This is a genomic window from Staphylococcus sp. HMSC14C01 (assembly GCF_001808085.1).
Lineage (GTDB): Bacteria > Bacillota > Bacilli > Staphylococcales > Staphylococcaceae > Staphylococcus > Staphylococcus hominis.
In genome coordinates this window covers 1-57,671 of record NZ_KV792021.1, presented here as the reverse complement: position 1 = coordinate 57,671, position 57,671 = coordinate 1, and the positions used below count along the sequence as shown (strand labels likewise).

Annotated in this window: 56 protein-coding genes and 1 riboswitch (1 of these 57 running past the window's edge); of the genes, 30 read left to right on the top strand and 26 right to left on the bottom strand. The window is 30.7% G+C overall.

Annotation, left to right across the window (positions count from 1 at the left end; genetic code table 11):
* From msrA (HMPREF3131_RS02710) to brnQ, 18 genes are all read left to right on the top strand, one after another.
* Window positions 1-359 carry the 3' portion of a peptide-methionine (S)-S-oxide reductase MsrA gene (msrA, locus tag HMPREF3131_RS02710; protein ID WP_017176321.1) on the top strand. Its footprint begins 169 nt before the window's first position, so the window shows 359 of its 528 coding nt (coding positions 170-528); its start codon lies off the left edge, out of view; its stop codon occupies window positions 357-359.
* A complete protein-coding gene (gene msrB, locus HMPREF3131_RS02705; protein ID WP_002449905.1) occupies window positions 352-780 on the top strand; it encodes a peptide-methionine (R)-S-oxide reductase MsrB in 429 nt (142 codons plus the stop codon). The genes msrA (HMPREF3131_RS02710) and msrB overlap by 8 nt, the downstream gene beginning before the upstream one ends.
* A gap of 12 nt (window positions 781-792) precedes the next feature.
* Window positions 793-1,293, top strand: a complete 501-nt coding sequence (locus HMPREF3131_RS02700; protein ID WP_002449797.1) for a PTS sugar transporter subunit IIA — start codon at window positions 793-795, stop codon at window positions 1,291-1,293.
* Window positions 1,293-1,514, top strand: a complete 222-nt coding sequence (locus tag HMPREF3131_RS02695; RefSeq protein ID WP_070436443.1) for a YozE family protein — start codon at window positions 1,293-1,295, stop codon at window positions 1,512-1,514. Before HMPREF3131_RS02700 ends, HMPREF3131_RS02695 begins: the two co-directional genes overlap by 1 nt.
* A 201-nt stretch (window positions 1,515-1,715) precedes the next feature.
* Complete coding sequence (locus tag HMPREF3131_RS02690) at window positions 1,716-3,185, top strand: S41 family peptidase (protein ID WP_017176323.1); 1,470 nt, start codon at window positions 1,716-1,718, stop codon at window positions 3,183-3,185.
* A gap of 17 nt (window positions 3,186-3,202) precedes the next feature.
* A complete protein-coding gene (locus tag HMPREF3131_RS02685) occupies window positions 3,203-3,706 on the top strand; it encodes a GNAT family N-acetyltransferase (RefSeq protein ID WP_017176324.1) in 504 nt (167 codons plus the stop codon).
* Window positions 3,707-3,724: 18 nt separating this feature from the next.
* On the top strand, window positions 3,725-4,792 hold the full coding sequence (locus HMPREF3131_RS02680; RefSeq protein WP_017176325.1) for an undecaprenyldiphospho-muramoylpentapeptide beta-N-acetylglucosaminyltransferase: 1,068 nt from the start codon (window positions 3,725-3,727) through the stop codon (window positions 4,790-4,792).
* A gap of 17 nt (window positions 4,793-4,809) precedes the next feature.
* Complete coding sequence (locus HMPREF3131_RS02675) at window positions 4,810-5,433, top strand: phosphatase PAP2 family protein (RefSeq protein WP_017176326.1); 624 nt, start codon at window positions 4,810-4,812, stop codon at window positions 5,431-5,433.
* A 324-nt stretch (window positions 5,434-5,757) separates the two neighbouring features.
* Window positions 5,758-6,417: a response regulator transcription factor gene (locus HMPREF3131_RS02670; protein ID WP_017176327.1), complete on the top strand. Its 660-nt coding sequence runs from the start codon at window positions 5,758-5,760 to the stop codon at window positions 6,415-6,417.
* The gene (locus HMPREF3131_RS02665; RefSeq protein WP_017176328.1) at window positions 6,417-7,775 is read left to right on the top strand and encodes a HAMP domain-containing sensor histidine kinase; all 1,359 of its coding nucleotides are present in this window, start codon (window positions 6,417-6,419) and stop codon (window positions 7,773-7,775) included. The genes HMPREF3131_RS02670 and HMPREF3131_RS02665 overlap by 1 nt, the downstream gene beginning before the upstream one ends.
* 170 nt (window positions 7,776-7,945) lie before the next feature.
* Entirely contained in the window at window positions 7,946-10,753 is a 2,808-nt protein-coding gene (locus HMPREF3131_RS02660; RefSeq protein WP_017176329.1) for a 2-oxoglutarate dehydrogenase E1 component, read from the top strand.
* Between the two features lie 11 nt (window positions 10,754-10,764).
* Entirely contained in the window at window positions 10,765-12,072 is a 1,308-nt protein-coding gene (gene odhB, locus HMPREF3131_RS02655; RefSeq protein ID WP_017176330.1) for a 2-oxoglutarate dehydrogenase complex dihydrolipoyllysine-residue succinyltransferase, read from the top strand.
* Window positions 12,073-12,269: 197 nt separating this feature from the next.
* Window positions 12,270-12,446, top strand: a complete 177-nt coding sequence (locus tag HMPREF3131_RS11285; RefSeq protein WP_170076340.1) for a hypothetical protein — start codon at window positions 12,270-12,272, stop codon at window positions 12,444-12,446.
* Between the two features lie 306 nt (window positions 12,447-12,752).
* Window positions 12,753-13,568, top strand: a complete 816-nt coding sequence (locus HMPREF3131_RS02650; protein ID WP_070436442.1) for a VOC family protein — start codon at window positions 12,753-12,755, stop codon at window positions 13,566-13,568.
* 29 nt (window positions 13,569-13,597) lie between these two features.
* Entirely contained in the window at window positions 13,598-13,801 is a 204-nt protein-coding gene (locus HMPREF3131_RS02645) for a DUF6501 family protein (protein WP_025987180.1), read from the top strand.
* Between the two features lie 117 nt (window positions 13,802-13,918).
* Window positions 13,919-14,710 carry an ATP-binding protein gene (locus HMPREF3131_RS02640; RefSeq protein ID WP_017176334.1) on the top strand — a complete coding sequence of 264 codons (792 nt, stop codon included), beginning with the start codon at window positions 13,919-13,921 and terminating at the stop codon, window positions 14,708-14,710.
* A 12-nt stretch (window positions 14,711-14,722) separates the two neighbouring features.
* Complete coding sequence (locus HMPREF3131_RS02635; RefSeq protein ID WP_070436441.1) at window positions 14,723-16,612, top strand: vWA domain-containing protein; 1,890 nt, start codon at window positions 14,723-14,725, stop codon at window positions 16,610-16,612.
* 119 nt (window positions 16,613-16,731) lie between these two features.
* Window positions 16,732-18,075 carry a branched-chain amino acid-like transporter carrier protein BrnQ3 gene (gene brnQ / locus HMPREF3131_RS02630; RefSeq protein WP_049419825.1) on the top strand — a complete coding sequence of 448 codons (1,344 nt, stop codon included), beginning with the start codon at window positions 16,732-16,734 and terminating at the stop codon, window positions 18,073-18,075.
* Between the two features lie 56 nt (window positions 18,076-18,131).
* On the opposite strand, the gene HMPREF3131_RS02625 is transcribed toward brnQ, so the two are convergent.
* From HMPREF3131_RS02625 to HMPREF3131_RS02615, 3 genes are read right to left on the bottom strand one after another with little or no spacing between them, the layout of a single operon-like run.
* Entirely contained in the window at window positions 18,132-19,271 is a 1,140-nt protein-coding gene (locus tag HMPREF3131_RS02625; RefSeq protein ID WP_017176337.1) for a toxic anion resistance protein, read from the bottom strand.
* A gap of 35 nt (window positions 19,272-19,306) precedes the next feature.
* Window positions 19,307-19,933: a 5-bromo-4-chloroindolyl phosphate hydrolysis family protein gene (locus HMPREF3131_RS02620; protein WP_017176338.1), complete on the bottom strand. Its 627-nt coding sequence runs from the start codon at window positions 19,931-19,933 to the stop codon at window positions 19,307-19,309.
* A gap of 17 nt (window positions 19,934-19,950) precedes the next feature.
* Window positions 19,951-20,223 (bottom strand): acylphosphatase, encoded by a 273-nt coding sequence (locus HMPREF3131_RS02615; RefSeq protein ID WP_048680155.1) that lies wholly within the window; start codon window positions 20,221-20,223, stop codon window positions 19,951-19,953.
* A gap of 167 nt (window positions 20,224-20,390) precedes the next feature.
* Here HMPREF3131_RS02615 and msaA point away from each other — a divergent pair, with 167 nt between their 5' ends.
* Both msaA and cspA read left to right on the top strand, forming a co-directional pair.
* Complete coding sequence (gene msaA, locus HMPREF3131_RS02610; protein ID WP_017176340.1) at window positions 20,391-20,699, top strand: regulatory protein MsaA; 309 nt, start codon at window positions 20,391-20,393, stop codon at window positions 20,697-20,699.
* 205 nt (window positions 20,700-20,904) lie between these two features.
* Window positions 20,905-21,105 (top strand): cold shock protein CspA, encoded by a 201-nt coding sequence (cspA, locus tag HMPREF3131_RS02605; protein WP_001831260.1) that lies wholly within the window; start codon window positions 20,905-20,907, stop codon window positions 21,103-21,105.
* 185 nt (window positions 21,106-21,290) lie between these two features.
* On the opposite strand, the gene lysA is transcribed toward cspA, so the two are convergent.
* The 9 genes from lysA to HMPREF3131_RS02560 form a co-directional block, all read right to left on the bottom strand.
* Entirely contained in the window at window positions 21,291-22,556 is a 1,266-nt protein-coding gene (gene lysA, locus HMPREF3131_RS02600) for a diaminopimelate decarboxylase (protein WP_070436440.1), read from the bottom strand.
* Window position 22,557: 1 nt separating this feature from the next.
* A complete protein-coding gene (locus HMPREF3131_RS02595; protein WP_070436439.1) occupies window positions 22,558-23,631 on the bottom strand; it encodes an alanine racemase in 1,074 nt (357 codons plus the stop codon).
* Window positions 23,632-23,637: 6 nt separating this feature from the next.
* Window positions 23,638-24,789, bottom strand: a complete 1,152-nt coding sequence (locus tag HMPREF3131_RS02590; RefSeq protein ID WP_070436438.1) for an amidohydrolase — start codon at window positions 24,787-24,789, stop codon at window positions 23,638-23,640.
* Between the two features lie 108 nt (window positions 24,790-24,897).
* Window positions 24,898-25,617 carry a 2,3,4,5-tetrahydropyridine-2,6-dicarboxylate N-acetyltransferase gene (dapD, locus tag HMPREF3131_RS02585; RefSeq protein WP_070436437.1) on the bottom strand — a complete coding sequence of 240 codons (720 nt, stop codon included), beginning with the start codon at window positions 25,615-25,617 and terminating at the stop codon, window positions 24,898-24,900.
* A 24-nt stretch (window positions 25,618-25,641) separates the two neighbouring features.
* Window positions 25,642-26,367, bottom strand: coding sequence for a 4-hydroxy-tetrahydrodipicolinate reductase (gene dapB, locus HMPREF3131_RS02580; protein WP_017174707.1), 726 nt, complete (start codon window positions 26,365-26,367; stop codon window positions 25,642-25,644).
* A 2-nt stretch (window positions 26,368-26,369) separates the two neighbouring features.
* Window positions 26,370-27,251, bottom strand: coding sequence for a 4-hydroxy-tetrahydrodipicolinate synthase (dapA, locus tag HMPREF3131_RS02575; protein ID WP_017174706.1), 882 nt, complete (start codon window positions 27,249-27,251; stop codon window positions 26,370-26,372).
* Between the two features lies 1 nt (window position 27,252).
* Entirely contained in the window at window positions 27,253-28,242 is a 990-nt protein-coding gene (locus tag HMPREF3131_RS02570) for an aspartate-semialdehyde dehydrogenase (RefSeq protein WP_017174705.1), read from the bottom strand.
* 59 nt (window positions 28,243-28,301) lie between these two features.
* Window positions 28,302-29,507, bottom strand: coding sequence for an aspartate kinase (locus HMPREF3131_RS02565; protein WP_170999967.1), 1,206 nt, complete (start codon window positions 29,505-29,507; stop codon window positions 28,302-28,304).
* Window positions 29,508-29,584: 77 nt separating this feature from the next.
* Window positions 29,585-29,760: riboswitch (Lysine riboswitch) on the bottom strand.
* A 272-nt stretch (window positions 29,761-30,032) separates the two neighbouring features.
* The gene (locus HMPREF3131_RS02560) at window positions 30,033-31,637 is read right to left on the bottom strand and encodes an ABC-F family ATP-binding cassette domain-containing protein (protein WP_017174704.1); all 1,605 of its coding nucleotides are present in this window, start codon (window positions 31,635-31,637) and stop codon (window positions 30,033-30,035) included.
* Window positions 31,638-31,785: 148 nt separating this feature from the next.
* On the opposite strand from HMPREF3131_RS02560, the gene cvfB reads away from it, so the two are divergent.
* From cvfB to phoU, 6 genes are all read left to right on the top strand, one after another.
* A complete protein-coding gene (cvfB, locus tag HMPREF3131_RS02555) occupies window positions 31,786-32,682 on the top strand; it encodes an RNA-binding virulence regulatory protein CvfB (protein WP_017174703.1) in 897 nt (298 codons plus the stop codon).
* Between the two features lie 233 nt (window positions 32,683-32,915).
* Complete coding sequence (locus tag HMPREF3131_RS02550) at window positions 32,916-33,866, top strand: PstS family phosphate ABC transporter substrate-binding protein (protein WP_017174702.1); 951 nt, start codon at window positions 32,916-32,918, stop codon at window positions 33,864-33,866.
* A 187-nt stretch (window positions 33,867-34,053) separates the two neighbouring features.
* On the top strand, window positions 34,054-34,980 hold the full coding sequence (pstC, locus tag HMPREF3131_RS02545; RefSeq protein WP_017174701.1) for a phosphate ABC transporter permease subunit PstC: 927 nt from the start codon (window positions 34,054-34,056) through the stop codon (window positions 34,978-34,980).
* 1 nt (window position 34,981) lies between these two features.
* Window positions 34,982-35,902: a phosphate ABC transporter permease PstA gene (pstA, locus tag HMPREF3131_RS02540; protein ID WP_037541016.1), complete on the top strand. Its 921-nt coding sequence runs from the start codon at window positions 34,982-34,984 to the stop codon at window positions 35,900-35,902.
* 77 nt (window positions 35,903-35,979) lie between these two features.
* Window positions 35,980-36,906 carry a phosphate ABC transporter ATP-binding protein PstB gene (pstB, locus tag HMPREF3131_RS02535; protein WP_017174699.1) on the top strand — a complete coding sequence of 309 codons (927 nt, stop codon included), beginning with the start codon at window positions 35,980-35,982 and terminating at the stop codon, window positions 36,904-36,906.
* Between the two features lie 6 nt (window positions 36,907-36,912).
* Window positions 36,913-37,563 (top strand): phosphate signaling complex protein PhoU, encoded by a 651-nt coding sequence (phoU, locus tag HMPREF3131_RS02530; protein ID WP_017174698.1) that lies wholly within the window; start codon window positions 36,913-36,915, stop codon window positions 37,561-37,563.
* A gap of 99 nt (window positions 37,564-37,662) precedes the next feature.
* On the opposite strand, the gene pepF is transcribed toward phoU, so the two are convergent.
* A complete protein-coding gene (gene pepF / locus HMPREF3131_RS02525) occupies window positions 37,663-39,471 on the bottom strand; it encodes an oligoendopeptidase F (RefSeq protein ID WP_070436436.1) in 1,809 nt (602 codons plus the stop codon).
* Window positions 39,472-39,638: 167 nt separating this feature from the next.
* On the opposite strand from pepF, the gene HMPREF3131_RS02520 reads away from it, so the two are divergent.
* On the top strand, window positions 39,639-39,983 hold the full coding sequence (locus HMPREF3131_RS02520; protein ID WP_070436435.1) for a hypothetical protein: 345 nt from the start codon (window positions 39,639-39,641) through the stop codon (window positions 39,981-39,983).
* Between the two features lie 78 nt (window positions 39,984-40,061).
* On the opposite strand, the gene HMPREF3131_RS02515 is transcribed toward HMPREF3131_RS02520, so the two are convergent.
* From HMPREF3131_RS02515 to HMPREF3131_RS02465, 11 genes are all read right to left on the bottom strand, one after another.
* Entirely contained in the window at window positions 40,062-41,075 is a 1,014-nt protein-coding gene (locus HMPREF3131_RS02515; protein ID WP_017174695.1) for a siderophore ABC transporter substrate-binding protein, read from the bottom strand.
* Window positions 41,076-42,306: 1,231 nt separating this feature from the next.
* Entirely contained in the window at window positions 42,307-43,566 is a 1,260-nt protein-coding gene (locus tag HMPREF3131_RS02510; RefSeq protein ID WP_048681888.1) for an aminoacyltransferase, read from the bottom strand.
* An 18-nt stretch (window positions 43,567-43,584) separates the two neighbouring features.
* Window positions 43,585-44,847: an aminoacyltransferase gene (locus HMPREF3131_RS02505; RefSeq protein ID WP_070436434.1), complete on the bottom strand. Its 1,263-nt coding sequence runs from the start codon at window positions 44,845-44,847 to the stop codon at window positions 43,585-43,587.
* A 346-nt stretch (window positions 44,848-45,193) separates the two neighbouring features.
* Window positions 45,194-45,928, bottom strand: coding sequence for a tryptophan synthase subunit alpha (gene trpA / locus HMPREF3131_RS02500; protein WP_017174692.1), 735 nt, complete (start codon window positions 45,926-45,928; stop codon window positions 45,194-45,196).
* Window positions 45,921-47,135, bottom strand: coding sequence for a tryptophan synthase subunit beta (gene trpB / locus HMPREF3131_RS02495; protein WP_070436433.1), 1,215 nt, complete (start codon window positions 47,133-47,135; stop codon window positions 45,921-45,923). The genes trpA and trpB overlap by 8 nt, the downstream gene beginning before the upstream one ends.
* Complete coding sequence (locus tag HMPREF3131_RS02490; protein ID WP_048681664.1) at window positions 47,107-47,766, bottom strand: phosphoribosylanthranilate isomerase; 660 nt, start codon at window positions 47,764-47,766, stop codon at window positions 47,107-47,109. The genes trpB and HMPREF3131_RS02490 overlap by 29 nt, the downstream gene beginning before the upstream one ends.
* The gene (gene trpC, locus HMPREF3131_RS02485; RefSeq protein WP_017174689.1) at window positions 47,763-48,542 is read right to left on the bottom strand and encodes an indole-3-glycerol phosphate synthase TrpC; all 780 of its coding nucleotides are present in this window, start codon (window positions 48,540-48,542) and stop codon (window positions 47,763-47,765) included. The genes HMPREF3131_RS02490 and trpC overlap by 4 nt, the downstream gene beginning before the upstream one ends.
* Window positions 48,543-48,544: 2 nt before the next feature.
* Window positions 48,545-49,549, bottom strand: coding sequence for an anthranilate phosphoribosyltransferase (gene trpD, locus HMPREF3131_RS02480; protein WP_176743903.1), 1,005 nt, complete (start codon window positions 49,547-49,549; stop codon window positions 48,545-48,547).
* Complete coding sequence (locus HMPREF3131_RS02475) at window positions 49,494-50,123, bottom strand: anthranilate synthase component II (protein ID WP_017174687.1); 630 nt, start codon at window positions 50,121-50,123, stop codon at window positions 49,494-49,496. The genes trpD and HMPREF3131_RS02475 overlap by 56 nt, the downstream gene beginning before the upstream one ends.
* Window positions 50,120-51,529 (bottom strand): anthranilate synthase component I, encoded by a 1,410-nt coding sequence (locus tag HMPREF3131_RS02470; RefSeq protein ID WP_017174686.1) that lies wholly within the window; start codon window positions 51,527-51,529, stop codon window positions 50,120-50,122. Before HMPREF3131_RS02470 ends, HMPREF3131_RS02475 begins: the two co-directional genes overlap by 4 nt.
* 487 nt (window positions 51,530-52,016) lie before the next feature.
* Window positions 52,017-53,051 (bottom strand): M42 family metallopeptidase, encoded by a 1,035-nt coding sequence (locus HMPREF3131_RS02465; protein WP_037541014.1) that lies wholly within the window; start codon window positions 53,049-53,051, stop codon window positions 52,017-52,019.
* 135 nt (window positions 53,052-53,186) lie between these two features.
* Here HMPREF3131_RS02465 and HMPREF3131_RS02460 point away from each other — a divergent pair, with 135 nt between their 5' ends.
* On the top strand, window positions 53,187-54,278 hold the full coding sequence (locus HMPREF3131_RS02460) for a prephenate dehydrogenase (protein ID WP_070436431.1): 1,092 nt from the start codon (window positions 53,187-53,189) through the stop codon (window positions 54,276-54,278).
* Between the two features lie 51 nt (window positions 54,279-54,329).
* On the opposite strand, the gene HMPREF3131_RS02455 is transcribed toward HMPREF3131_RS02460, so the two are convergent.
* On the bottom strand, window positions 54,330-55,592 hold the full coding sequence (locus HMPREF3131_RS02455; RefSeq protein WP_017174683.1) for a Y-family DNA polymerase: 1,263 nt from the start codon (window positions 55,590-55,592) through the stop codon (window positions 54,330-54,332).
* Window positions 55,593-55,740: 148 nt separating this feature from the next.
* Here HMPREF3131_RS02455 and HMPREF3131_RS02450 point away from each other — a divergent pair, with 148 nt between their 5' ends.
* Window positions 55,741-55,923 carry a 2-hydroxymuconate tautomerase gene (locus HMPREF3131_RS02450; RefSeq protein WP_070436430.1) on the top strand — a complete coding sequence of 61 codons (183 nt, stop codon included), beginning with the start codon at window positions 55,741-55,743 and terminating at the stop codon, window positions 55,921-55,923.
* Window positions 55,924-56,011: 88 nt separating this feature from the next.
* Here HMPREF3131_RS02450 and HMPREF3131_RS02445 read toward each other — a convergent pair whose 3' ends face one another.
* Window positions 56,012-56,989 (bottom strand): LCP family protein, encoded by a 978-nt coding sequence (locus tag HMPREF3131_RS02445; RefSeq protein WP_049419820.1) that lies wholly within the window; start codon window positions 56,987-56,989, stop codon window positions 56,012-56,014.
* A gap of 140 nt (window positions 56,990-57,129) precedes the next feature.
* Here HMPREF3131_RS02445 and msrA (HMPREF3131_RS02440) point away from each other — a divergent pair, with 140 nt between their 5' ends.
* The gene (msrA, locus tag HMPREF3131_RS02440) at window positions 57,130-57,645 is read left to right on the top strand and encodes a peptide-methionine (S)-S-oxide reductase MsrA (RefSeq protein WP_002449832.1); all 516 of its coding nucleotides are present in this window, start codon (window positions 57,130-57,132) and stop codon (window positions 57,643-57,645) included.
* The last annotated feature ends 26 nt before the right edge of the window (window positions 57,646-57,671 follow it).

Here is a 57,671-nt window from a genome sequence, read left to right as displayed (position 1 = left end):
TTACTTATAATCCAGATATTACGTCATTTGAAAATATTTTGGATGTTTACTTTAAACTATTTGACCCGACAGATAATAAAGGGCAATTTTTTGATAGAGGCGAAAGCTATGAACCAGCAATATTTTATCATGATGAACAACAAAAAAAAGCTGCTGAATTAAAAATCCAACAACTAAATGAAGAAGGTATTTTTAAAAAACCAATCATCACACCAGTTCTTCCTTACAAAAACTTTTATCCAGCGGAAGATTACCATCAAGACTATTATAAAAAAAATCCTATGCATTATGAGCAATATCAACGCGGTTCTGGTAGAAAAGCATTTATAGAATCACATTGGGGGTCTCAAAATGATTAAAAAAGATAAAAGCGAATTAAATGATATGGAGTATCTCGTTACTCAAGAAAATGGTACAGAACCTCCTTTTCAAAATGAATATTGGAATCATTTTGACAAAGGAATATACGTAGATAAAATTTCTGGTAAGCCTTTATTTACTTCTGAAGAGAAATTTGAATCTGATTGTGGTTGGCCAAGTTTCTCAAAAGCATTAGACGATGATGAAATTGTTGAACTCGTAGATAAATCATTTGGTATGATTCGAACTGAAGTTAGATCAGAAGATGCTAACAGTCATTTAGGTCACGTATTCAATGATGGCCCAAAAGAAAGTGGCGGATTGCGTTATTGTATTAATTCTGCAGCTATTCAATTTATTCCATACGAAAAATTAGAAGAATTAGGATATGGCGATTTGATACAACATTTTAATAAATAGGAGCGATGAATAATGTTTAAAAAATTATTTGGTAAAGATAAAGAAGTCAATAAGGAAACTCAACTATATGCACCATTAACAGGTGAATATGTCAAAATTGAAGATATACCAGATCCTGTATTTGCCCAAAAAATGATGGGTGAAGGTTTCGGTATTAATCCTACTGAAGGTGAGGTAGTTTCCCCAGTTGCTGGAAAAGTTGATAATGTTTTTCCAACAAAACATGCAATTGGTTTAAAAACTAAAAATGGTCTTGAAATTTTAGTACACATTGGATTAGATACTGTTCAGTTAGACGGAGAAGGATTTAATGTACTGGTTAGCAGTGGTGACACAGTACAAGTAGGCGACCCTTTACTCAAATTCGATTTAGAATTTATTAGAAATAATGCCAAATCAGTTATTTCACCTATTATTATTACAAATTCTGATCAAACAGAATCTATTTCACTCGATGATGTTAAAGCTGTTATTAAAGGCGAAACTAAAGTTGTCGATGTGACAATGAGCTAATGAAAGATTATTCATTTTATCAATTTGCCTTAACGGCTAGAGGACGTAAAGATGATAAAGGTGAATTAGCCGAAGACATTTTCAATGACTTATCGTTTCCAAAACATGAAAGTGACTTCAACGTATTATCAGACTATATCGAAATGCAAAGTGACATTACGTTACCTATGTCCGTATTTGATGATTTATATGAAGAATATACAGAATGGTTAAAATTCTAATTTAAATTCATTTTATGTCTAAATATGATATGGAGTGGTGTTATAAAATCTTAATTTTAGATTTATATGCCACTCTTTTTATTTTTATCTAATTAAGAATACAATTTCTTATAATTTGCGTTTGCTTAAAAATAAAGACATACTAGGTATGTCTTTATATAAAATGATAAGAGACAAGATGTAATTAGAGGAAGTGATTTTATGAATAATCATTCTGAGGAGCACCATGACGGACAATCAGATGAAAAAAGACATGCATCTCCTAAAAAAAAGATGCATTTGAAAATATGGCAGTTTATCTTAATTTTATTAAGTGTTATTATCATTACAACAATTATAGCTGTATTTGCAACGATAGGAATCAGTCATAAGTTAAGTGGTTTAACTAAAGAAGAGCGTCAAGAAATGAAAAAAATAGAATTTGCATATAAAACGTTAGATACAGACTATTACAAAAAACAAAACTCAAGTAAACTTTCTGAAGCTGCAATTAATGGTATGGTAAAAGAATTAAAAGACCCATATTCTGAATACATGACAAAGTCTGAAACAAAGAGCTTTAATGAAGATGTATCTGGAGATTTTGTAGGTATTGGTGCAGAAATGCAAAAGAAAAATAAAGATATTATGATTACAAGTCCTATGAAAGATTCTCCTGCTGAAAAAGCTGGCCTTCAACCTAAAGATGTTGTCACAAAAGTTAATGGTAAGTCTGTAGTAGGTAAACCTTTAGATCAAGTTGTTAAAGTGGTAAGAGGTAAAGAAGGCACAAATGTTAGGTTAACTATTAAACGCGGTTCTGAAGAAAAAGATATTAATATTAAACGTGGTAAAATTCATGTCAAAAGTGTGGAGTATAAGAAAAAAGGTAACATAGCTGTATTTACGATTACTAAATTCCAACAAAATACTGCGGGTGAATTAAAATCTGCAATTATAAAAGCTCATGATGCTGGTGTTCGAAATATCATCTTAGACTTGCGTAATAATCCAGGGGGATTATTAGATGAAGCAGTTAAAATGGCTAATATTTTTATTGATAAAGGTCAAACTGTTGTTCAACTTGAAAAAGGCAATGATAAAGAAGCAATTAAAACTTCAAATGATGCTTTAAAAGATGTTAAAGATATGAAAGTGAGTATTTTAGTAAATGAAGGTTCCGCAAGTGCGTCAGAGGTCTTTACAGGGGCAATGAAAGATCACCATAAAGCTAAAGTGTATGGTTCAAAAACATTTGGTAAAGGAATCGTTCAAACCACACGAGAACTTAAAGATGGGTCATTATTAAAATATACACAAATGAAATGGTTAACACCTGATGATCATTATATTCATGGAAAAGGTATTAGACCAGATGTTACAATTGATTCTCCTAAGTATCAATCATTAAGTGTTATTCCGTCTGATAAAACATATTCTGTTGGCGATAATAATAAAAACGTTAAATCGATAAAAATTGGTTTAGATGCTTTAGGTTATTATAACGGAGATGAATCAAACCAATTTGATAATCAATTAGCTAATGCTATTAAACTATTCCAATCAGATAATCAACTATCTGAAACGGGAAAATTTGACACCAAAACAAATGAAAAATTCACTCAATTATTAGTTGAAAAATCAAATAAAGAAGACACAGTCTTAGACAAATTATTAAAATTAATAAAATAGAAAGGAATAACTATTATATGATTAGACTAGGTAAACATGAAGATATTAATCAAATCGAAACATTAGTGTCAGAAGCAAAAGATTTAATGAAATCATTTGGGAATAATCAGTGGGACGATAAATACCCAGCTACTGAACATTTTAAGGAAGATATTGATACAGAGACGTTATATGTTTTAGAAGAAAATAACACTATTTATGGATTTATTGTTGTCGACCAACAACAATCAGAGTGGTATGATGATTTAGAATGGCCAGTTGATAGAAATAACGCTTATGTTATTCATAGATTAGCTGGTTCTAAAGATTATAAAGGTGCAGCAACTCAATTATTTGATTTTGCAGTTAAATTAGCAGAAGAACATCATATCCATGTGATTCTGACAGATACTTTTGCATTAAATAAACCCGCTCAAGGTTTATTCGAGAAATTTGGTTTCCAAAAAGTAGGAGAAACAAAAATTGACTATCATCCATTCGATAGAGGCGCACCATTCTATGCATATTATAAAAACATATAAGAATAGAGGTTAATAATCATGTCTAAAATTGCGTTTACCGGAGGCGGCACAGTAGGCCATGTGTCTGTGAACTTAAGTTTAATTCCAACTGCATTAGAAAAAGGACATCAAGTTTTTTATATTGGTTCTAAAAACGGAATTGAACGAGAAATGATTGAATCACAACTTTCGAATATTAAATATTACCCAATTTCAAGTGGTAAATTACGTCGTTATTTATCATTTGAAAATGCAAAAGATGTTTTTAAAGTATTAAAAGGTATCTTAGATGCCCGTCGCGTTCTAAAAAAAGAAAAGCCTGATTTATTATTTTCTAAGGGGGGATTTGTTTCTGTTCCTGTTGTTATAGCAGCACGTTCATTGAATATTCCTACTATTATTCATGAATCAGATTTAACTCCTGGTTTAGCAAACAAAATATCTTTAAAATTTTCAAAAAAAATATATACAACATTTGAAGATACACTTAAATATCTACCTAAAGATAAAGCTGATTTTGTAGGGGCAACCATTAGAGAAGATTTAAAAGAAGGTAATCAACAAAAAGGTTATGAAATAACAGGGTTTGATTCAGATAAAAAAGTATTACTTGTTATGGGTGGTAGCCTAGGTAGTAAAAAATTAAATGATATTATTAGAGAAAATCTTGAAGCTTTACTACATGATTATCAAATCATTCATTTAACAGGGCATGGATTAGTAGATGAGTCTTATAAACAAAAAGGATATATTCAATATGAATTTGTTAAAGAAGAATTAACGCATTTATTATCTATTACAGACACAGTCGTAAGTCGTGCAGGTTCTAATGCTATCTATGAATTCTTGACTTTAAGAATCCCAATGTTGCTCATACCACTAGGACTTGATCAATCTAGAGGGGATCAAATTGACAATGCTAAATATTTTGAATCCAAAGGATATGGAAAAATGATTCCAGAAGATCAACTTACACAATTCAAATTACTCGAACAATTAAAACAAATTGAATCTCACCGTACTGATATTACTCATCAAATGGAATCTTATAAAGAAAGTTATACTAAAGAAGACTTATTTAATAAAATCTTGAACGACGCGCTTTAATATAGGAGGACCAATTGATGAATAGAACGAAACGCATTACATTGCTCATTGTTTTTACATTAATCTTTGGCATCATTGCATTTTTCCATGAATCACGTTTAGGCAAATGGATTGATAATGAAGTATATGAATTTATTTATGCATCGGAGAGTTTTATTACTACATCTATTTTATTAGGTGCAACAAAAATTGGAGAAGTATGGGCAATGGTTTGTTTGTCATTAATGCTTGTTGCTTATTTAATGCTTAAACGTTACAAAATTGAAGCTTTATTTTTTGTTATCACAATGTCACTATCAAGTATATTAAATCCCTTACTAAAAAATATTTTTGATCGTGAACGTCCAACATTACTACGTTTAATTGATATTTCTGGATTTAGTTTTCCTAGTGGACATGCAATGGGTTCGACTTCATTTTTTGGAAGTGCAATGTATATTGCTCAGCGTAGAGCATCAGGAAGTACAAAAGGCGTCATTATTGGACTATGTGCGGCACTTATTTTACTCATTTCTATTTCAAGAGTTTATTTAGGCGTGCATTATCCAACTGATATTATTGCAGGAATCATTGGAGGTGCTTTCTGTATCGTTCTTTCAACTTTAGTATTAAAAGGATTACATGAGCCTACAACCTTATAAATAATAAATAAGTGCGCCTTATTTGGCGCACTTATTTATTATTTACGTCTCGTTTTAAAACGAACGTTTATTAGTATTTACGGACATATAAATTAAGGGGGGAATGGCTTGAAAATGATTATAATTCTAAGTATTTTAAATTATGGGGGAAACTTAGATTTAATTGATAATCATTTTCAATTAATATTATAACTTATTGATAACGATTGTCAATTAAAATCTTACTTTTATTTTATTCATTCTATTAACAAATAATTTTTGTGATAGAATATTGGTTATGTTATGAGAAGTCATACGTTTATTAAAAAAGAGGTGTCTGAAAAAATGACTAATATTTTAATCGTCGAAGATGAACAAAATTTAGCCAGATTTCTTGAATTAGAATTAACACATGAGGGTTATAAGGTGGACATCGAATATGATGGGGAACCTGGTTTAGAAAAAGCATTAAATAACGATTTTGATTTGATTATTTTAGATTTAATGTTACCAAATATAAATGGCCTAGAAATTTGTAGACGTGTACGCCAAGTGCAATCAACACCAATTATTATCATCACTGCTAAAAGTGATACTTACGATAAAGTGACTGGATTAGATTATGGTGCAGATGACTATATAGTAAAGCCCTTTGAAATTGAGGAGCTTTTTGCAAGAATTCGTGCTATATTACGTCGTCAGCCTCATAAGGATATTATCGATATTAATGGTATCAGAATAGATATTGATGCATTTAAAGTAACTGTTGATGGTAAGCAATTAGATTTTACTAAAACTGAATATGATTTATTGTATCTATTAGCAACGAATCGCAATCACGTACTACAACGTGAACAAATTTTAAATCATGTATGGGGATATAATAGTGAAGTAGAAACGAATGTGGTTGATGTATACATCAGATATTTAAGAAATAAATTGAAACCTTTCAATAAAGAAAAAGTCATTGAAACTGTTCGTGGTGTAGGATACGTGATTCGATAATGAAAAATCATACATTACAATATAAATGGATGACTATCACTACATTGATTATGTTTACGACAATTATTTTATTTTGTCTTATTATTATATTCTTCTTAAAAGATACTTTAAGAGAAGGAGAAGTGGATGAAGCAGAACATAGTTTAAGTGATATTGTCAATTTAATTCAAACGCGTCCGATTAATAATATATCGATATTAGATTTAAGTGCTTCATTAGAAAATTATGAAGAAGTCATTATTTACAATCATACAGGTCAAAGAATAATGAAATCATCTAATGAAAGTACGATTCAGTTTATACCTAATAATAATTTACAAAAGACCGATCGAATTCAAGTAATGCGAAATAATGGAAAAGAGTATTTAGTTATTACTGAACCACTTCATAGTCCAAACTTTAAAGGTTATAGCGTACTCATTCATTCTCTTGAGCATTATAACAACTTAGTAAAATCACTTTATATTATTGCTGTTGTTTTTGGTCTACTTGCTACAGTGATTACTGCATGTATTAGCTATTTCATTTCTAAAAATATTACAAAACCGCTAGTAACAATGTCTAATAAAATGAATCAAATACGACGCGATGGTTTTCAAAATAAATTAGAACTTGATACAAGTTATGAAGAAACAGACAATTTAATAGAAACTTTCAACGAAATGATGTATCAAATTGAAGCCTCTTTTAATCAACAAAGACAATTTGTTGAAGATGCTTCTCATGAGTTAAGAACACCACTTCAAATCATTCAAGGCCATTTAAATTTAATTAAACGCTGGGGTAAGAAAGATCCTGCTATTTTAGAAGAGTCTTTAAATATTTCACTAGAAGAAATGAATCGAATTACAAAGCTAGTAGAAGAATTATTATTATTAACCAAAGATAAAGTAAATATGCAATCCTTAGAAAAAGAGGACGTTGATATCAATGAAGAAATTCAATCACGAATTAAGGCACTTCAACAATTGCATCCAGATTATCTATTTGAGATTGAATTAGAACAAAAACCTTTAGTTTTACAAATTAATCGTCATCAATTTGAACAATTAATCTTAATTTTTATAGACAATGCTATGAAATATGATAAAGAGAGAAAGCATATATGTATTAAAACACAATTGCGTAATAAACAAATAAGTATTGAAATTACCGATCATGGCTTAGGCATACCAAAAGAAGATCAAGAATTTATTTTCGATCGTTTCTATAGAGTAGATAAATCTAGAGCAAGAAGCCAAGGTGGTAATGGCTTAGGGCTTTCAATTGCCGAAAAGATTGTGAGTCAATATGGAGGTTACATTTCTGTAGATAGTGAACTTAATAAATTCACAACATTCAAAATCAATTTTAAATAAAAACACAGATGATTATCATCTGTGTTTTTTTATTAATATAAAATTAAAAAAGTTTATCTTTATTGAATTTTTTCTTTTTACATAATATTCAGTCAATAGTCTTTATCAATAGTTAAAATAGTGCTATGATGGTTTTGTAAGCGGTTTAACTATTTTGTGGAGGGTATAATATGGCAAAGGATAAAAGGGATGTTACAGAAGCTCCAGTAAATTTTGGGGCAAATTTGGGTCTTATGCTCGATTTATATGATGATTATCTTCAAGACCCAACTTCTGTCTCAGATGATTTACAAGTGCTTTTTAGTACAATAAAAAATGGCGAAGCACAAGTTAAAGCTAAGTTTACCACAGATGGGAGTGGTACTTCAGCAGATGATAGCACAATCAAACGTGTCATGCGATTAATTGATAATATTAGACAATATGGTCATCTAAAGGCTGATATTTATCCTGTAAATGCGCCTAAAAGAACGCATATCCCAAAATTAGAAATTGAAGATTTTAATTTAAATAAAGAGACATTAAAAAATATTTCATCTGGTATCGTATCAGATCACTTTAGTGATATATACGATAATGCTTATGAAGCGTTAAAGCGTATGGAAAAGCGTTATAAAGGCTCTATTGCGTTTGAGTACAATCATATTAACAATAATAAAGAACGTACTTGGTTAAAACGTCGTATTGAAACACCTTATAAAGCTACCATTAATAGTGATGAAAAAATTAACTTATTTAAAACACTTGCTCATGTTGAAGGTTTTGAAAAATATCTACATAAGAATTTTGTTGGAGCAAAACGTTTCTCAATTGAAGGTGTAGATACATTAGTGCCAATGTTACAACATACATTGAAGCGTGCTGCTCAAGAGGACATTCAGAATATTCAAATTGGAATGGCACATAGGGGACGTCTCAATGTTTTAACACATGTATTAGAAAAACCTTATGAAATGATGATCTCAGAATTTATGCACACGGATCCAATGAAATTCTTACCTGAAGATGGCAGTTTAAAACTTACTGCTGGTTGGACAGGAGACGTTAAATATCACTTAGGTGGCGTTAAAACTACTTCTTCATATGGTATTGAACAATGTATTTCTTTAGCAAACAATCCAAGTCACCTAGAAATTGTAGCACCTGTAGTTATAGGAAAAACACGTGCTGCTCAAGATGATACACATCATGCGGGTGGACCAACTACAGATTTCCATCACGGTATGCCAATTATTATTCATGGAGATGCTGCATATCCTGGTCAAGGTATCAATTTTGAAACAATGAATTTAAGTAATTTAAATGGTTATTCAACTGGCGGAGCACTACATATAATTACAAATAACCGAATTGGTTTTACAACTGAACCTATTGATGGTCGTTCTACAACGTATTCATCAGATATCGCTAAGGGGTACGATGTACCTATTCTTCATGTGAATGCAGATGATGTAGAAGCGACAATTGAAGCAATTGATATTGCTATGGAATTTAGAAAAGAATTCCATAAAGACTTTGTCATTGATTTAGTAGGTTATCGTCGATATGGACATAACGAGATGGATGAACCATCTATTACAAATCCAACGTTATATCACAATATTAGACAGCATGATTCAGTTGAAGTGATTTATGGAAATAAACTTGTAGATGAAGGTATTTTAACGAAAGAACAAATGTCTGAAATCATTGATTCTGTACAAAAAGAAATGCGTACTGCTCAAGATAAAATTGATAAATCAGATAAAATGAATAGTACTGTAATGAATAAACCTGAATCGCTTCAGTTACCTTTACAAAGTGATAAAAAAGAGTTTAGCTTTGAACATTTGAAAGAAATTAATGATGCAATGTTGAACTATCCTGAAGATTTCCAGGTATTTAGAAAATTAAATAAAGTATTAGAAAAACGTAGAGAACCTTTTGAAAATGAAAATGGCCTAGTTGATTGGGCTCAAGCAGAACAATTAGCTTTTGCAACAATTGTTCAAGATGGCATATCAATTCGTTTGACAGGTCAAGATAGTGAACGTGGCACATTCAGTCACAGACATGCTGTACTACATGATGAAGACAATGGCAATACGTATACACCGCTTCACCATGTACCAAATCAAAAAGCAACATTTGAAGTGCATAACAGTCCATTATCAGAAGCTGCAGTCGTAGGCTTTGAATATGGATATAATGTTGAAAATAAAAATAGTATGAATATTTGGGAAGCCCAATATGGAGATTTTTCAAATATGGCACAAATGATTTTTGATAATTTTATGTCATCTGCCAGAGCCAAATGGGGCGAGCGTAGTGGTCTAACTTTATTCTTACCACACGCTTTTGAAGGTCAAGGTCCTGAACATTCATCAGCACGTTTAGAAAGATTCTTACAACTGGCGGCTGAAAATAATAGTACAGTGGTCAATCTATCAAGTTCTAGTAACTACTTCCATTTATTACGTGCACAAGCTAAAAGTTTAAATACTGAAGCGATGAGACCATTAATTGTGATGTCACCTAAGAGTTTGTTAAGAAATAAAACAGTGGCTAAGCCAATTAGTGAATTTACAACTGGCAGTTTCAAACCAATTATTGTTGAAGATGCTCAAAAAGCTAAAGTAACAAAAGTCATTTTAGCTTCTGGAAAAATGTTTATTGATTTAAAAGAAACATTAGCAAAAGAACCTAATGAAAATATACAACTTATTGCTGTGGAAAGATTATATCCTTTCCCAGAGGAAGACATTAAAAAAGCTTTAGAAGAATTACCAAATTTAGAATCTGTTGCTTGGGTTCAAGAAGAACCTAAAAACCAAGGCGCATGGTTATTTGTTTACCCATATCTTAAATCTATTGTTGGACATCAATATAATTTAAGTTATCAGGGTAGAATACAACGTGCAGCACCTGCCGAAGGTGATGGAGAAATTCACAAACTTGTTCAACATAAAATTATTGAAAATAGTGTCAAAAATAACTAGGGGGAAATATAATGGCAGAGGTAAAAGTTCCAGAATTAGCAGAATCAATTACAGAAGGTACAGTTGCAGAGTGGCTAAAAAACATAGGGGATAATGTTGAAAAAGGAGACGCTATTCTTGAATTAGAAACTGACAAAGTGAATGTTGAAGTTGTATCTGAAGAAGATGGTATACTTCAAGAACAACTTGCATCTGAAGGCGACACTGTAGAAGTGGGCCAAGCTATTGCAATTGTCGGTGAAGGTAAAGGTAGTACAAGTAGTTCAAGCAAATCACAAAATAACGATTCAACTTCTGAAAATGAAAACATAAAAACAGATTCTGCAGAAACTAATCATTCAACACCACGCACTTCTACTGAAGCACAAGGTAGCGATACAAGTTCAAATGACGACTCAGAATCAATCAATAATAAAAGAGTGAATGCAACGCCATCAGCACGTCGTCATGCTCGTAAAAATGGTATTGATTTAAATGAAGTAGCTGGAAAAGGTAGCGATGTGATAAGAAAAGAAGATGTTGATAATCGTCAAAAAACAAGTCAATCTAATCAAAATACTCAACCTAATTCACAACAAGAAACATCTAAAAAATCAACTGCTAATACGCCTAATAAACCAGTGATTCGTGAAAAAATGTCTAGAAGAAAGAAAACAGCTGCAAAAAAATTATTAGAAGTATCTAATAATACCGCAATGCTCACAACATTTAATGAAGTTGATATGACAAATGTAATGGAATTAAGAAAACGTAAAAAAGAACAATTTATTAAAGATCATGACGGCACTAAATTAGGATTTATGTCATTCTTTACTAAGGCAGCAGTAGCAGCACTCAAAAAATATCCAGAAGTTAATGCTGAAATTGATGGAGACGATATGATTACTAAACAATACTATGATATTGGTATTGCTGTTTCAACAGATGATGGATTATTAGTACCATTCGTTAGAGATTGTGATAAGAAAAACTTTGCTGAACTAGAAAAATCAATTGCAGATTTAGCAGTAAAAGCACGTGATAAAAAACTTGGATTAGATGATATGGTAAATGGTTCATTTACAATCACTAATGGTGGTGTATTTGGTTCTATGATGAGTACACCAATTATTAATGGTAATCAAGCTGCTATCTTAGGTATGCATTCAATTATCACTCGTCCAATTGCTATTGATAAAGATACAATCGAGAACAGACCAATGATGTACATTGCATTAAGCTATGACCATAGAATTATTGATGGCAAAGAAGCAGTTGGATTCTTAAAAACAATTAAAGAGCTGATCGAGAGCCCAGAAGACTTATTATTAGAATCTTAATTTCATTTATTAAAGCGCTAAATATATTGAAATCTTAATCATAAATTGATAAAGAGTAGAATAAGTTCATAATGAATTTATTCTACTCTTTTTAAGTTTTAGTTATATTAGCATTAAAAAAATTACGCTAGAATATTTCGATATTATCATTAGTTAAAAATAAATATGTAATATAGAAATAAAAGAAGATAACGTAAATGTATCCTAATAATGAGAATATAAAAAATAGCAGAGAAGCGCATCCCTCATTATCCATTTATGACTTTTCCAAAGCAGATGCTAACATGTATAAAAATGATAAATTAAGTATTATATTTGGACAAAAAACAACAAATATTCTTAAGAGTATTACAAAAGAATCTATTAAAAAATAATAATTATTAAAACTACAATAAGTTAAAAACGAACTTTATATAATTTATCAAGTTTGTTTTTAGACAATTAAATAACCTATGATATACCCCCCTACCTTTATAAAACAAGGTAGGGGAGGGGTATATCATATATATTATCTTATATATATGTTATTTATTATACAAACTTTAATCATTTATAATATTTTTATTTACGTATATTTTATAATAAAAAACAATACTCTTATTTAAGCGTTCAACATATTATTCATATATAAAATACGTTATAATGTTTAAGAAAAGATATATAAATGGGAGTGTCGATGAATGAGTGGACTAAGAAGTGTTACGATTGGAACAAGTGATCTCTCAAAAACACAGAATTTATTTCATAATATTTTAGGTCTTAATGTTGCAACAAAAAGACAGGCATTACGTTTTGGTGATGCTGAATTAAATCCTGGTACAAGACTTCACTTTGTAGAAGTTCCTAATCCTAATTATAGAAATGTACATATATCAAGCGTGGGATTAAGAACACCATCGAATGCTGGTTTAGAAGAATATCAACAAATATTAGAAAAAAATAATATTCAATTTAGTTCAATCACTGAATTAAACGGTAATCAGCACTTTAATTTTAAAGATGATAATCATCAAATTTTTGATATCTATTCTAATGAACTGAATGTTGGTATTGGATTAGGCACACCTACTTTTGAAAGTGCTGTTAATCCTCTTCACCAAATTCAAGGGTTGGGACCAGTAATTATTAAAGTAAACGAATTATTGGTTACAACTTCTATCTTTAAAAATGTATTTAATTTAACGCATTATGCTGAATATGAATCTACTGAATTTCCTGATCAAACTGTCCAGGTATTTAAAATCGGAGATGGTGGACTTGGTGGAGAAATTCATTTATATCAATCTAATGAACAAGTTGAATTAAAAGAAGAAGGAATTGTGGAACAAATTGAATTCAGTACAAATTCAACTGAAGACTTTGAAGATGCACGAAAAGAACTGGATGAAATTGGTATTCCTTATCAAATATTAAATCAAGGTGATGCTCAATCGTTACGCATTACTGAAGGTAGCGGCATCTCTTTCATATATACTTTAGAAAAAAAAATAATATAATTCATTTTATTGGAGGATTTAAAATGGCAATGTTACATGAAGATTGGAAATCACGCACACCAATTAAACAAGTGATGGTAGTTAATACTGATGCAAAAAAATTCACAGTATCAGATATGCTTACTATTGGAAAACAATATGATGTCATCAATGAAACTGAAGAATATTATCAAATCATTGATAACTCTGGTCTAGTAGGTGGTTATTACAAAGATTATTTTAAAGAAGTTTAAATACATTCAATTTCTAAAAGATAACGATTAAATTAAGACTCAGAGTGATGTACCAATATCTATACATTTATACACGCTCTTGGTCTATTTTTTCATCTTATAAAGGAGAATATTAAAATGCCAAATAATCATTATATCAATTCAGATCAATCTGTATTCAATGATGCACAAGCATTGTTTAATTTAAATAAAAATATTTTATTAAAAGGCCCTACAGGCTCTGGTAAAACACGATTAGCTGAAACTTTAAGTGAAGTAGTCCAAACGCCGATGCATCAAGTTAACTGTTCTGTTGATTTAGACGCAGAGAGCTTATTAGGTTTTAAAACAATAAAAACAAATGAACAAGGTCAACAAGAAATTATTTTTATTGACGGCCCAGTTATAAAAGCCATGCGAGAAGGTCATATCTTATATATTGATGAAATCAATATGGCTAAACCTGAAACATTACCTATTTTAAATGGCGTATTAGACTATAGACGTCAGTTAACCAATCCATTTACTGGAGAAGTAATTAAAGCAGCCCCTGGTTTCAATGTAATTGCTGCGATAAATGAAGGCTATGTTGGTACATTACCAATGAATGAAGCATTAAAAAACCGCTTTATTGTCATACAAGTTGATTACATTGGAGGAGACATTCTTAAAGATGTCATTAAACAACAAAGCCAGCTTCAAGATGATGATATAATTAAAAAAATCATTAAATTTAATGAAGACTTACGTACAATGTCAAAACAAGGACAAATTTCAGAAGAAGCAGCTAGTATTCGTGCGTTAATTGACTTAAGTGACTTAATTACAGTTATGCCAATAGAGAGAGCAATTCAGCGTACAATTATCGATAAACTTGAAGATGAACGCGAACAGCAAGCCATCAGAAATGCAATCGAACTAAACTTTTAGAGAGGGATTATTATGAGTGATCGTTTTATAAAATTTAATGATGAGCAGCTAGATGCTAAGCAAGTCATGATGTTACAAGATTTAGCGCGCTTACTACTGAAAAACGAACAAACTAAAGTAAAAATTCAAAAGTTCCCTTATTATGATCCTATTAATAATACTTTAATTACAAGTTGGTTTTGGTCTCATCGTCCAAAAGATATTGAAAGTGCAGGGTTAAAAACAGATGTCATGCTCGCTGCATATGGTTATAAAATGATGGACGAAGCTATCGTAAATGAAGTTCTTCATGATAATGAATTTAGCCATTCTAAATTTTATCATCAACTCTTTAGATTGCTAGAAGATATGCGCGTTTTTAATTTTATTAAAGAGGAGCGACCTAGCACTGCTAAACAAATTGATTTAAGAGTGAAAACTCGATTATCTTATACGGAATCACAAATTAAATTCTATAAAACAAAAACGGTATATACAGATTTACTTTTCTTATATTTAGAGCGCGCATTTTTAAGTCAAAACTTCTTTGATATACCCACGATACATCCACAATTAGATGACATATTAAATCACATGTTTCAATATTTACCTGATTTTTTCCAAAATGAATCATCTGAAGATAATATGTATCTTGCACAACGTGTCATGTTCCAAATCGATGAAATGTTATCACATGACATGTTAAATGAATATTATCATCTTCCTAGAAAAGTATATGAAGCTATTCATGAAATGTCTTACGAGGATATCAAACGTATGGATGCAAGTAATGTTGATGGCCAAGATAATACAAACGAAGAAACTGACACTACATCAGCCGAAGCTGAAACAAACGCTCAAGATAGTAAATCTGAAGGTGACGCTTATCTTGAAATGGAATTACATGAAGGTGAAAATAGTGATGTTATGAGTGATAACGACACTGCACGTGAAGGTGATTCAACTGATGATATGACAGATATGATGACGAAAAAAGGACGTGGCTCTAATCATGCACTTGATCGTGATGAAGGCGGTTCTATAGGTTCTAATCCATCATTTGCTTTACGTGGTATTAATGAAAATGTCGAAATAGAATGGAAAGTACCTGATATAGAGCCAGAGTATATTTCAAGCTACCAGCAAGTTAAAAATGAAGTACAATTTGAAACTAAAGATTTAATTCAGATTATAAAGAAAACCATCGATAGAGAACATGTTGACGAACGTCATAATTTGACTAAAGGTCGTCTTCAACGTGATTTAACCAATTGGTTTATTGATGATCAATATAAATTGTTTTATAAAAAACAAGACCTTAGTAAAACATTCGATGCGACTTTTACATTACTGATTGATGTATCTGCTAGTATGTTTGATAAAATGGAAGAAACGATTAAAGGCGTCGTATTATTTCATGAAACATTAAAAGCACTCAACGTTAAACATGAGATACTTGCTTTTAATGAAGATGCTTTTGACTCTGATGATCGAAAACAACCCAATATCATTGATGAAATCGTTCATTACGATCGTTCAATCATGGAAAAAAGCGGACCACGCATTATGTCATTACATCCTCAAGATGATAATAGAGATGGCGTAGCTATACGAATTGCAAGTGAACGTTTATTAAGAAGAAGTCATCAACAACGTTTCTTAATTATCTTTTCAGATGGGGAACCTTCAGCGTATAACTATGCTCAAGACGGTATTTTAGATACGTATGAAGCTGTGGAAATGGCGCGTAAATTTGGAATCGAAGTATTTAATGTCTTTTTAAGCCAAGATCCTATTACTGAAGATATTGAAGAAACCATTCATAATATTTATGGACAATTTGCATTATTTGTAGAAGGTGTTGAAAATTTACCGAGTCACTTATCACCATTGCTAAAAAAATTATTATTAAAATCTTTCTAATAATTAAACTGTATATTGATTTATAATATTCAAATTTTTGTGACATACATAGACTTGTCAATTCTTTTTGTGCTAGAATGTTAAATATTGCAAACATATACATAAAAAGGAGCAATTCTATGAATAAACATACTTGGATTATCGGCTTTACGCTATTTGCTATGTTTTTTGGCGCAGGTAATCTAATTTTTCCTCCTAATTTAGGACAAGAAAGTGGTGCCTATTTCTGGCCAGCAATTTTAGCTTTTTGTTTGACTGGAATAGGCTTACCATTACTTGGAGTAGTCGTTGGGGCACTTGACAAACAAGGATATATTGGTGCCTTTAATAAACTGTCACCGAGATTTTCAGTTGTCTTTCTCATTATTATTTATTTAACTATTGGACCTCTATTTGCTATACCACGTACTGCATCTACGTCTTTTGAAATGACTATTACACCCATTACGCATTCAAATAGTAATATGTCTTTATTCATTTTTACACTTATTTATTTTATTGTTGTTTTATATTTATGTATTAATCCTGGTAAAATAGTAGATCGAATTGGATCTTTATTAACTCCTTTATTATTAATTACAATTTTGGCCATGATTATTAAAGGATTTGTAGATTATAAGGGACACAGTTCATCTCATGGAAATCCAGAGATATATTCTTCAAATATAGAAAGTTTTTCACACGGCTTTATTGAAGGGTATTTAACAATGGATGCAATTGCAGCAATTGCATTTTCAATGATTGTGGTTAATGCCATTAAAGCAACAGGAGTTAAACACACCAATCAAATATTTAAACAAACAGTTATAGCTGGATTTATTGCCGCTTTAGCATTAATTTTTATATATGTTTCTTTAGGCTATATTGGTAATCATATGGGAATAAGTCAAAATACGATTACATCTCTAATGGCTAAAAATCAAAATATAGGAACTTATTTACTTACTACCATGGCTACAAACGGCTTTGGTATTCTAGGAAAATACTTACTAGGTATCATTGTTGCTTTAGCTTGTTTAACTACAGCTTGTGGACTTATTGTATCTGTGAGTCAATACTTTTATAGTATATTTTCAAAAATTAGTTATAAGGTATATGTTATAGGTTTTACAATTATCAGTTTTATATTGGCTAATTTAGGATTAAATTCTGTTATAAACATGTCTGTTCCTGTGTTAAGTATTATTTATCCTGTAGCCATTACTATGATTATTTTAATTTTACTTGCGCGTTTTATTCCAACTAAACCTATTGCGCAACAAATACCTATTATTATTGTTAGTCTTGTTTCAATTGTAAGTACAATAAATACATTAGGTTTAATAAAATTAAATGTTATAAATCATTTACCCCTTAAGCAATATTCTTTAGAATGGTTACCTATAGCTATCATTTCAATCATAATGGGGTATATCGTATCTAAGTTTATAAATCAATCGTATATTGTTTATCAAAAGGAATAGATATACTAAACACCGGTTACTTCTTTAAATGAGAGCAATCGGTGTTTTAATTTTATCTATTCTTTTTTCATAGTAAGTAAATGTTCTTTTAATTCATTCTCGAGTTGTGATAATTCTCTTTCAGCTTGTTGACGTTTTTGACGTCCATTATATTGAATTTGCAGTGTTTGTTCAATCGTTTCAATGATGTCATTTTGAGTCGCTTTAAGCGTTTCAATATCTACGATACCACGTTCATTTTCAGTAGCCGTTTCAATTGCATTTTGTTTTAACATGGCTGCATTTCGTGTAAGTAAATCATTTGTGGTATCAGTAACTGCACGCTGAGCTGTTACAGCATTTTTTTGTCTCATTAAAGTGAGGGCAATAGCCATCTGATTTTTCCATAAAGGAATACTTGTGAGAATAGAACTTTGAATTTTTTCAGCTAATGCTTGATTCACATTTTGAATCATACGAATTTGCGGCGCTGTTTGAATTGCAATTTGACGTGATAATTGTAAGTCATAAATTTTTTTATCTAATCGATCAACAAATTGCTCCATATCAGCGACACTTTGAATATCCATTTGATTACCAGATTGTTCTGCATGTTGACGCAATTTAGGCAATTCATTAGCATTTATTTCTTGTTTTTTACGCTGTGCAGCAGCAATGTATAGAGAAACATCCTCAAAATATACTTTATTTTGTTCATAAAGATGATCGAGTAACTGAATGTCTTTAGTTAAATTTCCTTTATGCTTATCCAATTGAATGGTGATTCTATCGACTTGTGCACTTACAGATTGCATTCTAGAAAATACTTCATTTATTGAAGCTTTTGTTCGTCTAAATAAACGTTTAAGTTTAGATTGATTGTCTTGATTCAAGTCATCAGGATTAACTTCTCTTAACTTAGACATTAATTGATTTAAAGTATCACCAATAGGACCCACATCTTTCGATTGAACTTCATCTAACATTTGATGTGAAAATTGAGACATGTTCTGTTGTAGATGTGTCCCAAAAGATAATAGGCCTTCACTATCTAGTGGTTTGATTTGTTGACTAATTGAATCAATTTTTTTTAAATCTTGTTCGTTAAATTGTTGTTCAAAGTCTTGCTTAACATTTTGAGTTGAAACATCATGCGTTTGATGATCTATATAATCATCTAATGGATGTGAGTTAATAAATTGGTCTTTTTGATTCATTTAAAAATTCTCTCCATTCTTATCTTAACTTTAAATTAGTATTTTTTATATCGCTTGTGTTGTAACCGATTAAGTTCCATTTCAATATCTAAACGCTCATAATCATCTTCATTAAGTCTTTTTAAATCTGCAATAAGTGTACGTTTCACCTCATCTAAAGTAATACGTGTTTGCTCTAATTTTTGCTTTTCTTCAGCAGATTTTTTTGGCATTTTAGATAAACGGGTATATGCATCAATTAAATTTAGTGCATTATCTATATGCGAATAAAAGAAACTTTCTACTTTGAAAAATGATGAAGGTCTCTGTTTAACAGCAAAATGAATAGACTTAGAAATTTTATAAATATCATTAATTTGACGAAAATCTTTAATCGATCTGATATTAATATATGATTTTAAAATATTACGAATTTTATTATGTGATTGATTGAGTTGTTGATTAACAAAACGATAGTCTCTACGTGATAATCCAATTTCATTTAAATATTTTTTGGATGTCAATCTTTGAGTAGGAAAATAAGATACAAAAAACATTCCAATACCTATTAGGGCATCAAGTATAAAGGATAAATCAAATCCAAATACACTTGTCACCCATGAGATAATAGCTATTGGAATTCCTACTAAAACACCCAGAAGCCGAGAAAGGTTATATCTCAATATTCATCTTCCTTTATTTAATAAATCGTTTTAAATTCTGAGTATCTATTTGTTACGTCTAAATCTTCAATACTATAATCAGAAACTGAAGATGCAGGAGAAGCACCAGCAATCACTTTATTAATAAATGATTTTATTTTTTCCTCGTCACCTTGAGCATATATATCTACATAATCCTCAACATTTTGAACAGTACCAAATATATCAAGTTTTTTTGCAATTAATTCAGTATGATGACGGAACCCTACACCTTGGACAGTTCCAAATACTTGTATATGTTTATGTTGCATCATTATCACCTCTACATTATATTATACGTATTTTTCCTACAAAAAACTAATAATTAATATACATATCATCTTTATCTCAATTAAAAGAACGAAGTCTTTAAGCTTGAATTCGTCTAAAAAAAAGTTACAATATTTATTAGAGTTTTAATTTGAGAGGGGACTTAGTCATGTGGACAGTTGCAAAGATTCGTGCTGACTACGAGGGATGGTGGTTATTTAGCGACTGGACAGAAAAAATCGTAGAACAACATCATTATAGTAACTATGAAGAAATGTTAGAAGATTATCAATCAATTATTAAAAAAAGTAAAAAATATTATAATAATTATGTTATTGGGAAATATAATATTTATGCATTTTATAATAATTGTGATTTAAATTTTTGTGAAGATTGTGATGAAGATTTACAAATATTTTATAGTTTTATTGTTTTAAATAATAAAGAAGTTTATTATAATCTACCAAAAATTAATTAAAAGAGAATTTTCTATAATTGTATTGCAATTTAGTTCAAACTAACATATAATAGTTATCAAGCAATAGTTTTATTCCATATTGCAAAGAATATCTGTAATATTGATTGATAGCATTTTGTTATTTATACATATTTATAACACGTATTTTTTGTAATATGCGAATAATGCATATTGAATGAATTTTAGTCTTGGAGGTTTCACAATTATGAAACAAGGTACAGTTAAATGGTTTAACGCTGAAAAAGGTTTTGGCTTCATCGAAGTTGAAGGAGAAAACGACGTATTCGTACACTTCTCAGCAATTAACCAAGAAGGTTATAAATCATTAGAAGAAGGTCAATCAGTTGAGTTTGAAGTAGTTGAAGGCGATCGCGGTCCTCAAGCTGCAAACGTTGTTAAACTATAATTTATAGATTGCAAAAATTGACTTTAGTAACACCTTACCAAGATGTAGGGTGTTTTTTATATATAAATGAGGCTGGGACATAAATCTCAGAAAAAATAGCCAGTAAAAGAGTTTTTAAAAACTCTTTTACTGGCTTCTTTATTATGGTGCAACTTGAACGGGTAAGTATAAACTTTCTCGTTATTTTATTTTGTATCATTAATTATTAATTGACGTAATGATTGACGTTTGATAACTTCACGTGCTTTTCCATCTTTTAAGAAGAAAACAGGTGGTTTTTGCATTTGATTATAATTAGATGCCATAGAGTAATGGTATGCGCCAGTAGATAAAATGGCTAAATAATCTCCACGTTTTACAGAAGAAGGTAACATAGCATCTCGGATAATAATATCTCCAGATTCACATAATTTTCCGGCAATAGTTACCGTTTCGTCTGCCTTCTCATGACGATTTACAAGTAATGCTTGATATTTGGCTCCATATAAAGCAGTTCTAATATGATCACTCATACCACCATCAATAGAAACATATTTATTTACTTCAGGAATGTCTTTAATTGTTCCAACTTCATATAACGTAATACCCGCTTCGCCAACAATTGAACGTCCTGGTTCAATACCAATTTCAGGAACGTCACAGTTTAATTTTTCTGATTCAGATTTAATCGCATCTGTAATTTCAGCAATACCTTCTTCAATAGGGAAGCTTACATCACCTTCGACATATTTAATACCAAAACCGCCACCTAAGTTAAGTAATTCAACTTGGATATGATGCTCGTTAAGCCAATTTAAAACAATTTTAGCTGTTTCAATCATAGCTTCAGTACCCTCAATTTGTGATCCTACATGGAAATGTATTCCTTTTAAATGAAGATGTTTTGATGCTTCGACTTTTTCAACTGCTTGAATTGCAAGACCATGGCGAATTGAAAGACCAAATTTACTATCTTCTTGACCAGTTTGAATAAATTCATGGGTATGCGCCTCTACGCCAGGATTCACACGAATGACAACATTAACTCTATCACTTGCATAGCGATCGATTAATTCAATTTCTTCTAAAGAATCAATAACAAAGTAGCCAACGCCACTTTCTAAAGCATATTGTATTTCACGTTTCGTTTTATTATTGCCATGGAAGTGGATGCGACTAGGGTCAAATTTAGCCTCAAATGCTGTATAAAGTTCGCCTTCAGATACGACATCTAATTGTAAGTTTTCTTCTTGAACTAACTTTACCATTTGAATGCAAGTAAAAGCTTTAGAAGCATATGAAATATTGTATTTTAATCCACTTTTTTGAAAAGCATTATGAAATCGACGCATTTGATTGCGAATTTCATCTTCATCATAAACAATGGTAGGCGTACCAAAACTTTGAGCTAGTGTTTTCAAACTTGTACCCGCCATTGTTAATTCACCGTAATCATTATATTTAACTGACATTTTATCTAAACTCCTTTATAAGAGAATCGTGATTCATCGCACTAAGTTGTTCTGAATTAGCGCCAACACCTTTGAATGTGTATTCATCAATGCGTATATCATTATTATATAGTATCACTTCATCTTGTGCATGAACATCATCATCGACTTCAACAAACATATGACTCATCATTAATGCTCGAATAGGGTAACGTTTGCCATTAATTAATGCTTCGTGTGTTGCACGTTTTTTTAAAATACCATCACCATAGCCAATATCAACAACTGCAAGATGTGTATGATCATGCGTTGCTTCAAATGCAAAACTATAACCACAATAATCACCTTTATTTACTTCACGAACTTGAATTACATTTCCTTTTACGGTTAAGGCTTGTTCAATCTCATGTTCATCTAATTTGCTATATGGTCTTGAACCATATAAAGCGATACCTACACGTGCATGTGTATGATAGGGAAGAAGTTGTTGTCCTTCACGATAATAACTCGCACTATTTTGCGCATGGATAAGTTCAAATTGGTATCCTTCATTTAATAATGTATTAACGACGTTTAACCATGCTTCACGTTCAATCCCATATTCTGGAACATCAAATTCATCTGCATATCCAAAATGCGTCCATAGGCCAACGATATTCATTTCACTTCCATTATCATTTTCATGATGATGAAGTACTTCTTTAATTTCATCAAGATTTTTGAAACCTGAACGATGGAGTAAATTTTCAAATTCTAAGTGAACATTAATATCTTTTAATTCACTTTTGTACTGATAATAATATTCTAAAGAGGGAAGCGTCATTTGAATATTATTATTTCGAACTGTATCAAAGTCATAAACTGCATTCATTAAAAAAATTGTAGCATGAGGTGCAAGTTTACGAACTCTCACTGCTTCTTTTAAGGAAGTCGTACTAAATGTATGGATACCTGCTTCTAAAAATGTTCTTACTGCAAACTCTAATCCATAATGATAACCATTATTTTTTACAACTGCCATTATTGATTGATTATTCTTTACTTTAGTTGCATTTCTTAAAAAGATTTTTGAATCAACTGACCAAACTGCTGTCAATTTAATTTACTCCTTTCCATAATGGTTCAATATTTGTTCATAGTAATTGGCAACATCAATAAGCACTTTTTCGTCAAAATTTAAATGCGATGTATGTAAGCCTGTGATAAAGCCTTTATCTTCACTTCGAGTTCCTACAAAAGCAAAGTAAGACGGTGCTAATTGTTGGCCATAAAAACTAAAGTCTTCGCCGAATAAAAATGGCAGAGGCTTTTCAATAACTTTTAAATTAGCAGATAGAATAGATTGTTCAACGATATGACGTAGTTTAGGACTATTCATTGTAGCAGGATATCCTTCTTCAAATTTGACTTCACAATCAACATTGAATAATAATTTCACACTTTTTGCAATTTTATTCATTTGATTTTTCACGATATTTAAATCAGTGGCATCATAAGTACGAATAGTTCCTTCTAAATAACCATTACTAGGAACCGTATTAATTGCTTCACCTGCATTAAAGTGGCCCATATGAACAATATTACGTTTTAGTCCATTTAAATGATATTGCTGTATTTGACCAACTTGATTTAAAACATGAATCAGTGCTTCGCCACATGAATGACCTTGCTCTTTATCAGCTACATGACTAGATAATCCTTTTAAGAAAAAACGATATTCAGTGGCACTTGCTGTAATTTCTTCATCGCGTATCACGACTTGTCCTTCGTCAGCGAAAGGATTTACATGAATGCCAAATACTGCTTCAATAGGATATTGATTAAAAGCACCTGCTTTAATTAAGCGATTTGCGCCTCCGCCTGTTTCTTCAGCTGGTTGGAAGATAAACACGACATTATGAGGTAATTGATGTTGATCAGCCATCACCTTACATCGTTTAACAAATAACATCAATGCTGTTGTATGACCATCGTGACCACAAGCATGCATCACATTATCTGTTTGACTACGATAATCGACATTGTTTTCTTCAAAAATGGGTAGGGCGTCAATGTCTGCCCGAAATGCAATTGTATGGTCACTATTACCTTCTAAATATGCAATAGCACCCGTTTCAAGAGGTTGCTCGTAAGGTACATTTAATTCATCTAGAAATCGAGTAATATATTGAGTTGTCTCAAATTCATGAAGACTTAATTCTGGATGTTGATGTAAATGTCTTCTATGTTGTGTGACAAATTCTAATTCGCTCATCTTAATCAATCCTTTATTCATTTATTATTTAACTTATGTATTCATTTAATCGTAAAGGCTGAGAACATATTGTCCCAGCCTTTAGCATTCAATTATTCAAGTTTGTCATTAATCATTTAATTTTCTTAACGCTGCAACAATTTCTCGTTTAGAGTCTTGAACTTCAGATGTTTGTTTAATGACTGTAGCAGGTGTACCAGCTACAACCGCACCAGCAGGAACATCTTGAGTCACGATAGCACCAGCAGCTACAATAGCGCCTTCGCCAACTCTTACACCTTCTAGAATAACTGCGTTTGCGCCAATTAATACATTATCTTCGATTACTACTGGAGAAGCACTAGGTGGCTCAATAACGCCCGCTAATACTGCACCAGCACCTACATGAACATTTTTACCTGTTGTCGCACGACCACCTAATGTTGCATTCATATCAATCATAGTACCTTCACCTACAACAGCGCCAATATTGATTGTTGCTCCCATCATCACAACGGCACCGTCTTCGATAATAGCTTGTTCACGAATGAATGAACCTGGTTCAATACGTGCATTTGTATTAGTTAAGTCTTTTAAAGGAATAGCAGAATTACGACGGTCCATTTCAATTTCTAAGTCAGTAATATATGATTGATTGGTTTCATAAAATGTTTTCCAATCATCCGCTTCACAAAATATTACTTTTGAATCATCAGATCCGAATACTTTAAATGTATTAGGAAAAGTGACGTCATTGAATTGTCCATTTACGTATACTTTTAATGGTGTTGATTTTTTAGCATCACTAATATATTGAATAATTTCTTGTGCAGATAAGTGTTGTACCATAGTTTAGAATCTCCTTAAGTTATTTTATAAGTTGTCAAATGTATAAAAACCATTTGATTTTGTGTTTAATTTTTCAGCAGCTGTAATTGCGCCATTTGCAAAAATGTCCTTAGATTGCGCTTTATGAGAAATGGTAATTGTTTCATCTGTGCCAGCAAATAAAACATCATGTTCGCCTACAATTGTACCGCCACGAACTGAATGAATACCGACTTCATCTTTTTCACGTTTTTCAGTTCGCTCATGTCGATCGTAAACAGGCGTTACATTTTCACGTAATTCTTTAATAACATCATAAAGTTTGACGAGTGTGCCACTTGGCGCATCCACTTTTTTATTATGATGAGCTTCAGTTAACTCAATATCATAATCTTGTAAAAGGGGAACAGCTGCTTCTAGAATTTTAGTTAATGCATGGACGCCATAACTCATATTTGCACTGAAGAAAACAGGCATACGTTCGCTTAATTGTTCTAATTTTTGAATCAGTTTTTCTTTTTCACCAGTAGTAGCAATCACTAAAGGTAATTCAAACTCTTCATCTAATAAAGGTAATAATAGATTAGGATTAGAGAAGTCGATCGCTACATCGGCTTCATTTTGTGCGTCTGCAATATGATGATAAGCTTTATATGGTGAATGTTGATGTTCTTCTGGCTCAATTGTACCAACAATCTCATGACCTTTTTCTTCTGCTAATCTGGCAACGCGTTGATTCATTGTGCCATATCCAATGAGTAAAATTTTCATTTTTATTCCTCCGTTTTAAATGCTTTATAAGCATTCACTAATACATTTGCTTTTTCTTTCTCTAGTGGTAATAAAGGTAATCTTAATTCATAATTTCCAAATCCTAAATGACTTGTTAGAGCTTTAATTGGAATAGGGTTGACATCAACTGAAAGTGCATCTAACAATTGACCTATCGGTTCAAAGTCTTTCTCAATTTCTTTCCCATTTTGTTTAGCATCATAAAGTGCTTGAAATTCTTTCGGAATAACGTTAGCAATGACAGAAATTACGCCATTACCTCCACGATTATAGAATTCTACGACATTATCATCATTACCACTGTAAAAAGCAAATTCATCTTGATGAATACGTTTTTTCACTTCTTCGTAATAGTTAAAGTCATTTGTAGCATCTTTAATAGCTACAATGTAATCATTATGACTTAATGTTTCGACTGTTTCAGGATCAATTGTCATATTCGTTCTTGAAGGTACATTATATAAAACAACAGGTAACTTAACTTCATTCGCGATGGTTTCAAAATGTTTAATTAAGCCACGTTGATTCGTTTTATTATAGTAAGGTGTGATTAACATAATACCATCTACACCTAATTCTTTAGCACGTAATGAAGCTTGAATAGATTTAGCTGTATTATTTGTACCAGTTCCAGCGATAATAGCCACTTGATGATTAACTTGTTTAATCACCGCTTGAAGTACTTTTTCTTTCTCTTCTTCTGTTAAAGTAGGGCTCTCTGCTGTAGTGCCGTTTACAATAATTGCTTTAACATTATTATCAAGTAAAAATTGAACATGTCGTTCTAATGCTTTATAGTCAACTTCATTATTAGTAAATGGAGTAGCAAGCGCTACACCTACACCTTCAAAAATATGTGCCATATTATCTAGCTCCTTTTAATTTAATGACTTGTTCTAACACTTGAACTGCATTTAAAGCTGCACCTTTAAGTAGGTTATCTGAAGTACACCAAACATGGAAAGTATTATCAAGTGAGTCATCACGACGAATTCTACCTACAAACACTTCATCTTTACCTGTTGAATTAATAGCTAAAGGATATTCATTATTTTCAGGATTGTCTACTAAAACAACACGATTATCGTTTTCAAATAAATCTTTAATTTCTTGAACTGTTGCCTCTTTATCAAGAGTAACATCAATTTCTACGCTATGACTATCTTGAACAGGTACACGTGCACATGTTGCAGTCACACGTAAGTCAGGTTGTCCTAAAATTTTTCGTGTTTCATCAATCATTTTTTGCTCTTCTTTTGTATATCCATCTTCTAAAAAAACATCAATATGTGGTAAAACATTATTATAAATAGGATGTGGATAAGCTTCTGGAGCTTTACCATTCGCACCTTCAGCTAAGTCTCTCTTACCTTTAACCCCTGAACCCGAAACTGCTTGATATGTTGTATAAGCTACACGTTTTAATCCAAAAGCATCGTATAAAACTTTAAGTGGCACGACCGACTGAATTGTTGAGCAGTTAGGATTAGCAATGATACCACGTTTAAATTCTGGTTGGTTAACTTCTGGTACAATTAAATCCACATCGTTTGTCATACGCCATTGACTTGAATTATCAATAACAATTGCTCCAGCTTTTTCGAAAATAGGGGCAAATTGTTTACTTGTTCCGCCACCTGCACTCATTAGCACGTAATCAAATTTTTCACTTGCTGCTTCTTCTGTAAGTTCTTGAACTGTATATGTTTTCCCTTGAAACTCAATTTCTTTACCTGCTGATCTTGCTGATGAGAATAATACCAACTCATCAAATTGGATATGTTTACGATCAATTGTTTCTAACATTTTTGTTCCGACTAATCCTGTTGCTCCAACTACTGCTAATCTTGTCATAAAAGAATCACTCCATTTAAATATTAATTGAATTTTGAATTACTTATTTTAACTTAAGTTTAAATATCAAAAGCATCGTATAGAACTTCAACCGCTTTATTTCCATTTTCTGCATCAATAACATAAGAAATACTAATTTCAGAAGTTGTTGTTTGATAAAATGGAATATTAGAATTAATTAACGTAATAAATGCTTTTGAAGCTACACCAGACATATCACGCATTCCTGAACCAATTAACGAAATTTTGACGTAAGCTTCATTAATTTTATAATCTAAAGCATCAAATGTTGTAGAAAGTTCCTCTAAGATACTTGAAATTTGTTGTACATCACTATCTTTAATAGAAAAAGATAGTTGTAAACCTTCAACATTTACGATTTGAGAAATCATATCCACATTAACTGAACCTTCATCTAAAGCAGTAAATAATTGAGTTAGAAGGCGATTATCTGGAAGAGGGTAACTAATTGTTACATGCATCATATGTGTATCTAATGCAACTCCAGTTACGGCTTTTTTTTCTAATATTTCTGTTCTTGGCATAATCCATGTTCCTTTCACATTTGATAACGTTCTACCTAAATACAAGGGGATATCATAATTTTTAGCAAGTTCTACACTTCTTGTTTCTAACACACCAGCACCTAAAGCACTCATTTCCATCATTTCTTCATAAGACACATAATCTAAACGTTTTGCCTCACTCAAAATTCTTGGATCAGTAGCATAAACGCCATCAACATCAGTGTAAATTTCACAAGGGATTTGATTACTAGCTGCTAATGCAACAGCAGTCGTATCTGAACCACCACGACCAAGTGTAGTTAACTCTAATTCGTCGTTCACTCCTTGGAAACCTGCTACAACTAAAACATCCTTGTCTTTAAATTCCTTATTAAATGTTTCAGGATTAATTTCTGCAATTCGACTTTTTAAATGATGACCTACTGTTTTGATACCTGCTTGATATCCAGTCATAGCTCTAGCACTTACGCCAATATCATTTAATACCATCGACAAATAAGAAACTGTTTGTTGTTCACCAGTTGTTAATAATAGAGCAAGTTCTTCATCTTTTGGAGTTGTTGTAAGATGAGAAACATTTTCCATTAATTGATCTGTTGTTTTGCCCATAGCACTTACGACAACAATAAGTTGTTCACCGTCATCTACACGGCGTTTAAGCATTTCTGCAATATTTTTTATCTTTGTAAAATCGGCGACAGATGAACCACCGAACTTCAAAACACGTCGTTTCAAGATTTTACCTCCTAGAATTTAGGGGCACACGTCATAAAAAAGAGCAAGTTCGGAATGTGCGAACTTGCTCGTAATTTATATACAAGTGATGCACTCCATTATTAAATAATAATGACAAACTCTCAGCTCTTAACCACAAAGTCCAACGAACGCTTACTGCGGTTGCAATTCGTTTCGGCATCGCACCCTTTCTATATTAGCCGTGGCAGACAGTGTTCTAATATATACTAATGATTGATGCGCCTCATCAATTTCTTATTCAATTACTATGTTTTTAATTATACATAAGCACCTTTTAACTGTAAACCGATTATTGTGATTTTTTGAAATAAACTGAAAATTATTGAAGTAATATTACTGTTAAAGAAAAGAGATAGTAATAATAAGTAATTTGTATAAATAATAACAATAATTCGAAAATAATAGTATTTTATAAAAAAACTGTCGCTAAAGTTCGTTATTTAGCGACAGTGTTATGCATATTCTAAATTTTAAAAATAGAAGATGCTTTATTAAAATCCTATTATTTTAATTTTGTAACACACCAATTTCTTTTAGATATTCTTCATATGGCAATTCTTTAGATAAACTACCTGGTTGGTTTAAATCAATCACGCGATTAGCGATTGTGTTAATAAATTCAAAGTCATATGAAGTAAAGATAATTGATCCTTTGAATGAAGCTAATCCATCGTTAACAGCTGTAATGCTTTCTAAATCAAGATGGTTCGTTGGCTCATCAAGTAGTAAAACATTGGCACTTGAAAGCATCATTTTACTTAACATACAACGTACTTTCTCTCCACCTGATAATACACTTGCTTTTTTCTTAACTTCTTCACCGCTAAATAGCATACGTCCTAAGAAACCGCGTAAAAATGTTTCAGTTTGTTCATCTTCAGGAGCATATTGACGTAACCATTCAACTAAATTCATATCTACGCCTTCGAAGAAATCAGAATTATCTTTAGGGAAATAGCTTAATGAAGTTGTCACTCCCCATTTAAATGAACCTTCATCTGGTTCCATTTCACCAGCAAGTATTTTTAATAGGGTAGTTTTAGCAATTTCACTATCGCCAATTAAAATAGCTTTATCATTTGGATTCATAGTGAATGAAATATTATCTAAAACTTTTTCACCCTCAATTGTTTTTGAGATACCATCAACTACTAATAAATCATTACCAATTTCTCTTTCTGGGGTGAATTTCACATAAGGATAACGTCTTGAAGATGGTTGAATATCATCAAGTTCAATTTTTTCTAATTGCTTCTTACGACTTGTTGCTTGTTTTGATTTTGACGCATTCGCAGAGAAACGAGCAATGAAGTCTTGTAATTCTTTGATTTTTTCTTCTTTTTTCTTGTTTTGTTCTTGAGCCATTTTTTGAGCAAGTTGACTTGATTGATACCAAAAATCATAGTTACCAACATAGACTTTGATTTTACCAAAATCTAAATCTGCAATATGTGTACATACATTATTTAAGAAATGACGATCATGAGATACTACAATGACAGTATTTTCAAAGTTAATTAAGAAATCTTCTAACCAACTAATGGCAGGAATATCAAGACCATTGGTAGGCTCATCGAGTAATAAAACATCTGGATCTCCAAATAAACTTTGTGCCAATAATACTTTTACTTTTTGATTATTTTCTAACTCTGACATTTGCTTATCATGTAAATCTGGGGTAATACCAAGTCCTGATAGTAGGGAAGCTGCATCTGCTTCGGCATTCCATCCATTCATTTCAGCAAATTCACCTTCTAATTCAGCTGCACGAATGCCATCTTCATCACTGAAGTCAGGTTTCATATAAATTTCGTCTTTTTCTTTCATCACTTCAAATAGACGTTCATGTCCTTTTATAACTACATCTAATACACGTTCATCTTCATAAGCAAAGTGATCTTGTTTTAATACTGCTAAACGTTCATCTTTTCCAAGAGAAACATGACCCGTTTGTGAATCAATTTCTCCAGATAAGATTTTTAAGAAAGTAGATTTACCTGCACCATTCGCACCGATAAGTCCATAACAATTACCTTCAGTAAATTTAATATTTACATCTTCAAATAGTTTACGATCACCAAAACGTAAACTTACATCCGTAACTTGTAACATTCATTTACTCCTTTATTCATCGTTTATCTAACGCAAAAAATTATATCATATAATGTTCCTATATTCGACCTTATATCATTTATGCCAATGATACTTTATAAAACTCATGTTATAATACTTAGAAATAAACTGCTTAAAGGAGACAACTATGGCATTAGACAAAGATATCGTTGGTTCAATTGAATTTCTAGAAGTTCTTGGATTGGAAGGCTCTACTTATTTATTAAAAGGTCCAAATGGTGAACAAGTGAAGTTAAATCAGTCAGAAATCAATGAGGAAGATGAATTCGAAATTGGAGAAGAATACAGTTTCTTCATTTATCCAAACCGTTCAGGTGAATTATTTGCTACTCAAAATATGCCTGACATTACAAAAGATAAATATGATTTTGCAAAAGTATTAAAAACAGATAGAGATGGTGCAAGAGTAGATGTTGGTTTACCAAGAGAGGTGCTTATTCCATGGGAAGATTTACCTAAAGTTAAATCGTTATGGCCTCAATCAGGAGATTATGTATTAGTCACATTAAGAATCGATAGAAATCATCAAATGTTCGCACGTTTAGCTAGTGAAACAATTGTGGAAAAAATGTTTACACCTGTATCTAATGATGATATGCAAAATCAAGTATTAAAAGCAAGACCATATCGTTTATTACGTATCGGGACTTTTTTATTAACTGAGGATGGTTACAAAGTGTTTGTACATGAGTCTGAACGTAAACATGAGCCAAGATTAGGCGAAGCTGTAGAAGTACGTATTATCGGACATAATGAAAAAGGTGAATTGAACGGTTCATTCTTACCCCTCGCACATGAACGTTTAGATGAGGATGGTCAAGTTATCTTTGATTTGTTAGTAGAGTATGATGGAGAACTTCCATTTTGGGATAAATCAAGTCCGGAAGCAATTAAAGAAGTATTTAACATGAGTAAAGGTTCATTTAAACGTGCAATTGGTCATTTATATAAAAGAAAAATTATAAATATTGAAACTGGAAAAATCACATTAACTAAAAAAGGTAAAAGTCTTATTCAAGAATAATGAGTTCATGAAAATCGAGTTTCTTCCATATTATATAGATAGTTTAAAACCATTGAAAGGTCACACTTTCAGTGGTTTTTTTATGGATTTTATTTATATAAAACATAAGTTTTTTATAAATTAACAAAATATTTACAATTACTCTATTTTATATTAACAAAAGGTATGTAATATAAGCATTGTAAGAAATACATATAACATTTTGGGTTATCTATAATTAGGAGGATGTTTTAATGAAGAAATGGCAATTAGTTGGTACAACTGTTTTAGGTGCTACTGTTCTTTTAGGCGCATGTGGCGGTGGAAATAGTGGCGGCAGTGGTTCAGGAGATGGAAAAGACCTTAAAGGTTCTGCAAAAGGTGAAGGTTCATCTACTGTTGCTCCAATCGTTGAAAAATTAAATGAAAAATGGTCTAAAGATCATCCAAGCGCAACTATTTCATCTGGTCAAGCAGGTACTGGTGCTGGTTTTGAAAAATTCATCGCTGGTGAAACTGACTTCTCACAAGCTTCTAGACCTATCAAAGATGAAGAAAAACAAAAATTAGAAGACAAAAACATTAAATATAAAGAATTTAAAATTGCACAAGATGGTGTAACTGTTGCTGTTAATAAAGATAATGACTTTGTAAAAGAATTATCTAAAGATCAATTAAAAAAAATCTACAGTGGCGAAGCTAAAACTTGGAAAGATGTAGATTCTAGCTGGCCTAACAAAGAAATCAAAGCTTTCTCTCCAAACTCAAGTCATGGTACTTATGACTTCTGGGAAGAAGAAGTTATGGATAAACAAGATATCAAAGCTCAAAAAAATGGAGATACTAACGTTATCGTTCAATCAGTTGAGAAAAACAAAGAAAGTATTGGTTACTTCGGTTATAACTTCTATAAACAAAATAAAGATAAATTAAAAGAAGTTAAAATTAAAGGTGACGATGGTAAATCTGTAGAACCTACTAAAAAGACTATCCAAGATGGTTCTTATCCTTTAAGTAGACCATTATTCTTATATGTTAAAGAAAAATCATTAGAAGATAATGATGTTATGAGAGAATTCTTGAAATTCACTTTAGATGACAAAGGTAAATCAGCTGAAGATGCTGGATACGTTGCTTCACCAAGCAAAGTTTATAAAGATGAAATTAAAGAATTAGATAAATACAAAAAAGATTCTGACAAATAATAATCATTATTAATATAAAGGGCTGGGAATTAACAACTCATGTAACATTCATTTACATGAGTTGTTCAGGATATATACATGGGTGATTGTTAAAGTGTTTTAAATTAATTTGAACTCATTCGTTACCTGATAATTTCCTGCTCTTTTTTTAAAATCTATTGGGAGAAATAAAAAGAGAGGGTTATATATGGCTTCTAACACTAATGTTAGAGAGATGATAGCTAAAAATAACGCTAAAAAAGGTGGATTTTCTGATAAAATCGTGCCAATTATTTTAGGAATTATTGCTGCCATCTCTATTTTAACAACTATCGGTATATTATTTACATTAATCACTGAAACAATCACATTCTTTACACGTGTTTCAATTACTGAGTTTCTTTTTACTAAAGATTGGAATCCTACAAGTTCTGACCCTAAATATGGTATTTGGGCATTAATTCTTGGTACTTTAAAAATTACTTTCATTGGTACTTTAGTAGCTGTTCCTATCGGATTAGGCGCTGCAATCTACTTAAGTGAATATGCAAGCGATAAAGCAAGACGTATTATTAAACCTATTCTTGAAATCTTAGCTGGCATTCCAACTATCGTATTCGGTTTCTTTGCTTTAACTTTTGTAACACCTTTATTAAGAACATTTATACCTCAACTCGATAGTTTTAACTCTATCAGTCCTGGTATCGTGGTTGGAATAATGATTGTTCCAATTATTACAAGTATGAGTGAAGATGCAATGGCTTCTGTACCTAATAAAATGCGTGAAGGTGCTTTTGGTTTAGGTTCAACTAAATTTGAAGTTGCAACTAAAGTCGTATTACCAGCTGCCGCTTCTGGTGTAATTGCTTCAATTGTACTTGGTATTTCTCGTGCTATTGGTGAAACAATGATCGTATCATTAGCTGCAGGTAGTTCACCGACATCATCTTTAACATTAACAAGTTCTATTCAAACAATGACAGGTTATATTGTTGAAATTGCTACAGGTGATGCGACATTCGGTTCAGATATTTACTATAGTATTTATGCAGTTGGCTTCACATTATTCATTTTCACATTAATTATGAACTTAATTTCATACTGGATTTCTAAGCGTTATAGAGAGGAGTATTAATATGACAGCAACGACTGATCCAAGAGCTAAAGGTTTAGTTGACAAAAGTAAAGTCGAAAAAAACCTATCTAGTCGCGATAAAAAAAATAGTCTTAATAAATGGCTATTCTTTGCATGTATTGTATTTGCTTTAATCGTTCTTGCCGCATTACTGATTCAAACACTTGTAAAAGGTGTAGGACATTTAACACCTGAATTCTTTACAAGTTTCTCATCTTCAACACCATCACAAGCTGGGATTAAAGGCGCATTAGCTGGTACATTATGGTTAATGATTACTATCATCCCAATCTCTATTATCTTAGGTGTTGGTACAGCAATTTATCTTGAAGAATACGCACGCGATAATATGTTTACAAGTTTCGTTAAAATTTGTATTTCTAACTTAGCTGGTGTGCCTTCAATTGTATTTGGTTTATTAGGATTAACATTATTTGTACGTGGCGCTGGTATTGAATCATTATCTTTAGGAAATACTGTTATCGCTGCTGCTTTAACAATGTCATTACTTATCTTACCGATTATTATCGTTTCAAGCCAGGAAGCGATTCGTGCCGTACCTAATTCTGTAAGAGAAGCATCTTATGGTCTAGGTGGAAATAAATGGCAAACAATTAGAAAAGTGGTTTTACCCGCTGCTTTACCTGGTATTTTAACGGGATTTATTTTATCACTTTCACGTGCATTAGGTGAAACAGCACCATTAATCTTAATCGGTATTCCAACTATTTTCTTAGCAGTACCATCTGGTTTATTCTCAATGTTTACTGCTTTACCAACTCAAATTTATACTTGGGCTAAAATGCCACAAGCTGAATTCCAAAACGTGGCTTCAGCAGGTATTATCGTATTACTTGTTATCTTATTATTAATGAACGGTTTAGCAATTTTCTTACGTAATAAATTTTCTAGAAAATATTAAGCATTTTATTATTAAAGTTATTTGGGATAGAGAGAAAGATTTCTGCTTTCTCTCTTAAAATAAAAGGAGTTTTATATATGGCAAAAATCAACGTAGATGAAAAGAAAAAGAACATTGAACAACATACAAATGATGTTGTTGATCAACACTCAAATCACACTCATCCAACAAACGACAATCAGTCTCAAAAGACAACAATTGTAACAACTAATAGCGAAAATAAAAAAAATATTAAACCTGACAGTGAAAGAAAAGTAGTTTATTCAACTCAAAATTTAGATTTATGGTATGGTGAAAATCATGCTTTACAAAACATCAATTTAGATATCTTAGAAAATAATGTCACTGCTATTATCGGTCCTTCTGGTTGTGGTAAATCAACGTATATTAAAACATTAAATCGTATGGTTGAATTAGTACCATCAGTTAAAACTGCTGGTAAAATTTTATACAGAGAACAAAATATTTTTGATAACAACTATTCAAAAGAAAAATTAAGAACGAATGTAGGAATGGTATTCCAACAACCAAATCCATTTCCTAAATCAATTTATGATAATATTACTTATGGTCCAAAAATCCATGGTATTAAAGATAAAAAATTACTTGATGAAATTGTTGAAAAGTCATTACGTGGTGCTGCAATTTGGGATGAATTAAAAGACAGATTACATACAAATGCGTATGGATTATCTGGGGGACAACAACAACGTGTTTGTATTGCTAGATGTTTAGCAATTGAACCAGATGTTATTTTAATGGATGAACCTACATCAGCATTAGATCCTATCTCTACTTTAAGAGTTGAAGAACTGGTTCAAGAATTAAAAGAAAATTATTCTATCATTATGGTTACACACAACATGCAACAAGCTGCACGTGTTTCTGATAAAACAGCATTCTTCCTTAATGGTTATGTAAATGAATATGACGATACTGATAAAATCTTCTCTAATCCTTCAGACAAACAAACAGAAGATTATATTTCTGGTCGTTTTGGTTAATGCTTAATGAAAATTATTAGACAAAAATATGAAGGCCAATTGGACGATTTAATTAAAGAACTTCGTCGTCTTGGTCTTCGTGTTTATTCAAATGTTAACAATGCTATTGAATCATTAAGTGAAGATGATAGAAACTTTGCTAGACACGTCATTGAAAAAGATAAAGAAATTAACAAATTTGATTATGACATTAACGAACAAGTAATCATGTTAATTACGAAACAACAACCAATTGCTACTGATTTAAGAATGATGATGGCAGCTTTAAAAATTTCTACTGATTTTGAAAGAATGGGGGATAATGCTGCAAATATCGCTCATATTCGACTAAGAGTAAAAATTACAGATCATTATGTCTTAACACGTTTAAAAACAATGGGTAAACTTGCATTATTAATGTTAGAAGACTTAAATACTGCTGTTAAAAGTGAAGATTTAACATTGATTAAAGAAATTATCGAACGTGATAAAGATATTGATGATTTATACGTGAATATTGTTAACACAACTTATCTAATTGATAATGATCCATTTGTAGCTGGTCAAGCGCATTTAGCTGCACGTAACTTAGAAAGAGTAGGGGATCATGTAAGAAATATAGCAGAAAGTATTTATTATTACTTTACTGGTGAACATTTTGATAAATATGATCGTTAAACTACTTTATCGTTGATAGTTTTATTCAAACTAAAAAAATCAAAGTAAAGGAGTGAGACACGATTCATTTTGAATCGTGTCTCACTCCTTTATAATATATTAATTATGTTCAATTTCATTTGTAAGTGTTTCTACTTCATCTACTAATTCTGAAATATACGCAATAGTAGATTTAAGTGGGGCATTTGTTGTTATATCAACTCCTGCTACTTTTGCAAGTTCAACTGGATTTTTACTTCCTCCAGCTTTTAACGTTTCTAACCATGCATCGACTGCTTTTTGTCCTTCTTTTTTAATTTTTTGAGAGACCACTGTGCCAATAGTTAATCCAGCTGAATACGTATATGAATATAATCCCATATAATAATGTGGTTGTCTCATCCACGTTAATTCCATTCCATCAGTAAGTTCAACCGCATCACCAAAGAATTGTTCATAAACGTTTCTCATTAACTTATTAAGAACGGGTGCTGTTAAAGATTCACCGTTATCAACTTTTTTGTATACTTCTCTTTGATATGCTGCTTCCAGTAAATGCGTGACCATATTATGATAATATGTGCGAGATATAATTGAGCCAATCACCCATCGTTTAAAACGTGCATCATTACTATTACTAAATAAGTAGTTTGCCATCAGCATTTCATTCATTGTAGAAGGTGCTTCTACAAAATACATAGATGCTTCTGAATCTAATAAATGTTGATGTTTTTGTGACAATGTAAAATGACCAGCGTGGCCCAATTCATGCGCTAATACGAAAGTTTCTGCCATTTTACCTGTCCATGAAATAAATACATATGAATGCGTAAAATAAGGGCTAGCACAATACGCACCAGTATCTTTACCTTTATTTTGAGCAAAATCAATCCATTGATGATTATAAGCATTATCAACCATTTTAATATAGTCATCGCCTAAAACACCTAAAGCACCGTGAATATATTGTTTTGAGTCTTCTATTGAAATATCTGGTTCATAACTAGGATCAACTGATATTTTTAAATCTTCAAATCGCATTTTATCTAAGTTATGAATTCTTTGCAGTATTTTAGCATATTTTTGCATCACAGGTGCTAAATCACTCATGATGACATCAATTTGTCTATCATACATTTCACGTGTAACTTCTTGTTCTTGTAGTAAAAAATCTATAACAGAATCATAGCCTCTTAAATTAGCCTCAATTTTTTCTTGTTGTACATGTTGATTATATGTTGCAGCTGTTGTGTGTTGATATTTACGCAATGCATTACTAAAAGCTTCGAAACTTTTACGTCTAAACTCTGGATCTGAACTGTCTTCATACTCATTTTCAAAAGTTGCATAATCTAAAGGATACATTTCATGATTATGTTCAAACGATTCAAACGCAATATCAAGCATTTTAGTTGTTCCATAGAGTTCATAAGCACTTTGAAAAGTAGGCGACAAACTGGCAAGCACTTCTTCAACTTCTGAAGATAATTGATAAGGTTTACGTTTTATTAATTTTTCTAGATAATGAGGACTATTGAACTGCTCTTTTAGCTCTTTTAATTTATCATCAGAGAGTATCATTATTTCAGATTCAACAAATGATAATAAACTAGATATCTTACCATAAGATGTTGATAGTTTGGCATTTAATGTTTGCGCTAATTCATTTGTAGTATCAACACTTAATCTAAGTTCAGCATAATTACCTAATCGATCAAATTGTATAAGTAAGTCTTCATATTCTTTAAGTGCATCTAGAATAATTTTAGTTTCTGATAAATTATTTTTATATTTTTGATTAAATTGAGCGGATTTCTCTAATACATCATTTAAAGTATTATAAAATGCTTCATCATTCGTAAATAAATCTTCTAAATTCCATTTTTCATTATCTGGAACATGTTTTCTGAGTGGTAAGCCTGTGTTCATTTTATTCACTCCTAAATAGTTATTCTCATATATATTATACATAATATTATTTGTAAACTCAGTTTTAAGCCTTTAGTCTGAGTCATTTTAATAATTAAGAAGGTATAATTATTTATAAAAGTATTGTATATTACATATTATAAAATATAAAAGTTGAGGCGTTTTTTATGACGATATTTGATATGCCAAATTATCTTTGGATCACAATCCTAGCAATGATGGTATTAACTGTCTTTTGTACATTGGTACTGAAAAAATGGCTTTCAGCAGCAGTAATTACCTTCGTTGTTTTAGCAGTATTAGCTTTCTTTATTCCTAATTTTTATAATATAACGTTCCAGCCTTTATTAGGCTATGCCGCTTTTCTTGCCATTATCAGTTTAATGATTAGTTTCCTTTTATGGTATTTTACAAGAGGATGGCGCCGAGAACGTAAAGAAAAGCAATTGGAAAAAGAGATGAAAAAATATGATAACGACGAGTACATGTATCGTCGTCGTGATAGAAGATAAATATAAGGGAGTAGGATAGAATTCATTTTGAATTCGTTATCCCACTCCCATTTATATTTTTAATAGTGTATAAAAGGATTATTTTTTAAAAGCTTTTTCAATTTTGTTTAATTGATGAATAGTTGTTTCAATGCCACCTTCACTAAAATACCAAGCATTAGCTTCAAATTGATAGACTTGGTGATTTTTTATTGCTTTCATATCTTTTATCACTTGATTATTCAAAGCAGAAGGTAACGTTTTGTCATCCGCATTTTTAGTTCGATTAATTACAAACAATTTATCAGGATTAATTTTATTTAAATACTCATTAGTAACTATATTACCAGCTGAATTTGCTTTCATTTTAGGATCAGCGTGGTTAATTCCTAAATCTTTATTTAAGAAGCCTCCAAATCTACCAGTTGGTCCGAAGGCACTAATGCCTTTATCATCAACATTTAAAAGTAATACGGTATCTTTATTAATTACTTTTTTAGCCTCTTTCACTTCTTCACTTAATTTATGATTAAGTGCTTTTGCTTTTTCTTCTTTTTTGAAAATTTTACCAAACAATGTCGTATGTTCTTTAATTGATGAAATATAATTATCATTATCGGGACTAACAAATAAAATCTTAGCATTAGGCGCCGCTTTTTTCATTTCATCTATTGTTTTCGTATGTGCTTGTCTAAATGAAGCAAAGATAACATTAGGTTTTGATTTAGCTAATTCATCATAATTAGGTCTTCCTGGATTGCCTAGATTTGTATATTTACTGTTTTTAAATTCTGAAAGGGAAGAAGGCAAAAATGAAGCACCTTGTCCTTTAGCAATAGAAACTATTTTGTCTTGAAGTCCCATTTGCTGCATAATATCTAACGCGCCATAATCTAGTACTGCTACACGTTTCGGATTAACTGGTACTTTAACTGTTTCTGTTTTATTTTTGCCTCTACTATGTGTATGATTCTTATCCTTAAATTCATATGTATTTTTTACTGTAATGGTATCTTTACTAGATGAAGAATTTGAATCCGATTGCTTATCACATGCTGATAAGATTAAAATAACTGATAAAATTAATAGAATATATTTAAATGATTTTTGCATTTTCTAACCTCCTAGAGAATACTATAATAGAAAATGATAATCATTATCAATTAAATATTTACATTTTATTATCTTATTTTACCTAAAATATTACATATTCCTTTTATATTGTTGGTGATTTCTTTAACATGTATATTAGACTTAAAATAAGTAGCCTTATTGACTTATTTGATGATTTTAAAAGGGGTATGTTGCTCATAATACTGGAAAGGTATATTTAGTAAAATCGTCTTAATAGACGAGACGATAGTCAAACTTATAAGAATGGATCACTTTTTATGATATTAAAGTCTTTCTTTGAAATAATTGTTATTAGAAATAATGGTTCCAATATCACCGATAATCTTTAAATTGATAAGGTAGAACAAAAGATATAAATTATTTATCTGCAAATTCATATGGTATCTTGCATTATGTAAACTAGCTAGCATTCAATAATTGATTCATTACTATATTAATTATCAAAATAAATTATGTCACAAATATCGAACACTAAATTCATATTAGTATTTTCTACATTATATATAATACATATAATGTAGTTGATTTTTATCATAACAAATTATAACTAAGTCAATCATTTTAGATAGATCAATGTTAACCAAAGAATGATAACTAAAATATATCATTGAAGTGTAATTAAAATAGAATAGGTCCCCTGATCGTTATATATACAACTTCCTATAATATATATTATGTAAACTAAATTGTAGAAATCTGCATTTTTATATGAATATCTTCAATTTAAGCTTTTTAACAAAATACAGATTATTTAAAGTTTTAATATATACCTTAACTCGTTTACATATGCCCATGCATTCTAATTTTAGTAGTATTTATTTAAAGTTATTTTTTCTACAGTTCGGTAATCATTATCTAAAGTATTGAATCATGGATATTGGCATTACGATTTATACAATCGTTCTTAATTATTTCTCAAAACAATCTAAAGCGGAATGATTCCAATTAGATTAGTTATTTAATGATATCATAACTATGTATTTATTATTCAAATTATAAAACACTATAAATTTCATTTATTATAAAATATTAAAAATAAATTTCTTTTGGTGTATCATTGATAAAAATAATTGATATGCTATTATTAATTTGTAGGATGCAACTTGTATTTACAACTTAGAATTTACCTACACTATTTATAATTAGTCTCTATCACTAATTATAAAAAAGCATACTGGCAAGATTGCCAATATGCTTTTTATTCTAATTGTTATTTTTTAATCTTCTTACGTATACGATTCAATGTTTTAAATAGCCAATATTTAGGTTTATTAATTGGTTTATAGAAATCCCCAATTAACTCCTCGATATACACATTAAACCCTCTTTTAAAGCGATAAACACCATAATCTTCACTATTTTCAGTAAAATCACCAGATAAACCATAAAAATTATATCGATCATATCCATGATCAAAGCAATAATTCATCATGAACCAATGCATCATATATGGTCCCATATAATTATTGTATTTTTCTGATGAGCCACCTGAGAAATAGTTTACTTCATAAGCATTTGCAAAGTATACTCCAGAAGCTAAGTTTAAAATTTGTCCATCAGTTTGACGTAATTCACTTGCATGTAAGAGTTCTTTTTGGTCGTGTTCTATTTGTTTATCTAGTTCAGTAATTTTTTTCAGCTGTTTGTCACTTTTATTTTCTTTAGACATCATTTGATCACGACGCGTTTCTTTATCATTTAAAGAGGTTTGCAATGATTTAATATAGTCATCTAAATCAATATATGCTAATGGCACTAATGCTTTATCGCCGTATGTATCTATAAAATTATAAAAATATTCATCTGTTTTTGATACAAAACCAGTACGTGCTTCTGTTTCACGATACAAGTCTAAGAAAATATTTAGTTCATCTCTTTTAAGAAATCTTACTTTTACTCCATAGTTTATCGCTTTATTTATATTTCTTTTACGTTGACTATCAAACTGCTTTTTCAATGATGCAGGTGTTTCACCTTTTAGATAATTTACGCCCATCCATCTCACTTGACTAGAGCGATCATATTTCGTAGTGAAACCATGATGTTCGTAACCATGTGATTTAAATAAATTAACTAAAGCATCATTTTTTTCGTGACCTTCTACCGAATTGATATCTTTATCATAAATTTGATAAATCCAATATGGATCAAGTTTTACATATAAACATTGATGTTGGTGTAGGTATTTTTCTAATTCTCGTAGGTAAAAATCAACAAGACCTAAATCGGAATAATCCATCACTGGTCCACGATTTGAATAGTATACATAACTTCCCATAGTTGGAATTTTTGAGAAAAGACTTGCAGCAATCACTTTATTACTTTCATCTTTTACACCTAATAACACAACTTCAAATCCGTCATTTTCTCTAGTTTTTATATTTTCAGTAACTTGGAAGTAATGACTCTCTAATGATGGATTTTGTACGAAGGTTTCATATTCTTTAACTGTTAACTCTGTAAATTTCATATTCGCACTATTCCCCTCTTAATTCAATCTTTTTTTAATTTTTTTAAGTATTGTATATAGTGAATACATTGGTTTATTTATAGGTTTAACGAAATCACCAACATATTCAATTACATCTGCATTAAATCCCTTTTTAAATTTCACAACACCTGCATCTTCAGCATCATCTGTAAAATGACCACTAATCCCATAAAAATTATAACGGTCAATGTCATGATCAATTGCATAATTAATCATAGTCCATTGAACTGCATAACTTCCAGCGAAGTGTCTATATTTATTTGACGTTCCACCTGCATAATATACAACTTCAAATGGATTAATAAAGAAGAATCCAGCAGATATTGGTAATTCGTTACCGTGTTCTAATTGAAGTTGTGTTGCTTCATCAATTTTTTGCTCATTTGCTTTTAATTGCTGTTCTAAATTTATTTTTTTATTTTGTGCTTTTTTGTTATCTGGTCGTTTTTCAATATCTTTTAGAGCTTTGTTTAAGTCTTTATTTAATGTCTGACGTTCTGCATGAAGTTCTTCAAGATATTCATCAAATTTTATATATGCGAGAGGTACTAATACTCTATCTTTAAAATGATCAAATCGATTATAGTAGAAACTATCCTCTCTATCAGAAAATTCTTTAGTCTCTGATGTATCTTCCATAAATGATCTGAAAATAGGTAATTCTTCTTTAGTAAGAAATCTTACTTTAACACCATTTTTTTGGACTTTTTTAGTATTTCTTTTTCGTAAACTATCCATTCCATTTAATACATCTTTAGCAGTTTTATCCTTTAAATTTAAAACTGAATGGAACCGAATTTGTAATATTGGATCAAATCCTGTTGTAAACCCTTCGTGTTGATATCCTAATTGCTTCATTTTATCAAAGAACCAATCATTCCCAGCATTCCTTGTAATATCACCATCATGATTACGATATTGATAAGGCAAATAAGGGTCTATACGTACGTATAAACAACGTTGCTGTTTTAAATATTTACTTAATTCGTTAAAGAAAAAGTGAACGAGCTCTTTGTTTTCATAATCAATGACTGGACCACGATTTGAATAAAAATATTTAAAAATTTTCATAACGGGTACAGCAGTTAGCATACAAGCAGCAATGACTTCATTATCTTTATTTTTAATTCCTACTAAATGAGTTTCAGTTTTCTCGGCAACTTTTAACTCATAATTTTCAGTCATTTGTGTAAAATGGCTATATGGCATTTTTTCAGTAAAATCGCCAAATTCTGTAGCTGTTAAATTTGTAAACTTCATTATCTCTATAACTCCTAATTTAGAATCTTTATTTAATTTGAGTTGACTAATTTTAAAATTTTAGCTTATGTATATGTTGTGAATACGCATCGGTCTAATCTCAATAAGTATACACTAGATAAGGTTAAAACTAAAATATAAACCTGTATATACTTCCAATTAACCTAAATGCTCTTAAATTCTTGGCTTCTTCTATCTTCTCCAAATAATAAGAGCTGAAAATCATTCTTTTTCAGCTCTTAAATTCATATCTAATTTCATTTTAAATCAATTAATACTACATTGCTACTAATTCTTAAGTATTTCATGCTATGAATACTCTAAATAATTTTTATTTTATACTATGCTAACCATTATCTAAAGTTTGTCTAATCTCCCTTAAGTATTCTCCTGTTTGACTTAAGTCATCATTTTGAAATCTTCGAACGATTTCACTTCCAATAACAACACCATCTACATCTTTTACCAAATCTTTTATATGGTCTGTAGTTCTTATTCCAAATCCTGCTACAACTGGGAGAGATGTAAAAGATTTAATCATTTTTATCTGGTCTTTAAGCTTTGGATGAAACGTTCCATCTTCTCCAGTAGTAGCATTCATCGTTACAGTATAGATAAATCCTTCGGCATGTTTTGCTATATTTTGTATACGATTTATATCTGTCGTCATTGCTATTAATGAAATTATTTTTACTACTCTATTATGATTTAATTGTTGTTTTAATTGTTCTATTAATTCAAATGGTAAATCTGGAATAATTACTCCATAAACACCAATATCATCGCATTTTTTAAAAAAGGCTTTTTCTCCATAACTTAAAATAACATTATAGTATGTCATTAGAACACATTTACAATTAATTTCATTTTGATGTTTATCTAACTCATCAAATATATAGTCGATTGTTATATGATCTTTAAGTGCTTCATGACCAGCTTTCATAATGATGGGTCCATCAGCTACAGGATCTGAAAATGGAACACCAATTTCTATAATATCTGCTCCACTTTTATCAAGTAATTTTACATTTTCTAAAAATTGTCTATTACCCATGATGTAAGGAATAAATAATTTACTCATTTTTATCCTCCTTTCTCTGTTGTATATATTGTTGAATCGTTTCCATATCTTTATCTCCGCGTCCAGATATTGTCACTACTAATATATCGTTTTGTTTCATTTTAGGTGCTAATTTTTCTACATAACTTAATGCATGTGCACTTTCTATAGCGGGGATAATACCTTCTATTTTGGTGAAGCGGACAAGTGCTTCCATTGCTTCTTCATCGCTAGCACATTCATAGGTTACTCTTCCAATATCATGATAATATGAATGTTCAGGTCCAATACCTGGATAATCTAATCCTGCTGAGATAGAATGTGCCAATTCAATTTGTCCATGTTCATCTTGGATTAAATACATTTTTGATCCATGAAGCACACCGGCCTTTCCTTTCCCTATCGCAAGTGCATGTTGATTAGTATCCTTACCTCTGCCAGCTGCCTCCACACCGTATAATTTCACATCATCTTCGATAAAAGGATAAAATGTTCCTATTGCATTAGAACCTCCTCCTACACAAGCAACTATTGCATCTGGCAAACGATGTTCTTTCTCTAATATTTGTGATTTTATTTCTTGACCAATTACACTCTGAAAATCTCTAACCATCGTTGGAAAAGGATCCGGCCCTAAAGCTGATCCTAATAAATAATGTGTATCTTCCACGTGACTTACCCAATACTGTAGCGCTTTATTAACTGCGTCAGATAAAGTTCCTTGACCTTCATCCACAGCTTCAACTTTAGCTCCTAATAATTCCATTCTAAATACATTAAGTTGTTGTCTTTTGATGTCTTCTCTTCCCATAAAAACAATCAGTTCCATATCAAATAATGCAGCCACTGTGGCACTTGCAACTCCATGTTGTCCAGCTCCCGTTTCTGCAACAAGTTTATTTTTGCCCATTCGTTTAGCGAGCAATGCTTGACCTATGGCATTATTGATTTTGTGGGCACCAGTATGATTTAAATCTTCTCTTTTTAAATAAATTTTAGCCCCACCTAATGCTTCTGTATATGATTTCGCATAAGTTAAGGGTGTTTCTCTCCCAACATAATCCTTTAAATAATATGCTATCTTTTGTTGGAATTTAGGATCATTTTTTGCTTTTTTATACGCTCTCTTTAATTCAATGATAGCTGGCATTAATGTTTCCGGTACATATTGTCCTCCATACTCACCAAAAAAACCTAGTTCATTTGCTTCCGTTTGTATCTGTTTCATATTCTAAGCTCCCTTTAACGTAATTTATAATTGTTTCCATTTTCAATTTATCCTTGCATTCATTTGTCTCTATACCACTGGATATATCATAGCCTTTATGTGATAAATCCAGCTTTTCAATCTGTTGAATAGCACTTATATTTATTCCTCCTGCAATAAGATAAGGAATGTCTTGGCTTACTGATTCTAATATTTTCCAATTAAACGTTTGACCAGTACCACCAAATTGAATTGAAGGGGTATCAATAATAAATAAATCTACCCATGGCTTATATTGATTCATATCTCTATTCAAGTTTTCTGTAGCCGGCAACGCTTTAATTATCTTAATATTCTTAAAATTTAATTTAACTTTTTGGATTAATTCAATTGTTTCATTACCATGAAATTGAATGCCGTTCACATTGGTTTGTTGCAACAATGTATTTAATTCTTTATATGTAGGATTCACAACAACTATAACTCGATGAATGTGCTTTGCTACAAATTGATTTAAATAGTTAATTTGTTCTATATTTAAATGACGTTTACTTTTTGGATAATGAATAAAACCTATCATATCTATGTCTAAGGAATTGGCTTTTAAAATATCACTTTTTGTTTTAAAACCACAAAATTTTAGTATATTCATTTCTCTTTATTTAGTTTTAATGAAGGTAATAACGATGATATATTATTACTATTCATTAAAGCTCCTCCCACAAGTAATCCGTCTATGCCACTACTTACAATTTTTTTTACATCATTTAAAGTTGTAATACCACTTTCAGAAATATAGTAATAACCTTCTTTTTTCATTTCCAAAATGTCATTAGTATGTTCTACTTTAGTAATAAATGTTTTTAAATCTCTATTATTTATACCAATGATTTTAGGTTTAATTTGATAAGCGCGTTCTAACTCTTCTTTGTTATGAACTTCAACTAAGACTTCTAAGTTTTGAGATATTGCATAATGATATAAAGACTGAAGTGTATCATTGGTTAAAATATTTACTATTAATAAAATAATAGAAGCTCCGGCTCTCTTAGCAAGATCAATTTGAAGCGGATCAATGATAAAATCCTTACATAATACTGGTAAATGTGTGAGTTGTGTTAACGTTTGTAGACGTTCAAAACTTCCTCCAAAATATTTTTCATCGGTTAAAATTGAAATAGCACTTGCTCCATGATTTTCATATTTAGCAATTTGATGCTCTAAGTTAATGTCCTTGAATGCTTTTACAGAAGGACTTTTAGATTTTATTTCTGCAATAATACTCAATGTTGATTCCCTTTTCAAAGTGGTTTCTAGAGCTGACTTATAAGATACATCAACTTTTTTAATATGTTTTATTTTATCTGTATAATACCCATCGTTTAGTAACTGTTTTTTATACTGTACAATCTCATCTAATATTGTCAATTTTATTCCCCTTTCATCAACTGACATTGTTTTAAAGCTTTGCCACTATCAATTAAATCTTTTGCTAAATCAACGCCCTTTTTAATACTATCCACTCTATTTGATATATATAAGGCTAATGCTGCATTCAGCACTACGACATTTCTTTTAGGGGAATGATCTTTTCCACTTAATATGTCAATGGTAATGTTTTTATTTTCTTCAGGTGTGCCACCTTGAAGTTCTATATTATTTGCATGAGCTATGCCATAATCTCGTGCATTTAAAACATAATGTGAAATAGTCCCATCTTCATGTAATTCATATATTTCGTTATCCCCAGATAATGTTGCTTCATCCATTCTATTCGCTCCATGAAGTACGATGCCTCTTCGTCGTCCTAAATCTTTCATAGTTTTAATAATCATGGGTAATTGGGAAGCATCGTAGACCCCCATTACTTGATAATCTAATTTAAAAGGATTGATTAATGGTCCGACAATATTGAAAATAGTTGGTTCATGAATAAGTTTTCTAATAGGTTGAATGTATTTCATAATTGGATAAGATTCCATAGCGCTGATAAATGCTAAATGTGTTTTAGATACTTGTTTGGCTACATTTGCTACTTTCGTAGTAGGAATGTGTAATTGTTGTAATAAATCGGTACTTCCAGAATTAGATGTAATACTTTTATTTCCATGTTTAATGACTGGAACATCTGCGCTTGCTACTACAAATGATACTGTCGTTGAAATATTGAAACTATTTGATTTATCTCCTCCTGTTCCACAAACGCATATACTTCCTTTGTATTCAGGTTGAGTTGAATACATCGTATGAATAAGACTTTTCACTATATAAGTTAATTCTTTTTGTTGTATCGACTTATTTGTGAAAGCTTGTAATAACTTTACTTTATCTTGAGTATGACATTCTGGATCGATGAGATATTGAATAAATTCAGTAGTTTCATGTTGTGAGAGTGTTGCATGACTTTGAATTTGGTTGAGTAATGTTAAGGTCATCATATTTACCTCTTTCCTTTACGATATCGATAAAATTTTTAATTATTTGTTGTCCTTGGTCTGTTGCAAACGACTCGGGATGATATTGAATACCAAAATGTAATCCATTTTTTGTCTCATAAGATTGAATGCAATCTTTTGTCCTTCCAGTAATTATTAATTGTGATGGAAAAGAGATTTCATCACTTATTAATGAATGGTAACGCATTATATTAAATTGATTTGCTAAGTTGTTATATAATTTAGTATGTTGAATAACTGTTAATATATCGACTTTACCGTGCATGACTTTTTCGCCTTGAATAACACGGCCACCGTAATAGCATGTTATTGCTTGTGCACCTAAACATACGCCTAATATCGGTAAAGATTTATACCTTTCAATAATATTCAATAGATGGTTACTATCTAAAGGATGACCAGGTCCTGGAGATATGATGAGACCATCACTTTGGTTAACGTAGTTAAGCACATCTTTATCGTCCGGATATTTAACAATGACATCATCTAATTGACTTACTATATCAACTAAGTTATATGTAAATGAATCATAATTATCAATGATTAAAATCATGGTGTTACCTCCAATAAACTTTTTGCTTTTAATAATGTTTCTTCTAATTCTTTTTCTGGTACTGAATCATAAACCACCCCACACCCTGCTTCGACTTTCACGGTAGTATCATCAATTAACATTGTTCTTATTGCTAAAGCAAAATCTAAATTCTGATTACAATTAATGTAGCCTACACCCCCACTATATAGTCCACGTTTATATGGATATGTCTCATATATACGCCTAATTGCTCTAAGTTTTGGAGCTCCTGAAACAGTTCCTGTAGGTAATAAATTAGCAATTACTGTCATAGGAGATAATTTTTGCTTAATCTCACCTTTTACTTCGCTTACAATATGCATGACATGCTCATATTTTTCAATTTCCATTAATTTTGTAATTTTTGAACTACCGGTTCTACTGACTCTATGTAGATCATTTCTGCCTAAATCAACAAGCATTCGATGTTCGCTTAATTCCTTTTCATCACTCAATAATTGCTCTGCATTTTGTTTATCTTCTTTTATGGTTTTACCTCTTTTAATTGTTCCAGCGATTGGATTCGTAATAACCGTTCCATCTTGTACAGCTACAAAACTCTCTGGAGAACTGCCTATAATAATTTGTGTATTCATATTAATATAGTACATATATGGACTTGGATTACGTCTTTTTAAGTTTTGGTATAATTGATAACTTAATTGCAATGTATTATTTTTAAAATGATGATTGTAGCTATATATTCTAGATGGTACAACTTGAAACATATCGCCTTCTTTTATAAGCTTTTTCAATTGCTTTATAGTATTTATAAATTCATCATCTGATACATTTGGTATGATATTTGAAGGCGTAGGAGGACGAATATAATCATCTGTATAAGCTTTAATTTGAGATAGTTCCTTTATTCTATCTTTTACTCTTTTTTCTAAATCTTTCTGTTCTACTTCTGAAAATTGATTTGTAGCAATAACATATAATTCATCTTTATAATGATCAAATACATATACATCTTCTATCATGTGAAATTCAATATCATTGCTATCCTTAATTTCTTGTATAGATTGCTGTTTTAAAATTGGAAATTCATGTCTTACTAAGTCAAAACTACACGTACCAATAAAGCCAGATACAAATGGTAAATGTTTTAATTTTTCATCTGTAATCTGAATATTAAATTGATTGATATAATCTTTTAAATATTCATAAGACTTTTCAGTAATTTCAACATTTTGTTTTTTTGTTTTTATCTTTAGTAAGTCATTATTTAACACAACAGAACCATAGCTTTCGAATGCTACAATAGAATATCTACCTTTAATTTGCTTTTGGCTGGTACTTTCTAAAATAATCTTATTTTTCTTTAACTTTCCTAAAACTTCGGGTGTAATATTTGCTCTAAGTATTTCATAATATAGTTTCATTAAGCTTTAATCCTTTCTCAAAAAAATATCAGCATCCTTATTTAAAAGGACGCTGACGCGCGGTACCACCTTAATTAACTAAATATTTCGAATTATCAAAATATTTAAAGTTCACTTATTTTTTATTTGATTTTTTATAAGTATAAACCCAATTTCATTATTAGTGATGTTAGTTTTCATCAACCACTAACTTTCTATGATTATCTAGCTAATAATTACTATATTTATACCAAAAAGACACCACGATTACGTTCCATAGATAAGGACGCGTTACCGTGGTGCCACCTTAATTAACATTACATGTTCACTTTACTGTTATTAAATTTAATCTTCTAAGTCCAATTCAAACATATGCTGTGCTAATTTACATCATCCATTAGCTTTCTATTTGCTACATCACATATCTTCTACTCAATTCTCAGAATTATTAAAATATTATTATAATTCAGTATAATACATAAATAAATCTTCCTTGTCAATATTTATTTCAATTTATTGATGACAAGCAATAGGCATATAATAAGTTTTGAGCGGCATGTATAGAATCAATATGTGTTCGTTCCAGTGCATGAGAGGACTCAATACCAGCTCCAAATAATCCATGTTTAATATCTGCTCCTGCTTTTAATGCTGCAGACGCATCTGACGTATAATAAGGATAAATATCTATTTTATACGGAATATGATTAAATTTACATAAGTTTACTAGATGTGTTTTTAATTCTTTATGATAAGGTCCAGACGCATCTTTAGCACAAATAGATACTGTATATTCGTCAGAAGATTGTCCCTCTCCAAGTGCTCCCATATCAAAAGCAATAAATTCTACAATTTTATTAGAAATAGATGCATTCGCTCCATATCCTATTTCCTCATTATTAGAAATATAAAATTGAATAGTATGTGGTAATTTAATTTGTTCATTTTTTATTCTTTCTAATAAATCTAATATCATTGCTACACTTGCTTTATCGTCTAAGTGTCGGGATTTAATAAATCCAGATGATGTTATTTCTGTTCTTGGATCAAAGCTAATAAAATTACCTACTTCTATTCCTAAATCTTCTGTCTCTTTCTTAGAAGACGTTTTTTCGTCTATACGGACTTCCATATGTTCAATATCTCTTGGTATTTTTTCATTTTCGCGATATACATGAACACTTGTTTCATGTAAACATATTGTCCCTGTGTACGTTTCGCCAGAGTCTGTTTCAATCTGACAATATTCTCCTTCAATCGCATTATATTTAAATCCACCAATTAGATCGATTGTTAAACGACCATCTTCTTTAATTTCTTTTACCATTGCACCTAAAGTATCTACATGAGCAGTAATACAACGTTGACGTTCATTATCTTCACCCTCAACTGTGATAATTAATGCACCTTTATTTGTTAATTGAGTTGAATATCCTAAATGTTCTACTTTTTGTTTTACATAACTTATTGCATTATAAGCATTTCCCGAAGGACTATTAATGTTAGTTAAGTTTTGAATTAATTCTAATATCTTTGATTCCATTCAACTTCCCCCTTTAATACTTTAAATATATTTTAACCTAGATAAATAGTGAACTCTAATGAATAGTATTGTTTAAAATGAATGACTAATTTAAAATATAGATATTCTGAATATTTAGAAATAAGGAGGGCTCATATGAAAAATATTTTATTTGTTGGTTTAGGATTAATTGGTGGAAGCTTAGCTAGTAATTTAAAATTTTATCAATCTGATCTTATAATTTCTGCCTATGATACTGATGTAACTCAATTAGATAAAGCAATGTCTATTGGTATAATTGACAAAAAGATTAATGATTATGCTCTTGGTGTTAAGGAAGCGGATATTATTATCTTTGCTACTCCAGTTCATCAAACAGCAATATATCTAAATTCATTACCTAATTATGAAACCAAATCACATTTGATTGTAACGGATACTGGCAGTACAAAACTTATCATTCAAAATTTTGAAAAACGTTTATTAGAATCAAATATTCATCTTGTTAGTGGGCATCCAATGGCTGGTAGCCATAAATCTGGTGTCCTTAATTCTAAAAAACACTTATTTGAAAATGCATACTATATTTTAGTTTACGATGATGAACGTAATACACAAGCGGCTAAAACATTACAATATTTGCTCTCCCCTACACTAGCTAAATTTATTATTACTAATGCGAAAGAACATGATTATGTAACGGGAATTGTTAGTCATGTTCCACATATTATTGCCTCTAGTTTAGTACACTTGAGTTCAAGCCATGCAAATGATCATGCTTTAGTCAAACAGCTTGCTGCTGGTGAATTTAGAGATATTACAAGAATTGCAAGTAGTAATGCCGAAATGTGGAAGGATATCTCACTTAGTAATAAACAAAATATCATTAGTTTACTAGAAGATATGCAAACCAATATTAAGGATATGATAGTTAAACTTAAAAATGAAGAAGAACAACAAATATATCAATTCTTTGAAGATGCAAAAATTTTTAGAGATCAATTACCTCTTAAGCAACATGGTGTAGTCAATGTTGGGTATGATTTATATATTGATATTCCAGATAAAGCGGGTATGATTAATAAAGTTACTTCTATACTTAGTTTACATAATATTTCTATAAGAAACTTAAAAATTTTAGAAGTTCGTGAGGATATTTTAGGTGCTTTACAAGTTACCTTTAAAACTCCAAAAGATCGTGAATTAGGTATTGTTGCTTTAAATGAATTTGATACTTATATTCCATAAAAATAGAAGTGGGCCAAAATTCAAAATGAGTTTTGACCTACTTCCGTTTATTTACATTTTATGACCTGCCATTAATCCTAATCTATTATGTTTTGTTCCAGATTCAGTATAAGAAATTGCTTTTGAAACGATGCCTTTACCATATTTCTTTTGTAACGTATCAATCGTTTTAGCTAAATTTTCATCTCTTTGTCTTTTATATTCATCTACAAATAAATTTAATTGTCGATTTTCTTCATTAATGAACTGTGTTAGTGAAACACTTAACGTACGATACAAAGCCTGTTTATCACACAACTGATTCGCATAATCATTAACGACTTTAAATATATCTTGTTCTAGATTTGTAGCATCAGTTAAAGTGTGTTGTTTATGTATTCCTCCACCTTGAGTATATCCAAATGAAAAATGTATAGTACGTGCTAATTGCTTTCTTTCTCTTAATCTACAAGCAACATCTTCAATCAACTCTTGCATCACAATTTTTGTTTCATTAAATTGATAGTCTCTCATCAAAATTTGGCTTTTACATATAGTTGGATTATTAATTTTACTTTTTTCTCTTATTTTACTTTGATCTATACCGTTAGCATGTAAATGCATATCAGTGCCTAATATACCAAAGTCTTTCTTCAAATATCTATGAGGATAATGGGCTAAATCACCTATTGTAATAATTCCTTTTTTATTTAACTTTATTTCTGTTTTTTTATTGATTCCCCAAAATGATTTTAATGGTGAAATACACCATAATTTATCGGGAATGTCATGATACCGCCACTCAGTAATACCTTCTTTGGTGTGTTTAGCTTCGATATCCATAGCTACTTTACTAAGTAACAAGTTAGATCCAATACCTATTGTGCAGTATATTCCCGTCTTATCCAAAATTTCTTTTTGAAAACACTTAGCAAAAGAATATACTGTAGTATTAAAAAGATGGTAGCTATTTGTTACATCCATAAAAAATTCATCAATACTATACTGATGTAAATCTTCCCCTGGAACATATTTAAGAGCAATTTTAGAAATTTCTAATGATACTTCTAGATATCTTCTCATACTTGGATTAATAATATAAATATCATTACGTTGTGGAATTTCAAATAATCTAGATCCCGTTTTAATACCAAGTTCTTTTAATTTAGGTGTTGCTGCCAAAACAACAGATCCTTGTCGCTTAGTGTCAGCTACCACTGCTAATTTTGTCATTAAAGGATCTAATCCTTTTTCTATACAAGACACACTAGCATAAAAACTTTTCTGATCTACACATAGTATGTCTCTATCTTCAAGTAAATTATAATCATACATATCAACCCCCTCCTTAGATAATTCAATTATATAAGAACACTTGTTCTCTTACAACATTAAAAAGAACAAATGTTCTATTTAAATATCTTGAAGTTCATTTTTTAAAAATGATATACTAAGCACATAATTATGTAAGGAGGAAAACATCATGCCGATTGTAAATGTAAAATTATTAGAAGGACGCTCAGATGAGCAATTAAAAAACTTAGTCACTGAGGTTACAAATGCAGTAGAGAAAACAACAGGCGCAAATAGAGAAGCAATCCATGTAGTCATTGATGAAATGAAGAAAAATCACTACGGTGTAGCTGGCGTAAGAAAATCAGATTAATAATATTATAATCTTCAAAGTTTACATAATAATATTATTGTAGTTAAATAGATAATAAATAAGCAGGCCACTTTGGCCTGCTTATTTATTATTCGTCTAAAAATGATTCTATTGCTTTTTTATTTTTCTCTTTATCAATATCTAATGCACTACCATCGTTATTAGTATTGATATTTTGATAAGAATTTTTTAACGGTACAGTTAGTGTTTCCACATTTTTATCGCCTCGTATTCCAAAACTTAGTCCTGTTTGGAAAATAGCTGAGTTTGGCATATCTGTATTAATATATCCTCTCAATATACCAGCTACTTTAGGTAATTTCACGATTGTACTTGGGGTAATCAATTCTTTCTTAAGTGTTTGCATAACTTGTTGTTGACGTCTCACACGTCCAAAGTCTCCCTCTGGATCATGTCTAAATCTCGCATAACCTAATAATTCTTTACCGTTTAATCGATGGTGTCCTTTTTTTAATGAAACCCCTATATTTTCTGACATATCTTTTTCAACATCAATTGGCACACCATTAGGTTCTAATTCATCAATCATTTTTTCAAAGCCAGTGAAATCAATGACTGCATAGTATTCAGGATTAATACCTAAATTTTTATTTAGTGTTTGTCTCAACAACTCTGGTCCCCCAAGTGAGTATGCAGCATTAATTTTATATTTGTCATAACCAGGAATTTCCGCATAAATATCACGCATAATTGACATCATTTTCATTTTTTTCTTAATATAGTCATACTGTACAACCATAATAGAGTCAGTTCTTGATTTTCCACCATTAGCTTGGTCAGCACCGAGCATTAATACTGTGATTTTCCCGTCATTTTTAACGGCTCCATTAAATTTATGAATTTTAATATCTTTTGCATGTTCTTGTGCATATTTCATACCACTTTGATATCCATGAACGACATACGTAATCATTGCAATAAGTAAAACTACAATAATCAGTATTACAAAAGGTAATTTTCGAAATTTTTTCTTCTTGCGTCGTTTAGAAGGTATCGTTGTCCCCGTTTGTCGTCTTAATATTGTATTATCCTTCTCTTCTGTCATATTTACCTACCTTACACTCTCTAAAATCTTCAAAATAATATTCGGATATACTATAATATATAAATAAGTTATATAAAATATCTTAAAAAATCAAGTGTTTTCAATAAATATTACAAAGGTGTTATGAAAGGATGGCGTAAATGAATATTAATACAGCATACTTCGCAGGAGGCTGTTTCTGGTGTATGACAAAACCGTTTGATCAATTTGAAGGTATTGAATCAGTAACATCAGGTTTTATGGGAGGATCAGTTAAAAATCCAACCTATGAACAAGTAAAGAGCGGAACTACTGGACACTATGAAACTGTTAAAATAGAGTATGATGTTGCTTTATTTTCTTATCATAAATTATTAGAAATATTTTTTTCAGTCATTGATCCATTAGATGCTGGGGGTCAATTCCAAGATAGAGGGTCACAGTATCAAACAGCTATTTTTTATACAAATGATGATCAAAGAAAAGTTGCGATTAACTATATCAAAGATTTAGAACAAACGATGCATTCTGATAAAGCCATTGCTACTAAGGTTCTTCCCGCTTCAAATTTTTATAAAGCAGAAGAATATCATCAAAATTTCTATAAAAAAAATCCTGAACGTTACGCACAAGAACAGCGAGATCGCGCAAATTATGATCCTCGTTCTAACTCATAATAAAAAAGAGTCCGGGACATAAAGTA

Excerpts from the sequence above, each read along its gene's own strand:
- msaA (WP_017176340.1), top strand. The coding sequence starts at position 20,391 with ATGTGGACAGTTGCAAAGATTCGTGCTGACTACGAGGGATGGTGGTTA.
- HMPREF3131_RS02690 (WP_017176323.1), top strand. The coding sequence starts at position 1,716 with ATGAATAATCATTCTGAGGAGCACCATGACGGACAATCAGATGAAAAA.
- HMPREF3131_RS02665 (WP_017176328.1), top strand. The coding sequence starts at position 6,417 with ATGAAAAATCATACATTACAATATAAATGGATGACTATCACTACATTG.
- trpD (WP_176743903.1), bottom strand. The coding sequence starts at position 49,549 with ATGACCTTAACATTACTCAACCAAATTCAAAGTCATGCAACACTCTCA.
- HMPREF3131_RS02645 (WP_025987180.1), top strand. The coding sequence starts at position 13,598 with ATGTTACATGAAGATTGGAAATCACGCACACCAATTAAACAAGTGATG.
- HMPREF3131_RS02650 (WP_070436442.1), top strand. The coding sequence starts at position 12,753 with ATGAGTGGACTAAGAAGTGTTACGATTGGAACAAGTGATCTCTCAAAA.
- cvfB (WP_017174703.1), top strand. The coding sequence starts at position 31,786 with ATGGCATTAGACAAAGATATCGTTGGTTCAATTGAATTTCTAGAAGTT.
- lysA (WP_070436440.1), bottom strand. The coding sequence starts at position 22,556 with ATGTCAGTTAAATATAATGATTACGGTGAATTAACAATGGCGGGTACA.
- HMPREF3131_RS02570 (WP_017174705.1), bottom strand. The coding sequence starts at position 28,242 with ATGACAAGATTAGCAGTAGTTGGAGCAACAGGATTAGTCGGAACAAAA.
- HMPREF3131_RS02505 (WP_070436434.1), bottom strand. The coding sequence starts at position 44,847 with ATGAAGTTTACAAATTTAACAGCTACAGAATTTGGCGATTTTACTGAA.
- HMPREF3131_RS02515 (WP_017174695.1), bottom strand. The coding sequence starts at position 41,075 with ATGCAAAAATCATTTAAATATATTCTATTAATTTTATCAGTTATTTTA.
- msrB (WP_002449905.1), top strand. The coding sequence starts at position 352 with ATGATTAAAAAAGATAAAAGCGAATTAAATGATATGGAGTATCTCGTT.
- HMPREF3131_RS02590 (WP_070436438.1), bottom strand. The coding sequence starts at position 24,789 with ATGAGCGAATTAGAATTTGTCACACAACATAGAAGACATTTACATCAA.
- HMPREF3131_RS02445 (WP_049419820.1), bottom strand. The coding sequence starts at position 56,989 with ATGACAGAAGAGAAGGATAATACAATATTAAGACGACAAACGGGGACA.
- HMPREF3131_RS02675 (WP_017176326.1), top strand. The coding sequence starts at position 4,810 with ATGAATAGAACGAAACGCATTACATTGCTCATTGTTTTTACATTAATC.
- HMPREF3131_RS02685 (WP_017176324.1), top strand. The coding sequence starts at position 3,203 with ATGATTAGACTAGGTAAACATGAAGATATTAATCAAATCGAAACATTA.
- pstA (WP_037541016.1), top strand. The coding sequence starts at position 34,982 with ATGACAGCAACGACTGATCCAAGAGCTAAAGGTTTAGTTGACAAAAGT.
- dapB (WP_017174707.1), bottom strand. The coding sequence starts at position 26,367 with ATGAAAATTTTACTCATTGGATATGGCACAATGAATCAACGCGTTGCC.
- HMPREF3131_RS02695 (WP_070436443.1), top strand. The coding sequence starts at position 1,293 with ATGAAAGATTATTCATTTTATCAATTTGCCTTAACGGCTAGAGGACGT.
- HMPREF3131_RS02700 (WP_002449797.1), top strand. The coding sequence starts at position 793 with ATGTTTAAAAAATTATTTGGTAAAGATAAAGAAGTCAATAAGGAAACT.
- trpA (WP_017174692.1), bottom strand. The coding sequence starts at position 45,928 with ATGAGTAAATTATTTATTCCTTACATCATGGGTAATAGACAATTTTTA.
- HMPREF3131_RS02625 (WP_017176337.1), bottom strand. The coding sequence starts at position 19,271 with ATGAATCAAAAAGACCAATTTATTAACTCACATCCATTAGATGATTAT.
- HMPREF3131_RS02465 (WP_037541014.1), bottom strand. The coding sequence starts at position 53,051 with ATGGAATCAAAGATATTAGAATTAATTCAAAACTTAACTAACATTAAT.
- HMPREF3131_RS02455 (WP_017174683.1), bottom strand. The coding sequence starts at position 55,592 with ATGTATGATTATAATTTACTTGAAGATAGAGACATACTATGTGTAGAT.
- HMPREF3131_RS11285 (WP_170076340.1), top strand. The coding sequence starts at position 12,270 with ATGTATCCTAATAATGAGAATATAAAAAATAGCAGAGAAGCGCATCCC.
- dapA (WP_017174706.1), bottom strand. The coding sequence starts at position 27,251 with ATGGCACATATTTTTGAAGGTGTAGGTGTAGCGCTTGCTACTCCATTT.
- pstC (WP_017174701.1), top strand. The coding sequence starts at position 34,054 with ATGGCTTCTAACACTAATGTTAGAGAGATGATAGCTAAAAATAACGCT.
- HMPREF3131_RS02470 (WP_017174686.1), bottom strand. The coding sequence starts at position 51,529 with ATGAAACTATATTATGAAATACTTAGAGCAAATATTACACCCGAAGTT.
- HMPREF3131_RS02670 (WP_017176327.1), top strand. The coding sequence starts at position 5,758 with ATGACTAATATTTTAATCGTCGAAGATGAACAAAATTTAGCCAGATTT.
- pstB (WP_017174699.1), top strand. The coding sequence starts at position 35,980 with ATGGCAAAAATCAACGTAGATGAAAAGAAAAAGAACATTGAACAACAT.
- HMPREF3131_RS02660 (WP_017176329.1), top strand. The coding sequence starts at position 7,946 with ATGGCAAAGGATAAAAGGGATGTTACAGAAGCTCCAGTAAATTTTGGG.
- HMPREF3131_RS02560 (WP_017174704.1), bottom strand. The coding sequence starts at position 31,637 with ATGTTACAAGTTACGGATGTAAGTTTACGTTTTGGTGATCGTAAACTA.
- HMPREF3131_RS02475 (WP_017174687.1), bottom strand. The coding sequence starts at position 50,123 with ATGATTTTAATCATTGATAATTATGATTCATTTACATATAACTTAGTT.
- HMPREF3131_RS02460 (WP_070436431.1), top strand. The coding sequence starts at position 53,187 with ATGAAAAATATTTTATTTGTTGGTTTAGGATTAATTGGTGGAAGCTTA.
- HMPREF3131_RS02490 (WP_048681664.1), bottom strand. The coding sequence starts at position 47,766 with ATGAATATACTAAAATTTTGTGGTTTTAAAACAAAAAGTGATATTTTA.
- dapD (WP_070436437.1), bottom strand. The coding sequence starts at position 25,617 with ATGGTACAACACTTATCTGCACAAGAAATTATTCAATATATTAGTGAT.
- msrA (WP_002449832.1), top strand. The coding sequence starts at position 57,130 with ATGAATATTAATACAGCATACTTCGCAGGAGGCTGTTTCTGGTGTATG.
- trpB (WP_070436433.1), bottom strand. The coding sequence starts at position 47,135 with ATGAAACAGATACAAACGGAAGCAAATGAACTAGGTTTTTTTGGTGAG.
- odhB (WP_017176330.1), top strand. The coding sequence starts at position 10,765 with ATGGCAGAGGTAAAAGTTCCAGAATTAGCAGAATCAATTACAGAAGGT.
- phoU (WP_017174698.1), top strand. The coding sequence starts at position 36,913 with ATGAAAATTATTAGACAAAAATATGAAGGCCAATTGGACGATTTAATT.
- pepF (WP_070436436.1), bottom strand. The coding sequence starts at position 39,471 with ATGAACACAGGCTTACCACTCAGAAAACATGTTCCAGATAATGAAAAA.
- HMPREF3131_RS02520 (WP_070436435.1), top strand. The coding sequence starts at position 39,639 with ATGACGATATTTGATATGCCAAATTATCTTTGGATCACAATCCTAGCA.
- HMPREF3131_RS02635 (WP_070436441.1), top strand. The coding sequence starts at position 14,723 with ATGAGTGATCGTTTTATAAAATTTAATGATGAGCAGCTAGATGCTAAG.
- HMPREF3131_RS02510 (WP_048681888.1), bottom strand. The coding sequence starts at position 43,566 with ATGAAATTTACAGAGTTAACAGTTAAAGAATATGAAACCTTCGTACAA.
- HMPREF3131_RS02640 (WP_017176334.1), top strand. The coding sequence starts at position 13,919 with ATGCCAAATAATCATTATATCAATTCAGATCAATCTGTATTCAATGAT.
- HMPREF3131_RS02680 (WP_017176325.1), top strand. The coding sequence starts at position 3,725 with ATGTCTAAAATTGCGTTTACCGGAGGCGGCACAGTAGGCCATGTGTCT.
- brnQ (WP_049419825.1), top strand. The coding sequence starts at position 16,732 with ATGAATAAACATACTTGGATTATCGGCTTTACGCTATTTGCTATGTTT.
- HMPREF3131_RS02615 (WP_048680155.1), bottom strand. The coding sequence starts at position 20,223 with ATGCAACATAAACATATACAAGTATTTGGAACTGTCCAAGGTGTAGGG.
- cspA (WP_001831260.1), top strand. The coding sequence starts at position 20,905 with ATGAAACAAGGTACAGTTAAATGGTTTAACGCTGAAAAAGGTTTTGGC.
- HMPREF3131_RS02550 (WP_017174702.1), top strand. The coding sequence starts at position 32,916 with ATGAAGAAATGGCAATTAGTTGGTACAACTGTTTTAGGTGCTACTGTT.
- HMPREF3131_RS02450 (WP_070436430.1), top strand. The coding sequence starts at position 55,741 with ATGCCGATTGTAAATGTAAAATTATTAGAAGGACGCTCAGATGAGCAA.